Genomic DNA, 57,671 nt, shown 5'->3' with positions numbered 1-57,671 from the left:
TTTACTACAGGAATATGATTTCGAGAGAAATACTTTCCATTCCAAGGCTAGGTGCAATAAATCTACATGGTTCACTGCTGCCGAAATACAGGGGCCGTTGTCCAGTCAACTGGGTACTCGTAAACGGGGAAAAGGAGACAGGGGTAACTCTGCACTATATGGTTGATAAACCAGATGCGGGTGGCATTATTGCTCAGGAGAAGATCCCTATTCTCTTCACAGATACCTCATACACTCTTCACAAGAAGATGGAGAAGAAAGCCGTAGTTGTTCTTGATAGGGCATGGGGCCTGATAAAAGAGGAAAGAAATGAGAGAATACCTCAGGATCTGTCAATCGGTTCATATTTTGGAGGAAGAACGCCCGATGATGGGAAGATAGACTGGAATCGAGGTAACCTTGAAATTTACAACCTTGTCCGCGCAGTAACCCATCCCTGGCCGGGGGCTTTCTGTATTTTCAGGAATCAGAAAATGATTATATGGGAGTGCGAACCGGTATCAATGAAAGGGTATTCAGAACCAGGCAGTCTTGTTTCGTTTGACCGGAAAGGAATTATTGTAGCTGCCAGAGACGGTGCACTATTATTAAAGAGATGTCAGATTAAGGAGAATGAGAAATTAGGCGGATATAAATTTGCCATAAGGTATTCACTGCATAATAGAGATATTTTCACTTAGTAAAAGGAGAAAAAAATGAAAATTCTGATTTTAGGGGTAAACGGTTTTATTGGTAACAAACTTGTTAAGAAAATAATGCAATCAACAGGTTGGGAAGTGTATGGGATAGACCTGTCATGTTCAAAATTGTCGCACTCTATCGACAATCCAAGGTTTCACTTTATCGAAGGTGATATTACGATACACAAGGAGTGGGTAGATTATCACGTAAAGAAGTGTGATGTGATAATCCCTCTTGTTGCTATAGCAACACCTGCACATTACATAAAGGAACCTCTTCAGGTTTTTGAGCTTGGATTTGAAGAAAATCTTCGCATAGTCCGGCTCTGTGTGAAATACGGGAAGAGGATCCTGTTTCCATCAACTTCAGAAGTTTATGGTATGAACAGTGATCCTGAATTCTCTGAAGATACCAGTAATTTTGTCTTCGGTCCTGTAAGGAAACAGCGATGGATTTACGCGTGTGCTAAGCAGTTGCTCGATAGAGTCATATGGGCATACGGGACTGAAGGCAAGCTTGATTTTACTATTTTCAGACCGTTTAACTGGATAGGTCCAAAACTTGACGACATTGATGCCGCGAAAGAGGGTAGTTCAAGGGTGGTTACACAATTCATCATAAACATCGTGATGAACGAACCGATCAGGTTGGTTGACGGAGGAATGCAGAAAAGATGTTTTACCTATATTGAAGATGGGATAGATTGTTTGATGAAGATTATTGAAAATAAGAAAGGATTGTGCCGTGGTGAGATATTTAATATCGGTAACCCTCATAATGAGTGCAGCATGAGGGATCTTGCTGAAATACTGCTTGCTTTATACAGGAATCATTCAGGATCTGAAGCGTATAGTGTAAGCGCATCCGAGATCATTGAGGTATCTTCAGATGAGTACTACGGTGAGGGGTATCAGGATATCTCAACCAGAAAACCTTCAATAAAAAAGGCACAGAAATTGTTAGGTTGGGTACCACTGGTAGGTTTGGAATCTGCCCTTGAAAAAACTCTTGATTTTTTTATAGAAGAAAGCAGGACTAAAGGCTTGTTATGTGCCTGAGCAACCGAGTGATATCCCTTAAAATCGATGTAGATACATATCAGGGGATGGAAAAAGGCGTGCCTGTTTTATTGGAAATACTTAAAAAGTATGATATAAAGGCTACATTCTTTCTTTCATTTGGTCCTGATAACTCCGGGAAGGCCGTATGGAATATATTCAGAAAGAAGGGTTTTCTTTCAAAGATGCTGAGGACCGGAGCCCCGCGCATGTATGGCGTGAAAACCATACTTTATGGTACTCTTCTTCCGGCTCCAATAATTGCCGCATCTATGCCTCATATCGTAGATTCTGTCGGAAAAGACTGTCATGAAATCGGTGTACACGCCTGGGACCACAGGTTGTGGCAGGATAACTTGGGCAGACTTTCGGGAGAAAGGATCAGGGAAGAGTTTGAAAAGTCCTTTGATGCCTTCAGGAGTATCCTGGGTAGGGAACCGGAAGCGACTGCCGCCCCTGCCTGGTTCTGCAATTTGACGAGTCTTAAAATCCAGGATTCACTGAATCTGAAATATTCAAGTGATACAAGAGGCAGATTACCGTTTTATCCGAGAATGAATGGTGAAGAGTTCAAAACGCTCCAGATACCGACAAATCAGCCTTGTATAGAAGAGTTGATTGGACTTGATCTTGTCGACATTGGCAATCTGGTAGAATACCAGGTTTCCTATCTGAGAGACAATGCTCCAAACATAATTACCGTACACGCAGAGGTAGAGGGAAATAGCTACAGGGATGAATTTGATCAATTTCTAAAGACAACGATTTCGAGGGGTTACGAATACATGCCAATGAATGTTATTGCAAAATCATATCATGTTGCACCAATAAGGGATATACACTACGAGTTAATCCCTGGAAGGAGTGGATTGGTTGCAAGTTCTATCTGACGGAAATATGATTGAAACCATTCAGTTTGTTTTCAAGTGTCAATTATTTTCTATGATAAACTCAGTTATTCCAACAAACTGCTACATCGTGTAAAATATTATTTTTTTTGGTTTACTGATAGAATTTATTAGCACGGTGCTGGGGATTTCTGCCAGGAACAGTATCATGCTCATCAGCTACTGCAATCACCTTGAAACAGAGGAGTGACCAACTTTTAGATGTTTAATAACTTCACTATATAGACTTCGGTTTCTTTTGACGAGTTCGAATTACATATTCAAGGTTTATCTTACTTTTGTGTGACTTTAAAGTGAAATATCTAAAAAAGGTTTATAACTAATAATGTTACTATTCAAAGAATTGGAGCGATGAAGAATGATGTGACTGTTGGATTTAAATCTAAGAATTTATATGTGCTATTCTCTTTATCAGAAACTGTGCTTCCTTATGAATTGTATCTACGGTGCCATCTTCCAGCCTGGTTTTATACGTGTCGATGTAGCTACCTACTTTTGATAATTTATAGCCTGAACGTATGTATAAATTGTCTTCAGCAGCAATATTTGTATGTGTGCCAAGGCCAATGAGTCGGCAGTTTATTTTGAGTGCTTCATTTTCGCATTTCTTGATGATTGCCGTAGCAATTCCCTGTGACCGGAACTCTTTTAACACTCTCAAACGATAGATTTCAGGACAATCCGGGTGATTTTTTCGTACTGTCTCTTCTCTCGGGCCCGACCATCTGACTAACGCATGTCCTACTGGATTGCCATTTATCCAGGCAACAAAAAAGGTATGAATGGACAGCGATTGATCATGAAGATCGTCTGCATGAGTGCGTCCAAATTCACTCTTAAATGTGTTGTCCATTATGTCCAGGTCTGATTTATCAATTGGGCGTATTATGAGTTCTTCCATTTTATTGATGCTGTAGAAAACCACGTCCTTTGTACGTGGTCAGAGTACAAATGCTTTGCCATAAAAATGACTCATTGTTACAATCTGAGCTTAGTTCTCCTCACAACATCAACAAAGGAGTAACAAATGAGTCGATTTCACAAATTATCACATACAATATAGCATTGTCAATATCATATTGTACGGACACCAGAGTATCTGTTTTATTCCATTGTCAGCATTAGTTTACATTAAACCGAAAACTACAATAATCACCACTGCTTCTCATTATTTGAGTCCTATTTAACCTGGAATGCTACAGTTCTGCTATACGATAATCCAAATTACACACTGAAGGAACACAAAGCTCTGAACCTCTGTTTTCGCAGAAAAAATCTGTAGGAGGAATTCTTATAACATTCAGCCAAGGAGTTCCTTTTCTGCCTGGTAGTAGCTTGTCCTTCCAGAATCGATCCATCTCTAATAAATTCCGGAGTTCACATAACAACCAGTAAGCTTCCCATTGATGAGGGTTTTTTATCTCTAGTGCATTGAGCCTTACATGTATTGCATTGTGTTCGCTTTTGAGAACAGATACGTCTTCCGGAAAAAAAGGAAGAGGACTTGATGCTGTACAATACTATTTGGGAAAGTCGGGCGAAATAAGGCGGAGCAATAATAACACTAATAGCTTCGTCTAACAGGTTTTCTCACAAAGAGTACACGCATAATACTAAATAGTACTATTCCTGAAATAAATCCTCCAATGTGTGCCCACCACGCCACGCCGCTATCTGGCCTAGATGCCATTATAGATACTGTACCATTAAAGAATTGAATAAGAAGCCAGAAACCCAGAACAATAATGGCTGGGAGTTCTATAATTTGTATGAAAAAGAATATTGGTACAATTGTGATAACCTTCGCGCGGGGAAATGTGATCATATATGCGCCAAGAACTGCTGCAATTGCTCCGCTTGCTCCTATACATGGTATTTCAGACCTGCTGTAAAAAAAAACGTGAAAAGATGATCCAATTATTCCGCAGAGTATGTAAAAGGCAAGATATTTAACGTGTCCCAGTTTGTCTTCAATATTATCGCCAAATATCCAGAGAAACCACATGTTGCCAATGAGATGAATAAACCCTGCGTGTAAAAATGTTGATGATATGAAAGGGAAAAAAGTTTCTATAAGTGTTGAATTGGAAGTACGGTAATAATGTGTTATCTTTATTGGCACTACACCATACTGATTTATAAATTTATTTAAATCCGAGCCTAAGGAGAGTTCATACAGAAAGATGAAAACGTTTATAACAATAATTCCTATCGTAATATATGGAAAAGTACCAGAAGGATTTCTGTCTCTTATAGGTATCATTGCCGTTTTATTCTCAGGCCCCTGAGTGAAATTTTCTATAAACCCCTATTTCAAACGAGCCATCAATTTATTATAAGGGAAACGTTTTCCTGGACAGACCGTTTTTCGAAAAGTTTTATGCATTATGATATTCTCTTTAGGAATGTTACATCGTTTCTGTAAATAGTTTATTAAATACAAAAGAGATGAAATCTGCTGATTTGTAGGATAATCATTGTCGAAATTACCAACTAAACATATTCCTATACCATATTTGTTATATTCAGGATTACCGGCGTGAGCCCCGTCTATCTGCTTATTCCACCTGCCTCCCACCTCTATCTGTCCATCTCTTGAACCGTTTCCGTTTCCTATGAGAAAATCATAGCCAAGGCCGTTAACCCAACCCCTCTCTTCCTTGTGATATTTGTCGATAGAAACGGCATTTCCTCTGTCAGAAGCGCTATGATGGATGACAATATACTTCCATGGTCTGATCTTGAATTGATTTAATTCTTTTCGGACTCCATACGGAATAACAATATCAATATTGGGTAGTGGTTTTTCGGGTTTGTAAGTTGGTAATGTTGGTAATGTTGTAACTTGTGTACTACTGCAGCCATACATGACTGGCATAATGAAGATAAGGAACATCAAATAAGCCCATTTATATTTGATCACTATCATCTCTCCGTTAAAATGTTTTTTTGCTGTTTAATAAGATAGTTAAGGGTCCGTCCTTTACCAGGCCAACCTGTATGGTTTCACGGAAAACTCCTGTACCAATAATAAAATTACTTTGTCTACACCTTTCAATCAGATATTCATACAACTCTTTGTATTATGGCTCTCATTCAAATATTGTAATAGATTCTTGAAAATAATTAAAACTATTATATCTGTAAAAAAACGGAATGCACAAAAGAATGTGGTTCTTATGAGAAATTTGCTATCAGGCAACTGTTAAAAATAAGTTACTGAAAGGATCAGTAGTCGTTATAATAGGTAATAAAGCTCCAGTGGTGGGAAACATACTATCAATAAACCTTGTAAAAGTCAACAGATAACTAAGTTATGTCTATAATGGACTGGGATATTCGGACAACCAGCCCTAAAACAAATAAGGTTTTTAACGAGCGTATCTTTAAACAACAATTGGTTCCTAATCGCAAAAAATCCCCAGTTAATCTGGTGCTTGTCTGTTTTTACTGTTGTTGAAAGAAGAAAATCGACTTGAGTAACATAAATTATGAGAAATATCATAAAATCCTGGCACACCTTTCCTCCACTTACATTTTTCACTTACATTTTTTTACTTCATCCGAGACCATTCGTTATCCATATAACTTAAGTATACTTAAGCGGTCTAATCAACTCCCTCTGTACAATTTGCTGTGTGTATTGTATCTGCCTTTTTCATTTACTTTTTTTAAGTGCGCTTTTTGATGAGATTTGTTTTATTATACACATCCAATTACCTGAAATAATTTATTTAAAGCTTTTAAGGTATATAAATACTCTTTTAACTAAAGCATTCTCAATACTGACAAAATTCGAGGAATATCTGTTGGTATGAAAAGCAAGCGTCCAATAAATGCCAAGAACAATAGGTTAATGGTGCCGGTTTTTTTTAAATTTTTAAATTTATTGGCTATAACTGGTATATTCGCACAGGAAACAACCGGTACATCAATGTCTGCGGATGACGTTTCTATTGGAAAAGAAATCAAAGAGTTTTTACCTGACTTGGACTTAAATGGTAAATTTAAATTAAATTTATTTGATCATTTTCATAATGTGGAACAGGATAAAAACTGCTATAGATTTGAATTTGATCTCACGCTAGATATTAACGGAAATATTGGTGATAACACAACATATTCTGTAATTCCTAGATTACGCTTTGATAATGTCAGCTGGGCCTCAGAAATAACTAAGATTGTTAATATTATTCGTGGACGCCAAGAGTTTCCGGCAAACAATATAGACAACTCTCAATTTGCTGTACGATTAAGTTCCAGCACATTGGTGGACGGTTGGGATGTTTCGTTAAGTTATTATGATGGTATTCAACAGATCGGCGTGGCGCGTCTTGAACAGGATTTTTACCTCTGCTATTCGGACGATCTTCCACTCTCACACTGTTTCGAGTATTTCCACATTTTCGTGAAATTGGGGCTGATTTCTCAACTACATTTAATAAACTTGAAGTACATGGTGAGGCTGGTGTACATTACACGGATGGAGACAAAATGATCGGTTATTGATTATTTTTACCCAGAGTTTTTAATATTAATCAAGTCTTTAAGGAGAGCCAGGATGAAGATGATAAGATTGTTATATTATGTGCTTGCTTTACTCGTCTGTTGTCGGGCAACACATGCTGATATGACAGGTAGGGAAATTATGGAAAAGCAGAAAGACCAGCATGAGTTGCAATCTGAAAAAACTGTTGTACAAATGACCCTTGAAAATAAAAAAGGAAAAATAAAAGAAAGACAGATTGTAAATTATGTCCTTAAGGAAGATACAGGGCTTAATAAGATCATGATTAAATTCAAAGCGCCTGCTGACATAAAAAATGTTGGTTTGCTCACATGGGAACAAGGTGCTGATAGAGAGGATGATCAGTGGTTATATCTACCTGCTTTAAAGAAAGTTAAAAGGATCGCGACCAGCGGGAAAAAGAATAAATTCATGGGGACTGATTATGCTTATGAGGACCTGCGCCCTGAAAATCTGGTTGTTCATAATTATGAGTTAAAAGGGGCCCAAACAATAGATGACCATGATTGTTATGTAATTGAAGCGGTCCCCTCTACAGAAAATGAGAAAAAAAATAGCGGTTACAGCAAGCGATTACTGTACATTAGAAAAGACATTCTCTATACCATTAAAAGCGAATATATTAATAAGAAAGGGAAGATGTTTAAGATTTTAACTACTGATGAGCTGGTAAATGTTAAAGGTAATATATGGCGTGCCGAAAAGTCTATTATGAAAGACATTAAGGCGAAACATTCTACAAGGTGGAATATCATCGAAAGAGATATCACAACACTCCTAGACAAACATTTCTTCACTCAGCGAAACTTGAAAAAACCTTGAACATTATCAGTAGGGTTGCATGGGTGTTCATGAAAAAACATACAAGATTAAGAGGTAGGTGTTTTTAGTAGTGCTGGTTAAATTGTTACCAAGTGGTGTTAAATCAGGACAAAATTGAATAATTACTACTGAATTTTTTCGATTAAGTACAATGATAATTATTAGATCTTACTATTTATTCGGGGCTTTTGTGGCATTGATTTGACTTGGAGTTAATTTTGAAAACATTAATGTCTTCAATTATCAAACACCCGTTCATTTGTTTAACGGTCCTTTTAGTGTTGACTGGTTTCGCTGTCATTCCATTACCTGGGTTGATTATAGACCCTTCCGGTGAGGGAATGATGGTTTCTGGTGATCCCGATAAGGATTATTATGAGGAAGTAAAAAAAATTTTTGGTGATGATGTTCTCGTTACTGTCTGCATAACAAGCGACAATATTTTTCAGGAAGAGATTCTACAAAGTATAGAAAACATATCTGACAAGATTGGTAATATAACATTAAATATTGATGACGAGGATGTAGAAGTTGTTACACGCGTCATTAGTTTAACCACAGTTAATAAAATTGTTGGTAGAGAAGGTTACTTGGATATAAATCAGTTAATTGATTACATACCTTCAGGGCCAGATGAGTTAGAAAAGATTAAAAAAAATGCATTACAAAATGAGACATTCCTCAATGATATAGTCTCAAAGGATGGTAAAACAGCTGCCATCAATACTTATATTCAAGCCAGCCCACCAGGATATCTTTCTTATAATCATGAAATAAAAAATAAAATCCAGGAATTTATTGACATTGAAGCCAAGCGTTTAAAAAAACAAGGAGTTAATGCAGAAATCTTCCAAATCGGTCTCCCAGTCATAAAAGTAGAAGTCGCAGAATATATTGAAAATGACTTGAGAATGTTTATGCCTATTTGCATAACCGTTTCGCTCATAATTTTATGGTTTTCTTTCCGTACAATATCTGCCGTAATAATACCATTAACTACGGGCATGATAAGTGTCGCGTGGACACTTGGTATTATGTCTTTTGTGGGATATCCAATCAATGTGATATCTAATGCTTTACCAGTCCTTCTGATTGTTGTTGGGTGCACTGAAGACATTCATATGCTTTCAGAATACTATCATCAATTGAAGGCAGGTAATGAAAAACATATTGCGATTCGTAATATGTCCATTAAATGTGGCCTGGCGATATTTCTCACTTCTTTAACTACAACTCTTGGCTTTTCTGCTTTAATTTGTAATAAGATTGTGATGATTAGAGAGTTTGGTATTTGCTCTGCCATTGGATTAATATGCAACTTTATTGTAACAATTCTGTTTGTGCCTACTTTTTTGCAATGGACAAGAGTTCCAAAAAGCTTTACAACAGTATCGAAAAAGAAAACTTCTTTGATAATGGGATCTATTAGTGATTTTATTTGCCGTATAGTAGTCCACAAAAGAGTCTTCATAATAATTGGTACTGCCATGGTTATAATATTAGCTGTTTTCGGTACGTTTAAAGTAAGACCAGATGCTGATTACACTAATTTCTTCAAAAAAAATTCTAGTATCAGAGTAAAACTAGATAAACTACATAATCGAATTTCTGGTGGAAAAAGTATGTTGATTGTCATCGATTCAGGCCAGGAAGGGGGAATTGCAGGTCCGGAAATAATGACTGCTATTGCAGAATTTCAGGATTATCTGAATCAAAGATTTGATAAGACTATCTCTGTTGCAGATTATGTTAAGATTATGCACAGGGAAATGAACAATGGAGATAAGGAGTTTTTTAAGATACCGACATCGAGGGAATTGATTTCACAATATTTATTATTGATGGATGGTGACGATCTGGAACGTGTGCTTGATTCCGCTCATTCTGCTGCTTGTATCATAGTCCGACACAATATTATAGGTTCCTGGCAAGTAAATAAAGAGTTGGATGCAATAAAAGATATGAGCAAACAGCTTTTTCCAAAATATGTTCAGGTGAAAATAACAGGTATAGATATTCTTAATAAAAAAGCTGGAGATTATATGTCTAAAGGTCAAATCATGGGGTTGGGATTAGGCTTGGTGATTATTTTTTTCATCATTTCTATCCTCTTTCTCTCCCCATGGGTGGGGTTTTTGGCTATGATACCGAATATGATACCTATCCTTTTAAACTTTGGCATTATGGGCTGGTTTCATATACCATTGAGTCCAGCTACTTCTATCGTAGCTATAATAGCACTTGGTATTGCAGTTGACGATACCATACATTTCATGGTTCGTTTTCACAAAGAATTAAAAAATACAAACAATCAAGATGAAGCGATCTCTCGCACTCTTAAAAAGGAGTTACTTCCAATTATGTCTACCTCAATCGCCTTGGCTCTCGGCTTTTGTATTCTCATTTCTTCTAATTTTGTTTCTAATATATGCTTTGGTTATTTGGCAGCTATTGCAATGTTGGTAGCGTTGGTAAGTGATCTTTTTGTTACTCCTGGATTATTGCTTGCTACTCATCTTTTTTCTTCCAGGAACGTATTAAAAGTAAAGAATTAATAAGGCCTTTATAAAACAAATCCTCTATTTCAGGACCTGAAAGCGTCTGAGATTAAGAGAGTGGCCTTCTTTGGTGTTATCCCTGCGTACAAAGATAATGATTCGTTATGAAGACACGGTTTTTCGCAAGATTAAACATGGGTAGCGGCGAACATGGAAGTGTTACAGCTTCTCTGGCCTATATTCATGCACATGAATATTCCTACATACTCAATAACCTGCAAAACATCGTACATCATAAAGAAATAAATTATTTTCAAGGCCTGAAATATGAACGACGTAAATTAAGTTATTTTGGGCAGTTATGCTGCGAAACTCGCAGTTTCAAATTATATTGAAGAGGTTGATTTGTCTTAAAATAGAGATAGTTTCCGGTGTCTTCAATCAACCTTTTGTCAGTCGTCTTGCAGCAAGTAAGACGGTACTAGACAACTCAATAGAACGTTTTTTAGTATGTTTTAATGAGTTTTTTTCATAAAATGCAGTTTTGTAAAACTACAACCAAAGTACCTGCAGTTATCTAACGGAGGAAACTTTTTCAATATAAAAGGCGGCTTGAAAAACTTCCTCTTTGCTTGCTTGTACTTTCTAATTTTATGTTATGAATAAACCTATAGTCTTTATGTTTTCTGGTCAAGGTTCTCAGTATTATCAGATGGGGAAAGAACTTTATGAAAAAAACGAAAATTTTCATTACTGGATGAATTATTGTAGTAAAATTTATGAACCTTTAATTCATGCCTCTCTGGTAGAGATAATTTACATGGAGAGACCTGATAGGTTTGAACCGTTTGATAAAACAATTTATACCCATCCGGCAATATTCATTTTTGAATACAGCTTGTATCAAACCATTTTAAGCCTTGGGATAAAACCTGGTTACCTATTAGGTTATAGCCTGGGTGAATATGTGGCGAGTGTGGTTGCTGGGGTGTTGAGCCTTGAAGATGCGATAGCTTTAGTTCATAAGAATGCGGAGCTAACTATAAATTTAACTCCCAATGCGAGTATGATGGCTATTCTTACTAACTATAAGTTCTTTAAGCAAAATACAGAACGGTTCTCTGATACTACGATTGCTGGCATAAACTACGACAATCATTTTGTAATAACCAGTGACCATGGAAAGCTGGAAAAAATAAAGTCATTTCTTGATGAAATTGACATTTCAGCTCAAATACTTCCCGTTAGTCACGGATTTCATTCGTATCGAATGGACCCAATTGAAAATGAATTTAAGCAGTTTTTAAAATGCCTTTCTTTTCTGGAAATAACCATCCCGATTATTTCTCCTTTATATCAGAGATTGCTGAAGCATGACGACATTCACGTTGATTACTATTATCAAATTACAAGACAGCCAATCAACTTCCTGGCAACAATTGAATCTTGGGAACGAAATGGAGACTTTACATATATTGATATTGGACCGTCTGGAACGTTAGCGAATTTTGTTAAACAAATAATCAAAAATGAATCTGGATCAAAATCTCTAACAACAATTGATATGTTTGGAAGAGACTTAAATAATATAAAACGATTACAAAGTGTCCTAAATCAATAACAACATCGATAAGGATGTTATTTAAAAGAGATATATTTGTCTTGGAAAACCAGGTATAAAACAGCCATAATATATTGATCTTACAGGCTATGATAATTAATAACTTGAGACTTTAAAAAAGATCCTCTTGTGTTTTAAACAATTTAATGTTTTCAAGAAAACAGTTATGTGTTTTTAAATACAAAAGAATTAACGAAATTTTAAACCTGAAGAGCATTGTTTAGTAAGTTTTATATAGACCAATGAAAAGAGTAAAAAAATGAAAATTGAATTAATATCTCCTGCAGCTGAAACATGTGCCTGGGTTTTGAGGAATTTTGAGGAATTGGGTAAGCTTGTGGGAAATGAAATATTTATGGTGTACCCCATAGCGTTACCAACTATTGCGGCTTTAACTCCTTCAGATATTGAAGTCACCATTATCGATGAAAATATCCTTCCAATCAACTTTGATAAACAGGTTGATTTAGTGGGAATAACCACTTTAACATATACAGCTAAGCGTGCTTATGAAATTGCAGATAAATTTAGACAAAAAGGAGTAAAAGTAGTTTTGGGTGGCATTCATCCTACAATGCTGGCTGATGAGGCCCTTGAACATGCAGATAGTATAATTATCGGTGAAGCAGAAAATGTTTGGCCTGAATTTATAGAAGACTTCAAAAATAACAGACTAAAGAATATATATCAATCCACAAATAAAACTAAATTAGATGAACAAGACATACCCAGGCATGATCTTTTGCATTCTGGAAGATATTTAATGAATAGTGTTAACACTACTCGTGGTTGTCCCAATAATTGTGAATTTTGTCTGGTACATACTTTTTTTGGAAAGGGAATGCAACATAAACCTGTTTCCAAAGTGATTGAAGAAATAAAAAGATTTCCTAAATGGTTTCTACTCGGGAAATATTTTTTCCTCAAAATAGAAAAAGGAATTTTCTTTTCAGACGATAATATTTGTGCAAATAACAGGTATGCAAAAGAATTATTTAGTGCACTGGTCAATTTAAAAATTATGTGGTGGAGCCAGGCTCAATTAAATATTGCTAATGATAATGAATTATTAAATTTAATGGATCGTTGCGGATGCTACGCAATCTTAATTGGGTTTGAATCCTTAAAATCAGAGAATTTAAAAATAATGAATAAAAAGGTAAATAAGATTAGCGAATACAAAAAATCTATTGATAAAATTCATTCTCATGGAATTTACATTTTACCCTCTTTTATCTTGGGAAATGATGCAGACGATGTTGAGGATTTTAAAAAATTGGTTGATTTTATAAATAAAAATAATTTTTTCGCAACAACGTTATCAATTCTAACTCCGTTTCCTGGAACTATACTTTATAAGAGAATGGAAAAAGAAGGAAGAATTCTGGATAGAGATTGGAACAATTACAACTTTCAAAGGGTAGTCTTTAAACCTCAAAATATGACACCAGAAGAATTGCAAAATGCCTATTATTGGGTGCTTCAACAAATTCATGCGTATCCTGCCATTTATAAAAGACTAACTGCCCTATGGAATACGGGCCATTTTAAAAAGTATGCTGGAAAAATTCCATTTTATCTAAGGATCTTGAGCTTTCTATACATTACTAAATATTTATGGACCAAAGATCTCTCTCAAATAAAATTTATTTTGAAAATAATGTTGATTGCATATAAAAGAAGCACTGATGTTCTTGCCGTATTATTAGGAATAAACTATCATTATTATGTTTATTCTTTGCCTAAAGGAATTGATCCTGTAGTCTACAGAAATAAGTTAAATCATGAAGAAAAAAATAAAGAAAATTATTTATAATATGAGTAGAGGAAGAGATAAAGATGGCCGCTGACGCTGCTTTGAAAACTTTAATGTTAATACCTGAAAGAATTGAAAAATTTGTTTGGAAAATAAAAAAGAAGTGAATATGAAGAATAGAGAAAATAACACACAAGCAGTTTCTCGTTTTGATTTTAATGAAGGGAAAAGGGAAAGAAGTGTTTTGCTGGAGCAAGATGAAGGAGTATCTGTAAAAGAATCTGTTCAATTAACGGTAAGCGCTACATTTACTTCTGAACCAGTTGAAGACTATATAAGGTGGTGGTGTAAACAGTTTGATGTGGATATAGCTATTCAATTTGCACCATATAATCAGGTTTTTCAGGAATTGCTTGACCCATCAAGTTTAATATCAACTACTGATGGGGTTGTTTTATTATTAATTCGCTTTGAGGATTGGATTCGCAATGATCAAACCCCAGATGCAGAAAGGTGTAAAAAAATAGAGAGAAACTTTTTGGAACTTACTGAAACACTAAAAAATAAAAAAAAATCAGCTTCCTATTTTGTTGCAGTATTTCCAGTTTCCACACATTTATCATTAAGCGATACAATGATGAGTTATTTAGGGCATATGAACATTCGCTGGAAAAAAATTTTAAAAGAGATAGAGGATATACATATAATAGATTTTACGGAATTGGATCGGCTTTATAACATCAAAAACATTTTTGATATACAGAAAGACGAAACTGGTCATCTCCCCTTTAGTGATGAATATTACGCAGCAATGGGAACAATAATTGCCCGAAAAATATATTCATTTAGAACGCAACAATTTAAAGTTATAACACTTGATTGTGATAATACGTTATGGAAAGGTGTTTGTGGGGAAGATGGGGCTTTAGGTGTTATCATAGATAATTTTCATTTAGAATTACAAAAGTTTATACTTCAAAAATACAACGAAGGGTTCTTATTGGTTTTGTGCAGTAAAAACAATGAAACAGATGTGTGGGATGTGTTTGAAAACAATCCGCAGATGATATTAAAGAAAGAACATTTTGTCAATTGGCGAATCAATTGGCAAGCGAAATCAGAGAATATAAAAGAGTTAGAAAGCGAGTTAAATTTAGGAAAGGACAGCTTTATATTTATAGATGATAATCCTTTGGAATGTACAGAGGTAATGACCAACTGTCCTGAAGTTTTAACACTTCAATTACCAGAAGATGCTGATCAGATTCCTGCTTATCTAAAACTTGCCTGGGCATTTGATAGATTTAAAGTTACCCGGGAAGATAAAAAACGCACATCAAAGTATATTGCTGAAAGTAAAAGACGGAAGGCGCAGGAGGGCGTATCCTCGTTACCTGATTTTCTCAAAGGGTTAGAATTGAAAATGAGTATGAATCTGGTTGAGAAAATGCAAATAGCTAGAGTTTCTCAATTAACCCAGAGGACGAACCAATTTAACTTGAGTACTATTCGTAGAACAGAAGAAGAAATAGAGTCTTTGATTAATATGCCAAATATTAAATGCTGGGTAATTGAAGTGACTGACCGATTTGGAGATTATGGATTGGTTGGTGTCGTTATTATTAAAGAGGAGAAAGATAAATTATTTCTCGATACATTTTTATTAAGCTGTAGGGTCTTGGGAAGAAGGATAGAAGATGCAATAATGTTAAGGCTCAAGAAATATTGTAAAAAGCAGAATTTGACTTCAATAGAAGCAAAATTCTATCCAACGGACAAAAATAAACCATTCTTAGATTTTATTGAAAGAGAAAAATGTGAGAAAGTTAAAGGTGATTACGATTATATTAAATATAGCTTACCAATAAATAATATTCCGGATTCGATCGATTTTATAGAGTGCTATTATGATTCTAACTTTAGAACTAGAGAATTAAAAAACCAGGATGATATTGGAGAAACTTATCAGGTAGATCAGTTAACTTTACATAAAAGTAAAAATAACAAATTTTGTAAAAGAAATAATTGGAGCTTAAATATAGTAAATGAAGAAAACTTATTACATAGACATCATCTAATACCAATCGAATATTATACTGCGAAAATGTTGTTGGGGTTGCCTATTAATTTCTTACGTCAATTTGGTAAGGCATCAGCATCAAAATTATTTAATAATTTTGAAAATGCGTCTCCAGGCGAACGATATGACCTCATAATAGCTTACATTAGAGACCTGGTTGTCAAAGTTATGGTGCTTGATTCATCTCAGTTGTTTGATTCACAACAATCCATGATGGAACTGGGACTCGATTCTCTGAAGGCCATCGAGTTGAAGAATGTTTTGAGTACCAGTCTGGGAGTGGACATTCCCTTGATTGACTTTCTACAGAATATTAGTGTTGCCCATCTTGCAAAAAAGGTACTTGATCAGTTGCCTGATTCCTTTTCTTCTTTTAATCACCCTCATGTTTCATTGCCCAAGATAGTACCTTCTCAAGACCAGCGTTACTTACCTTTCCCACTCACTGATATGCAGCAGGCTTATTTGATTGGTCGAAGCGGTACTTTCGGGTTGGGTAAAGTGGCATGTCATCACTACGTTGAGGTTGAAAAAGAGGGAGTGGATCTGGGGCGGGTCAATCATGCCTTACAAAAGTTAATAGAACGTCATGACATGTTGCGTGCTGTCATTCTGGCAGATGGTCAACAGCAGATAATAAAACAATTACCCTCTTACCAAATTGATGTTTTAGATTTACGTGGGCAAGATTCTAAGGCAATAGCATCTCGTCTGGAAGATATTAGACAAAATATGTCCCATCAATTACTTCCAGTTAACAAATGCCCTCTGTTTGAGATTCGAGCTTCTCTGTTAAACGACCAGCGTACCAGGTTTCACATAAGCTATGATCTCATGATCGGTGACATTCGGAGTATCCAAATACTCATTTATGAATTTTCCTTACTTTATAATAATCCTGAAGTTTCTCTTCCTCCTCTTAATATCTCATTCAGGGACTATGTATTCGCCATGGTTGCTTTTAAAGACTCTGGACTATATCAGCAGTCTCTGGATTATTGGCGGGGCCGTTTGTTGGAGTTGCCTCCTGCGCCTGAGTTACCACTAGTGTCAAATCCTGATTCCATAACATCTCCCCGATTTATCCGAAGGAGTGGTGGATTAGAGCAGGGAACTTGGGTTCGATTAAAAAATAAAGCATCACGAGCGGGGATTACCCCCTCAGGGATATTATTGGCTGCCTTTGCAGAGGTCCTTACCACTTGGAGCAAAAGTTCTGAATTTTCCATTAATTTGACACTCTTCAATCGTCATCCCCTGCATTCTCAAGTAAATTACGTCGTAGGAGACTTTACTTCAACAACTATACTTGCAATAGATAATTCGGTAAAAGACACTTTTGAAGTCCGGGCCCGCTGTCATCAGAATCAGCTTTGGAAGAATCTGGATTATAGCTATGTTAGTGGCGTGCAAGTCCAGAGGGAACTTGTTCAAGCCAGTGGAGATGCTTCGATGTCGACAATACCTGTTGTATTTACAAGTGGTCTTGGACTTGGTGTGTCTGGCCAGGATAACTTTGCGTTGACTGGAGTAGTTGATATGGTTTATGGCATAAGCCAGACACCTCAGGTTTGGTTCGATCATCTGGTGTATGAGGAAACTGATGCCTTGGTCTTTAACTGGGATGTGGTGGATGATCTATTTCCTGATGGACTTATAGATGATATGTTCAGCGCCTATTGCCGTTTCTTACAATGCTTAGCAGATGATGAGAAGGCATGGCAGGAAGTAACTTCTGAATTAGTGCCACCTGATCAGCTTCAGCAGCGTGTTTCCGTCAATACCACTGAAGCACCGATTTCAAATGAATTGCTTCATACTATGTTTGAAAAACAGGTGTTATTACGCCCCAACCAAAGTTCAGTGGTAACTTCAAGTAAGACGTTAACGTATCAGGAATTACATCAACGCTCAAATAAGATTGGATATAAGCTTAGAGAGATGGATGCTAAACCAAATACTCTGGTTGCAGTGGTTATGGAAAAAGGTTGGGAGCAGGTTGTTGCTGTGCTTGGCATTCTAAAATCAGGGGCTGCATATCTTCCCATTGATCCTGGTGTTCCCAGGGAACGACTCTGGTATCTTTTAGAAATAGCTGAAATTCGGTTTGTTTTAACTCATTCAAGGTTGGATGTGACATTGGAGTGGCCAGATAATGTAAAGCGATTTAGCTTAGACAAAGAGAATATAGAAGGATTTACTAAAGGGGATCTAGAGCCTGTACAGAATGAAGAGGATTTGGCCTATGTAATTTTCACCTCTGGATCGACAGGACAGCCGAAGGGAGTAATGATTGATCATAGAGGAGCAGTTAATACGATTATTGATATCAATCAGCGATTTAATGTGGGACATGAGGATAGCGTTTTTGCTATTTCAGAATTAAATTTTGATCTATCTGTCTACGATATTTTTGGCTTACTGTCGGTAGGCGGTACGATTGTCATGCCTGATGCATCAAAAAAGTTGGAGCCATCTCACTGGCTTGAGTTGGTTACGCGAGAAAAGGTAAGTATATGGAACTCTGTACCGGCTTTGATGCAGATGTTTGTGGAACATGTGTCTGGTCAACAATCAACTGCCGGTCTTTCCTCAATTCAGTTGGTATTAATGAGTGGGGATTGGATTCCAGTGACCTTGCCTGCTTCAATAAGAAATTTGATCAAAGGTGTAAAATTAATTAGCCTCGGTGGCGCTACTGAAGCATCAATCTGGTCGATTTTATTCCCTATAGAAGAGGTTGCTCCTGAGTGGAAAAGCATTCCGTATGGTCGACCAATGAAGAACCAATGTTTTCATGTTTTAAGTGAAATGCTGGAGCCGTGTCCGATGTGGGTCCCAGGTCAGTTATATATTGGAGGTATTGGCTTGGCAAAAGGGTATTGGCGAGATGAGGAGAAAACAGATAAGAGTTTCATGACGCATCCGAAGACGGGAGAACGTTTGTATTATACAGGAGATCTGGGTCGATATCTTCCTGATGGAAACATAGAGTTTCTTGGAAGAGAGGACTTTCAGGTTAAGGTACAGGGTTATCGAATAGAGTTGGAGGAGATAGAGGTTGTTTTGTCACGGCATCCGGCTGTTAGTTCAGTAGTAGTTACAGCATTAGGTGAGTTGTCAGGTAACAAGCGCCTGGTAGCCTACGTTGTCCTCAACAATGGACAGATACCAACAGTAAATAAGCATGCAAACGCTAAGGATGACAAGACCGGGGACTTCGAAGTGCACCGGATAGAACAGGTACAGTTATTTGACCCAATGGAACGCCTGCAATTTAAGCTAAAAGAAATGGGGATACACAATAAAGAAGGTGATAAGCCTTATACACAACTAATCAAACCAATGCTCAATGAAAACTTGAAAAAAGTCTTTACTGAACGTCGCAGCTTTCGAAGATTTCTACAAGAGCCCATTACCTTAGAACATTTCAGTGAGTTTTTAAGTTGTCTCCTTCAGATTAGAGTTGGTGAATCGACATTTCCAAAGTATCGATACGGTTCTGCTGGAGGACTCTACCCGGTGCAAACATATATATATATTAAGCCAGGCAGGGTGGATGGACTCACCGGAGGAACGTACTATCATCACCCTATTGATCATCGTCTTATGTTGATATCAGCTAATCCAAATATTGATGCAGGCGTATATACTACAGGAAACAACACTATATTTGATGAGTCAGCTTTTGCGGTCTTTTTCATTGGACAGCTTAACGCTGTCTATCCCATGTATGGAGTATTAGCAAGAGATTTTTGTATGCTGGAAGCAGGAATAATGAGCCAGCTTTTAGAAACTACAGCGGTTGATAATCAGATCGGACTGTGCCAGATTGGAGGTTTTGATTTTCAACAAATAAGACATTTATTTGACCTTGAGGAAAGCCATGTTTACCTTCACAGTTTAGTTGGTGGGCGGGTTGATCAACAAATTAAAGACCAGTCATTAGTTCAGGAAATGAGTAAATCACCTTCTTTTGTTCAATCCGTTCAAGAATCGAAACCCGACGATGATATTGTTGTTGAATTACAGAGATACCTGGCAGAGAAACTACCAGAATACATGATACCATCATCTTTTGTTGTGATTGACTCCATGCCTCTGACTCCTAACGGCAAGGTTGATCGCAAGGCCCTGTCGGGTCTGGAGGGGAATCTTGACTCTGAGTTGGAAATAACTGATAAAGTAATACCCCAAACCGAATTAGAACGAAACATAGCGACAATCTGGAAGGAAGTACTAGGTAGAGAAGAGATAGGTATCAATGACAAATTGTTTGATCTAGGTGGTAATTCAATACACATAGTCCAGATTAATAACAAATTGCAAAAACTGCTTAAGCGCGATATACCAATGCTTCCAATGTTTGAATACCCGACTATTAGCTCTTTTGCCAAATTTTTAGGCCAGGAACAAAGTGATGAATATTCTTCTCAACAAGGTTTGAGCCGAGGTGAGGCTCGTAAATTGGCAAGAAAGCAACGAAATAAAGGACTGTAAAATTACAAAAGGGGATTAGTATGAGTGATTCAGATAGATTTGATAATATCGATGGCATCGCTATTATTGGGATGAGCTGTCGTTTTCCAGGTGCAAAAAATGTTGATGAATTTTGGCAAAATCTGCGAAACGGCACGGAATCAATATCATTATTTTCTGATCAAGAGCTGAAATCAACTGGAGTAGACCTTGCAGCATTAAGCGACCCTGCTTATGTGAAAGCTGGTTTTGTGCTGGAAGATATAGAGTTATTTGACGCCTCTTTTTTTAATTACTCGCCTGGTGAGGCCGAAATCATTGACCCACAACAACGCCTTTTCCTGGAGTGTGCCTGGGAAGCGTTAGAAAATTCTGGCTATGATTCTATGAGTAATGAAGGTCCGATTGGAGTTTATGCCGGTGGGAGTATAAATACTTATTTGAAAAACTTTGTCCCAAGGCCTGAATTAGATAAATCATTGGAGGTTTTTCAAGCGTTGATTGGAAACGACAAAGACTATTTGGCTTCCCGTGTTTCTTACAAATTAAACCTGACAGGTCCAAGCGTTACAATCCAAACTGCCTGCTCCAGTTCATTGGTTGCCGTTCATATGGCCTGCGAAAGCTTGCGAAACCTCGAATGTGACATGGCATTAGCCGGCGGTGTTAGAATATCTATTCCACAAAGAGTCGGCTATTACTATCAAGAGGGTATGGTTTTTTCTCCTGATGGGCATTGTAGAGCTTTTGATGCAAAAGCACGCGGAACTGCTTTTAGCAATGGTGTGGGTATTGTTGTTTTAAAACGACTGGTGAACGCCCTTGAAGACGGAGATTACATTCATGCGGTCATAAAAGGTTCGGCGATTAATAACGACGGGTCGTTTAAGGTTGGCTTTACTGCACCTAGCGGGAAAGGCCAGGAATCTGTGATTACCGAATCTCTTGCTGTAGCCGATATTGAGCCTGAGACAGTCACTTATATAGAGGCACATGGGACCGGAACAGAGCTGGGCGATCCTATTGAAATCAAGAGTCTTAAACAAGTCTTTAGGTCCACTACAAAGAAAAAGGGGTTCTGTGCCATTGGTTCGGTAAAAACAAATATAGGTCATTTAGAACAAGCTGCTGGCGTGGCAAGTTTAATCAAGACCGTCTTAGCTCTCAAGCACAAATTGCTGCCGCCCAGCCTTAACTTTGAACATCCTAATCCAAAAATTGATTTTGAGAACAGTCCTTTTTATGTAAATACCAAACTTTCCAAATGGCAATCCGACAATACTGCCCGCAGGGCAGGAGTCAGTTCCTTTGGCATTGGAGGGACTAATGCACATGTTATTGTCGAAGAATTCAAAGAGAGTAGGACAAAAACATTATCTTATAATTCCAAAATCGATTCTACAGAAACAATACTTCTTTCAGCCAGGAATGAAGAACGACTTAAAGAGTATGCCAAAAGTTTAATAAGTCATCTTAAAATTATTACTAAAGAAAATGAATATAAATTAGATGGGCAACAAGACAATATTCTGGATGACTCCGTAGATAAACCAACGCTTCAAGACATTGCATATACCCTCCAAGTGGGTAGGCAAGATTTTGAAGAGCGTTTAGCGGTGATTGTTAAATCAAAAGAAGAGCTGATTCAAAAGTTAGATGAATATATAAACAACAAAGAGAATATTGAAGGTTTGTATAGAGGGAACATTAATACCAACAAAAATAAGGAATGCAAAATTGGACAATCTAAGGAAGAGAAAGAATTTATTATACAGCTTTTTAATGCACAAAAAATCTCCAAGATAGTAGCTTTCTGGGTAAGTGGGTCTGAAATTGATTGGAGAGGGATTTATAAAAATAAAGATTGCAGACGGGTCCCTCTTCCTACATATCCATTTGCGAGAGAGAGATGCTGGTTAGAAAATACAGAGTTCGGAGTGCAGAGCGCTGGGGGTGGACGAGTGGGATTGGAAGTTATTCACCCTTTACTGCATCTAAACACATCCGACTTATCGGGACAGAGGTTCAGTTCGACCTTTACAGGCCAGGAATTTTTCTTGGTGGACCATGTTGTGAGAGGACATAGGGTCTTGCCTGGTGTGGCTTGTCTTGAGATGGCGCGAGTGGCAGTGAAGCAGGCAGCAGGAGTTTTGGAAGAAGGCCAGGTTGGTATTCTCCTCAAAAACGTAGTTTGGGCCAGGCCTGTTACTGTAGGGGGTCAGCCGTTCCAGGTACATATCGGTCTTTATCCTGAAGAGAACGGAGAGATTACATACGAAATTTACAGTCAGTCTGGTGCGGCCGATGCAATGCCTGTCATATACAGTCAGGGCACTGCTGTGTTCAGTGCTGTTAAAGAAACCCCAAAATTAGACCTCAAGGTCTTGCAGGCTGAGTGCAGTCAACGCAGTCTTTCTGCTAGTCAATGTTACGAAGCCTTCAGGTCGATGGGAATGGACTATGGCCCAGGGCACCAGGGAATTGAAGAGGTATTTGTGGGCAGTGATTCAGTACTGGCAAAGCTGTCTTTGCCTATCTCCGTTTTAGATACTCAGGAACAATTCGTTCTGCATCCCAGTTTGATTGATTCAGCTCTGCAGGCTTCGATCGGCTTGATGATTGACACTGATGATCTGGTTGGGGCGTTCCTTGCGGATGTCCGTGATTCCTCCCTCAAACCGACTCTTCCCTTTGCTCTTCAAGAGCTTGAAATTCTCGATAGCTGCACTTCCGCAATGTGGGCACTACTCAGGCCAAGTGAAGACACGGTGATAGGAAATAAGGCGCAGAAACTCGATATTGATTTGTGTGATGATAATGGGGTAATTTGTGTGCGGATGAAAGGGTTTTCGTTGAGAGTGCTGACAGGAGAAATCAGTGATGGTGGTACTCATTCAATAGGCCCAGGACACACCACTGCAACTGTCGGAACTTTGATACTCAAACCATGCTGGAAAGAACAAACTGTCCCTGAAGAAGCTACAGCACCTGCACTTTCAGAACATCTGGTTATACTTTGTGAAATGGGTGATAGTCTTAAGGCAAGCATCGAAACTCAAATTAATGGGGTGCGTTGTCTTGCCTTGCAATCCAAACAGAAAGGTATTGAGGAACGGTTCCAATCTTATGCTGTCATAGTGTTTGAGGAAATCAAAAGGATCATTAGCGCAAAACATAAAGTGAATGTTTTGGTTCAGATTGTGTTTACTATCCAGGAGGAGCAGCAACTTTTTTCCGGCCTTTCTGGTCTTTTGAGAACTGCCCGGTTGGAGAACCCAACAATTATTGGACAGCTGGTTGGAGTGAGTCCAAGAGAAGTTTGTGAAGGAATCATAGAGAAATTGAAGGAGAACAGCCGGCGACATGTGGATAAGCAGATTTGCTATCAAGGTGGCAAACGTCTTGTTGCCACATGGGGAGAAGTTGAAGCTTTTCCCGGAGAAAAGGTCCCATGGAAAGATCATGGTATCTATCTGATCACGGGTGGCGTGGGAGGTTTGGGGATCATTTTTGCCAGGGAAATTATACAAAAGGTCAAGGATGCAACTCTGGTCCTTACTGGACGATCTCCTTTGGATGAGGATAAACAGGCCAGGCTTAAAGCATTGGAAGTTTCAGGCGCCAGGATAGAATACAAACAGGTAGATGTGACCCAAAAGAACGCGGTTGCGGGGTTAATCCAAAGGATTCGGGAGGATTTTGGAAACCTTCATGGGATCATTCATAGTGCAGGTGTCATTCGAAACAACTTCATCCTGAAAAAAACTAGTGACGAATTGCAGGTAGTTCTGGCACCCAAGGTTACAGGCCTTACAAATCTAGATCGAGCAAGCAAAAATTTACCGCTGGACTTTTTTATCTGCTTTTCTTCTGGTGTGGGAGTTATGGGTAATCCAGGGCAAGCCGATTACGCGACTGCCAACGCTTTTATGGATGCATATGCTAAATATCGTAACCACCTGGTTGCCTCAAAACAGCGCCATGGTCTAACGTTATCCATTAATTGGCCCCTTTGGAAAGAGGGTGGGATGCAAGTCGATGAAACAACTGAGAAAATGATGAAGCAAAGTATAGGGTTGATTGCTATGGATACCAGAGTTGGTGTCCAGGCCTTGTATCAAGGTTTGGCATCAGGTCTGTCTCAAGTGATGGTGATGGAAGGGGAGCTAGAACGACTCCGTGCAACACTCCTTGATCAATCTTTCCGAACAGAAGATTCAGAAACACTTGAGGAAAACAAGTCCGTTCCGGCAATTGAACAGGAATTGCTCCAGGAAAAAACGGCCAACTACTTAGTAAATTTACTTTCTTCCGTCATCAAGCTACCCGCACATCGGTTCGAAATGGAAGCACCGATGGAAAAATACGGGATCGATTCTATTATGGTAATGAAACTGACCATCCAATTGGAAAAAACGTTTGGGTCTTTATCGAAAACATTATTTTTTGAATATCAAAACATAAAGGAACTAAGTAGATATTTCGTTGAATCATACCCTGCGAAACTGGCAGCATTACTGGGAATGGAGGGAAATTCAGAAACAGCCACTACCAAATATAATGATTCGGTAACTGAGAACAATTCTGTAACATCGGCCCTCACTACTCGCAGACGGCCACGTTTCGCGTCCATTCGTGCACCATCTCATGAAGAAAAAGCAACCAATGCTTTAGATATTGCAATCATTGGCCTTTCGGGACGCTATCCGGGTGCGAGAAATATTAACGAGTTTTGGAAAAATCTACGAGATGGCAAGGATTGTATCACCGAAGTCCCAAAAGACCGTTGGGACCATAACCTGTACTTTGATGAAGATAAGAACAAATCGGGAAAAACTTACAGTAAGTGGGGGGGGTTTTTGGAAGGTGTGGACCAATTTGATCCTCTGTTTTTCAATATTTCACCACGGGAAGCAGAAATTATGGACCCCCAGGAGCGTTTATTCCTGGAATGTGTCTTTGAAACCTTAGAAGATGCTGGATATACCCGAGAAGCTCTAGGCATGTACAAAAGCTTTGGTTTGAGAGGTAATGTAGGTATATATGCAGGGGTGATGTACGAAGAGTACCAACTTTACGGAGCAGAAGCAACAATTCAAGGCAGGCCAATCGCCCTTTCAGGGATCCCATCATCGATTGCAAACCGGGTCTCCTATTTTTGTAATTTTCATGGTCCCAGCATGGCTGTAGATACCATGTGTTCTTCCTCTCTGACCACGATTCATCTGGCATGTCAAAGCTTAAAGCAAGGAGACTGCCAGTTTGCGATTGCAGGAGGTGTGAATCTCTCCATTCATCCCAACAAATATCTCCTGTTGGGGCAGAGCAAGTTTGCTTCCAGTAAAGGGAAGTGTGAGAGCTTTGGGCAAGGTGGAGACGGCTATGTTCCTGGAGAAGGCGTTGGGGCAGTGTTGCTTAAACCCCTGTCTAAAGCAATTGCCGATAGGGACCATATTTATGGAGTAATCAAAGCGACTGCGATCAATCATGGTGGAAAAACCAATGGCTATTCCGTCCCTAATCCTAATGCTCAAGCCAGTGTCATTGGACGGGCTTTTAAGGAAGCAGGGATTGATCCAAGGACAGTCAGTTATATGGAAGCGCATGGCACTGGGACTTCCTTAGGTGATCCAATAGAAATCACAGGTTTGAATAAAGCCTTCCAGGAATACACGCAAGACAAACAGTTTTGTGCAATCGGATCAGCAAAGTCGAATATCGGGCATTGTGAGAGTGCGGCTGGTATTTGTGGTGTAACGAAAGTATTGCTGCAACTAAAACATCGTAAGTTAGTGCCTTCACTACATTCTGAGGTGCTGAATCCAAATATTGATTTCGAGAGTACCCCCTTTATAGTCCAACAAAAACTTGCTGAATGGGAACGGCCGGTAGTCTGGACCAATGGAGAAGCCAGGGAATATCCAAGACGGGCAGGCATATCATCCTTTGGCGCGGGAGGGGCGAATGCCCATGTAGTGGTCGAAGAATATGTTCCTGAGAATCAGGAACAGCCACAAATTATGATTAGCTCTCAGGACAGCTTCATTATTGTACTATCGGCAAAAAATGAAGATCGACTTAATGAACAGGTAGTGCAATTATTGGCTGCGATCAGGGAGCAGCAATTCTCTGACCACCACCTGGTTGAGATAGCCTATACTCTTCAGGTTGGACGCGAAGCGATGGAAGAGCGTCTGGCGGTAATTGTGGGGACTGTCAAAGAACTTGAGGAAAAGCTGGAGGGGTTTATTGATGGTAAGGAAGGTATTGAATATATGTATCGAGGTCAGGTTAAACGAAATAAAGAAACATTAGCTGTTTTTGAGGCAGATGGAGAATTGCAGGAAGCCATTAACAAATGGGTTCAACGAGGAAAACTTTCCAAGCTGTCAGATCTTTGGGTCAAGGGCCTGAATTTCGATTGGAACAAACTCTATGGAGATGTCAAACCAAATAGAATCAGTCTGCCAACTTACCCATTTGTGAGGGAACGGTATTGGGTCCCTGAGACAAGGGGAGAGCGGAGTATGGCGAGGGGAGAAGAAATTCAAAGGTTGCATCCTTTGCTCCACCAGAATACTTCTGACTTTTCGGAGCAAAGGTTTAGCTCTACCTTTACTGGTCAAGAGTTTTTTCTGGAGGACCATGTGGTGAAGGGACGGCGTGTTTTACCCGGAGTGGCTTATTTGGAGATGGCACGAGCGGCAGTGACCCGGGCGGCAGGAAATTTGGGTGAAGGTCAGATGGTAGTCCGCCTTAAAGACGTGGTATGGGCCAGACCTGTTACTGTAGGGGAACAGCCGGTCCATGTCCACATCGGGCTTTTTCCTGAAGAGGACGGAATGGTTGCCTATGAGATTTATAGTGTCCCTGAAAATGGTGACGAAGCGCCTGTCGTACACAGTAAGGGAAAGGTGGTGCTGCCCTTCGAAGGAATTCATCCTGAGAGGAACAGAACGACTCAAAATAAAAATTCTGCTGCTGCAGTTACTACATTGGACCTCAATTCCCTGCGGGCTGAGTGCAGCCAGAGAACCCTTTCTTCAAGCCAATGCTATAAAACTTTCAGGGCAATGGGGATCGACTATGGTCCTGGACACCAGGGGATTGAAGTGGTATATGTGGGCCATAATAAGGTATTGGCAAAGTTGTTTTTGCCATCCGAAGTCTCTGACACGGCGGACCAATTTGTCCTGCATCCCAGTTTGATGGACTGCGCCTTGCAGGCGTCGATAGGTTTAATGAACGGTCCCGGGAATTCACCTGGCATCAAGGATAGCCTTAAACTAGCTCTGCCCTTTGCTTTGAAAGAGCTTGAAATTTTTAGCAGTTGCACGTCCACGATGTGGGCATTGATTCGATACAGTGACGGTAGCGCAACAGGAGATAAGGTACAGAAACTCTATATAGATTTATGTGATGAAGCCGGGAAGGTTTGTGTGCGGATGAAAGAATTTTCATCGAGAGTGCTTGAAGGAGATTTTCAAACCAATGATGTGTCAAAAGCAGCCTCCACCGAAACGTACACCGGACCACTAGTTGGTTCCATCATGCTGACACCCGTATGGGATGTAGTCTCAGTAGAGAAGGGGCAGGCTTTCCTATCATCAACAGATAAGGTTGTGATAGTTGGCGGAAATAAAAAGAACAGGAGTGCTATCAGGCAATATTGTCCCCAAGCGCGTTTATTGGAAATTCATTTCAAGGATAGCATAGATACAATAGCTAAAAAGCTAGCAGTCTATAGTACCATCGATCATATTCTGTGGATTGCTCCTCATAATTCTTTGGAATCCCTGACAGAAGAAACCTTAATTGAAGAGCAGGGCCAGGGTGTTCTCCTATGTTTCCGAATGGTTAAGGCACTGCTTCTCGCAGGTTATGGGACAAAGGATTTAGGCTGTAGTTTTTTCACCATACAGACCCAACCTGTCCATAAGAACGATTTGGTGGATCCTGCCCATGCCAGTATCCATGGGTTGATTGGTTCCATGGCAAAAGAGTACCCAAATTGGAAGGTACGGCTTTTTGATCTGGAAGGCGGTTGTAATTGGCCGCTCACTGACATTTTTTCTCTTCCTGCAGACCCTCAGGGGAATGCCTGGATCTATCGGGGTGGAGAGTGGTATCGGCAACAGTTGATTTCATTCCATTGCGACTCATTGGATCAAACATTGTATAAGAGTGGAGGCGTGTACGTAGTGGTAGGAGGTGCCGGTGGGATTGGAGAAGCTTGGAGTGAATATATGATACGCACCTATCAAGCACGGGTAATTTGGATTGGCCGACGACAGAAGGATGCAACTATTCAATCCAAATTGGATAAGCTGGCTGTCTTGGGTCCCGTTCCTCATTACATTGCAGCGGACGCGACCGATCTTAAAGCGCTACAGCAAGCGTATGGAGAAATTAAACAGAGATTTTCACAGATTCATGGAGTAATTCATTCGGCGATTGTCTTGTTGGACCAAAGCCTGGCAAATATGGAAGAAGAACGGTTCCAAGCAGGTCTGTCGGCTAAGGTTGATGTGAGTGTACGTATAGCTCAGGTTTTTCAAAAGGAACCCCTGGATTTTGTACTCTTTTTTTCTTCCATGATTGGGTTTTTAAAAAATCCGGGACAAAGCAACTATGCTTCTGGTTGTACATTCAAAGATGCTTTTGCGCACCAACTCTCCAGAAAATGGCCATGTGCTGTAAAAATAATTAACTGGGGATATTGGGGAAGTATCGGGATTGTTGCTTCTAAAGTTTATCATGATCGAATGGCCCGTGAAGGCATTGGTTCCATTGAGCCCCCAGAAGCCATGGAAGCTTTGGAAACACTACTTGCCGGACCTGTGGACCAAATTGCGCTTTTGAAAACTTTGGGACCTCTGGTTATGGAAGGCATGAATCCAGAAGAACATATCACCCTCTATCCAGAAAAGCTTCTCTCAAATATTCAGAATATGCAGAAACCTATTCCAAAACAAGACGTACAAGTACAACAAATTAAATCAAAAGTTACTTTGCAAACGAAGGAGATGGACACGCTTCTTAGCAGACTGTTATGGGCTCAATTGCTGTCCACAGGGTTGTTTGAGCAAAAAAACTCACCAATAGCTGACCTTAACACAAAAGGTGGCATGCGTGATTTTTATAATAGGTGGCTTGAAGAAAGTATAGCGATTTTGGCGAGAAAAAATTATCTCAAGCTTGATAGAGAGTCATGCACTGTGGTCGATACGACTCCCATGGATGTAAATGCCGTATGGACAGAGTGGGATCTGAAAAAGGGTCTTTGGATCGATGATCCCAACATGAAAGCCATGGCGGTTTTAGTAGAGGCGACACTGCGAGCTTTGCCGGAAATTCTTACTGGTAAACGACTTGCCACGGACATCCTATTTCCAAATTCTTCCATGGAATTGGTCGAAGGGATATACAAATACAACCCGGTTGCAGATTACTTTAATGGAGCGCTTGCTGATATTGCGGTTACTTATATTCAAGAGCGCCTTAGACAGGATTCATCTGCACAAATCCGAATTCTGGAAATTGGTGCTGGCACTGGAGGGACCAGCACCATGATCTTTCCAAAACTTCAGTTCTTTAAGGAACATATTCAAGAATATTGTTATACGGACATCTCCAAAGCTTTTTTAATGTATGCGGAAAAAGAGTATGGCCAAAAGAACCCCTATTTGGCCTATAAAATATTTGATGTGGAAGCGCCTATTGCTAAACAAGACATTAGTGCAGGCGGCTATGATATAGCTGTTGCTACCAATGTTTTACATGCAACCAAAAATATTAGACAAACTTTACGTAACGCCAAAGCCGCTTTAAAGACCAATGGTTTGCTTCTATTAAATGAGTTGAGTCGCAATACCTTGTTTAGTCACCTGACATTTGGTCTATTAGAGGGATGGTGGTTGTACGAAGATCCAATGCTACGCATTCCAGGATGTCCTGTATTATCTTCAGAATCGTGGCAATCAGTATTGGAAAGTGAAGGGTTTCAGTCGGTCATGTTTCCGGCTAGAGAGAAACATGATTTGGGTCAGCAAATTATTATTGCTGAAAGTGATGGGGTCGTTAGACAAAAGAGGCCGCTTAAACTGAGAGAAACGCCCGTGAAACAACCATCTATAACTCAAAATAAGCATCTCAACTTACAGAAAACAAAAGTACTGAGCAAAGGAGCTGATGTGACCGGTCAAATGATTGAGGACCATGTGAGGATGGTCATTCGAGAGAGTATAGCAAAAGCGTTAAAAATGGAAGAGGGACAAATCCAGGATGATCAAAGTTTTGCAGAATATGGAGTAGATTCTATTATAGCGGTAAATTTAGTAAATTTAATCAGCAAACGATGTAATATTACCTTGCAAACAACAATCTTGTTTGATTACAATAATGTAGACCAGCTACTACAGTATATTACTCAAAAACATGAATCTACTTTGACTTTATTCTTACAGGAGAATGTGCCTGTTTTAGAAGAAGCGGATGTAGGGTCTCAGAGAGAAGAAATAACTGTTGCTCAGGAAAAGCGTCATACCTCTCATCGCTTCAATCGAAAATGGCAAAGAAATCGATTTTCTCCTTTTGATCCTTCCGATCGGGAAGTGCAGATACTTGTAAAATCATTATCATTAAATTCTGGGGATATACATGTGAAAGATTTATATCCTGATAATAATATGCCTGATTATCCTCTTACTACAGGTTTTGGAATATCAGGGACAGTTATAAAGACAGGTAGAGATGTAACCAGGGTTAAAACTAAAGATGCGGTGATAGGTCTAACAAGTAAAATTCTGGACGGGCAAAGTTCTATTGCAAATGTTGATGAGGGTATGGTTATTAAAAAGCCTGAAAACATCACTTTTGAGGAAGCGTGTACATTGCCTGTTGATTTTCTTTCAATATATTATGCTTTTGAACATACTGAAATACAACCAGGGGAAAAGATCTTAATTCTTACTTCCTCAGTCAATACGGGGCTCATGGCTGTTCATCTGGCATTGTTAAAAGAAGCTGATATTTATATTTCTGTTGATTCACAGGAAAAACTGGATTATTTAAAGGATATGGGGGTCAAACACCTTATCAATTATTCTGAAGATGATTTTGAAAAAGGAATTTTAGAGCTTACTGGTAATAGCAAGGTTGATACGATTATTAGTTCTTTTGAAAAAGTGAGTACGAATATTATGAATGTCTTGGTAGATGATGGCAAATTTGTTGAAATCAAATAAATTTTATTAAAGGCATATTATGAAAGTACTGGCAATTAATTCCAGTCCTAGAAAAGAAGGTCAGAGTAGGACCAAATTGATGCTGGACCATTTGGTTATAGGGATACGTGATGCCGGAGGTGAAGTGGAGGTTGTGGACCTGCCAAATAAAAAAGTCAACAATTGCGTCGGTTGTTTTTCCTGTTTCAATATAAAAAATGATATATGCATTTATAAGGATGATATGGTGACAGAGCTGGTCCCTAAGTGGCTGGAATCTGATCTCGTTATTTATGGGACCCCTGTATATGGTTTCAGTATTAATGCGACCTTAAAAACATTTGTTGAACGACTGCTTCCATTATATGTTTATGTATCTGAAAATGAATCAAATTTTGAAAGTGCAGATACACTTCTTTTACGTGGTGGACATAGACACCCTTCAATAGCAGTTCTTGCAGTGGCTGGTATACCCGACGCTTTCGCTTTTGATGAAGTTTCCCATTATGTAAATCACGTGTGGGGCAAAGTTCTTGTAGCTGAGATTTACAGGCATGGAAGCACATTAATGACTCTTCCTTTTTTTAAGGATAAAGTAAGTGACATTCTTGATGCTACAATACAAGCTGGACGTGAGCTTGTTCGTTTTAAAAAGATTTCATCAGAGACAATGGCGCGAATCAAGCAGCCACTCCATGATGATCCTAAATTTGTTAAAAATGTTGCTGACTCTCATCTCACATTACTTCCTTCGATACCAATAACTGCTGATAACACAGAAAATCAATCGAAACATAGTAGTATTAATTTGAGTGAATTAATACAAAGAAAACCTGAAAAAGTAATGCAGTATTTTGATATTTTGGTTAATAGTCTATCAAAAGAAATGATTCGGCCTACCAGCTATAAATCATTCCCATCTTTAAAAATTGATCAGGCATATGAATATATGGACAACAGCAAAAATATTGAAAAAGTTGTAGTAACATTTCCTGACGCTACTACATCTGATCAAAACAAGATAAAAGCCGGAGGTCCTTCAGTAAATACATCCAAATCTCTTGGTCCTGATGATAATTTTCACGGCCCAGTTAGAACTTCTTCCGAAGCCATTGCTATCATTGGGATGAGTGGACGGTTTGCCAGATCAAAAACATTGGACGACTTATGGGAGCATCTGTCACAGGGTACAGATTTAATTGAAGAAGTATCACGATGGGACCTATCGAAGTATTTTTCAGGTTTTTCGGGGGGAAAGACGAATTATTGTAAACATGGCAGCTTTTTAGAGGGTATAGATCAATTTGATCCTCTCTTTTTTAAGATATCAGGACTTGAAGCAGCCTATATGGACCCTCAACAGCGTTTCTTTTTAGAGGAATCCTGGAAGGCATTGGAGGATGCGGGGTATGCAGGTGAAGGTGTCGTGGGACGTCAGTGTGGTGTTTATGTAGGATGTGGTGCAGGTGATTATCAACAGCTATTTAACGATAATGCTCCAGCGCAAGCGTTTTGGGGGAATGCAAGTTCAGTAATTCCCGCTCGAATTGCCTATTATCTGGATCTTCAAGGGCCTGCTATTGCCATTGATACGGCTTGTTCCAGTTCGTTAGTGGCTATACATCTGGCTTGTCAAGGCTTATGGGCCGGGGAAACTGAATTGGCATTAGCAGGCGGCGTGTTCATTCAATCTACACCTTGGTTTTATAAAGTAGCAAATCGAGCAGGGATGCTGTCTCCTACAGGGCGCTGCCATACCTTTGACAGTAATGCCGATGGTTTTGTTCCGGGAGAGGGAGTTGGTGTGATTGTGCTCAAACGACTCCAAGAAGCACTTGATTCCGGCGATCGTATTTATGGTGTGATTCGAGGATCAGGAATTAATCAAGACGGCACAACCAATGGTATTACAGCGCCGAGCGCGAATTCTCAGGAGCGGTTAGAGCGCCATGTATATGATACCTTTCATATTCATCCAGAACAAATCCAGATGGTAGAGGCACATGGAACAGGGACGATATTAGGAGACCCAATTGAGTATGATGCACTGACCCGCGCATTCAGGAAATACACGGATAAGAAAGAATACTGTGCGATTGGATCAATCAAAACTAATCTTGGACACCCGGCCGCTGCAGCAGGGGTTGCTGGTGTCATGAAGGTTTTATTGTCTTTAAAACACAGACAAATTCCGCCTTCACTCCATTATCAGCTTGGCAATTCGAATATTCAGTTTAAAGATGGCCCGTTTTACGTGAATACGCGTCTTAAAGAGTGGAATATCTCGTCCCATTCTAAACGCTGTGCGGTAATAAGCTCATTTGGGTTTAGTGGGACCAATGCTCATATGGTCATTGAAGAAGCTCCCAATGTAGAAAGGCGACACTCAAGGAAGCCAGGTTATTTAATTGTATTATCCGCTTGTACTTCTGAACAGTTACGACAGCAAGTTGCTCAAATGCTTGCCTATTGTGAACAAGGTACCCAGGTAGACTGTGGGAATATGAGTTATACTCTGTTGCTCGGAAGAAAGCACTTTAATCATCGATTAGCATGTGTGGTTCGCAGTCGGGATGAACTTATGAAGCTCTTTAAAAAATGGCTTGAAAAGGGCAAGGTGTTACAAATCTATATTTCAAAACTGCATGAAAACGAACATCGGACACATCTCTCCTTGAAACGGTACGGGAATGAATGCATTCGAAAGTGTCAAAATACAGATCGTGCGAGTGACTATTTAGAACATTTGTCTACGATTGCAGATTTATATATACAGGGATATACGTTAGATTTTGAAAAATTATTTACAAACGAACAGTATTCCAGAATTTCATTGCCTACTTATCCTTTTGCCAGGGAACGGTATTGGGTGCCTGAAATCGAAAACCAGAAGTCAGAAATCCGAAGTCAGAAGTCAGAATTTATTCACCCGCTATTGCATAAAAATACGTCAGACTTCTCGGTACAACGTTTCAGCTCAACCTTCACAGGTTATGAGTTTTTCCTGGCGGATCATGTGGTGAAGGGCCGGCGTGTCTTGCCCGCCGTTGCGTATATAGAGATGGCCCGTGTAGCGGGTCAGTTAGCGGCAAATAGTGATATTATAAAGATCAGGAACGTAGTATGGTCCAGTCCTGTTCGTGTCAATAGTGTTGCCCGGGAAGTTTCGATAAGTCTGTATCCTGAGGGTAATCATATAGCCTTTGAGGTGAGCAGTTCGGAAGAAGGTTGTGAATGTATGGTGCACAGTCAGGGGGGGCTTGATGTGGGAGATTATGGTCTGCAGACCAGGCCAAAGTCTCTGGATATAGACGGTGTCCTGTCGAGGTGCAGTAAACGGTTGCAAGGTGTGGACTGTTACAAGGCATTTGCCAATCTGGGCCTGGACTATGGTTCTTCGTTTCAGGGGATAGAAGACCTGAGTTACAATGCCGGTGAAGCTTTAGCCAGACTGAAGTTGCCTGATAGTGTTACAGGAGAGGCAGATCAGTTTGTTTTACACCCGAGTCTTCTGGATGGTGCGTTGCAGTCGGTAGCTGGATTGATAGCAGGCAATGCAGGGTCCCGTTCTCAAGTGATACTATTACCCTTTGCCTTGAGTGAGGTAATGATATATGGACAGATACCTGGAAGTGCTTACGCTTATGTAAGGTATAGTTCCGGTGCAGACCCGCAGGGTAAGGTGTTTAAGTATGATATAGATATTACCGATAGTCAGGGTCAGATAGTGGTTGTTTTAAAGGAATTTGTGGTAAGGGCTTTAGAGAAGAAAGAGACTTCAGGTAAGCCATCTGCTACACAAGCCGGGCAAGGGTTGCTTTATACAACTACCGTGTGGCAGGAACAGCCGATGCAAAGCATTCCAGCTCTGGAATCATCTCTTGTGGATAGGCTGATTATAGTTGATATTCATGATGGGGGGCTTCTTGAAGCTCTTGCATCGGTGTATCCTGAGACTGAAATAATCAGTTTCGCACCTCTGGGCAAAGTAATTGACGATGCCGTTGAGGCGAAGTTTATTGAGGTTTTTGATAAGATTAAGAGTTGTTTAGAAGCTAAGACTAAGCGTGTGCAACAGATACTTATTTTGGTACCAGACACAGAAGAGCGTTATTGCTATGCGCCTCTTGCTGGTCTTATAAAGACTGCGTATTTAGAGAACCCCCGGATACGTGGTAAGGTTATTTATTATCCTGAAAAAATCACAGATCACGAGCAGCAACTTCTGACCATACTCAAGCAAGAGTTACATCCTTCTGCTGATCAGGATATTGAAGTACTCTATAGTGCGGGTATTAAAAAACGGCAGGTCAAGCGGTTGATTGAGGTAAAGTTACCTTCACAGGATACAGATACAGGCCAATTAATCAAACCGGGTGGAGTTTACTGGTTGACGGGCGGTTTAGGTGGCTTAGGGCGAATATTTGTACAACATTTAGGTGATACAAATGGAGTGAAGTTAATTGTGAGTGGTCGATCGAAACTTGATGGAGAAAAGCAAAAGTACCTTTCTGAGTTACAACAAGAAGGTGTTGATGTTACCTACATACAGGCAGATATTAGTAAGGGATCTCAGATAAAAGCAGCGTTAAAGACCATTAAAGAGAAGTATGGCAAGTTAAACGGGATCATTCACAGTGCCGGTATTATACGTGATGCATTTATGCAGAAGAAGACGAATGATCAGATCAAGGCTGTATTTGCGCCCAAGGTAAAAGGCGCCATCAAGCTGGACAGAGTGACAATGGATGAAGAGATAGATTTTATGGTTTTCTTTTCATCGGTAGCGGGGGTGTTGGGTAATATTGGACAGAGTGATTATGCGGGAGCGAATGCGTTTCTGAATGAGTTTGCGGTATATCGTCAGGGTCTGGTAAATGAGGGTAAGCGTTGTGGTAAGACACTGTCCATTGGCTGGCCGTTATGGCGAGATGGTGGCATGAAGGTGGATAAAGCGATAGAAGAGATAATGGAGAAGACGGTTGGGATGGTCCCGCTGCAAACGGTAGCAGGGGTTAGTGCATTTGACAATGCGTTGAAGAGTGGCAATGGGCATGTGATGGTAATGGAAGGAGATTTAGAAAGGATTAGGTCGAGGCTGCATTTACAGGAGTCATTTCAACCAATGAAGGTGCAAAAAGTATTATCAATACCGCCACAGGCCAATACGAATGGCCTTTTGGAGAGGGTGAAAGAAGGGTTGGTGCGTGGCGTATCAGATTTACTGAAGGTAAAGAGAGAGGATATTGGTCTTGATGTAGAGATGAGTGATTATGGGTTTGATTCGATTATGTTGACGGAGTTTGCCAATAAGATGAACCAGGAGTATGAGGTAGAAGTGAACCCTGCGGTATTTTTTGAACATCCGACGTTGGGTTCGTTTGCGGAGTATCTGGTTGAGAATCATGGAGATTTTCTTGCTGCGAAATATAAAGTAGGCGCAGAATCAGTAGCGGAGTGGAACATAACCACAGAAACGGTCCATGGAGGAGTGGGTCTGAAATCCAGGCGGTCCAGGTTTATAGGAGATTCCTTTAATGTTATGGGAGCAGTAGAGAAGGAAGCAGGGCCGATAGCGGTAATAGGGATGAGTGGAAGGATGCCGAAGAGTAGGGATTTGGATGTATTCTGGAAGAATTTGGAGGAGGGAAAAGACCTGATCAGTGAAATACCTGAAGATCGTTGGGACTGGCGTGATTATTATGGAGATCCGCAGAATGGGGTGAATAAGACGAATATCAAGTGGGGAGGATTTATAGATGATGTGGACAAGTTTGATCCCCTGTTTTTTGATATTTCGCCTAAGGAGGCCGAGTTGATGGACCCTCAGCAAAGACTTTTTCTAGAAACCGTATGGCAAGTGATAGAGGATGCAGGTTATAAGCCATCTGATCTGTCAGGTACGAAGACGGGGTTATATGTAGGAGTGGCAACGAGTGACTATGAGACGATTATACATCATAATGGTAGCAATGAAATTGATGCTTATACCTCAACGGGTCTTGCGCATTCGGTATTGGCGAACCGCATATCGTATATCCTCAATATTCATGGGCCGAGTGAACCGATAGACACGGCGTGTTCGAGTTCGCTGGTAGCGATACATAGAGCTGTGCAATCGATACAGGCCGGAGATTGTGAGATGGCGCTGGCAGGGGGGGTGAATGCTTTGTTGTCGCCTGTTTTATTTATATCTTTCAGTAAGGCCGGAATGCTGGCGCCTGATGGCAGGTGTAAGTCATTCAGTAAAGGTGCTGATGGGTATGTGAGGGGAGAAGGAGTAGGAGCGGTCCTTTTAAAGCCATTAAGCAGGGCGGTATCTGATGGTGATCATATATATGGAGTTATAAGGGGAACGGCCGAGAATCATGGTGGTCATGCCAATTCACTGACTGCGCCGAACCCGAATGCACAGGCAGACTTAATAATGAAGGCTTATGAGAGGGCTGGTGTCTCACCAGACACGGTGACGTATATAGAGGCCCATGGTACTGGTACTGAGTTGGGCGATCCTGTCGAGGTGAATGGTTTGAAGAAGGCGTTTAGTGAATTATACAGAAGATTTGACTGTGTGCAGGAGAGAAGTAATTATTGCGGTATTGGGTCTGTCAAGTCGAATATAGGTCATTTAGAGGCAGCGGCCGGTATAGCAGGGGTTTTAAAAGTGCTTCTGTCGATGAAGCATAAAAAGATCCCAGCCACGATTAATTATAAAGAGCTTAATGTTTATATAGATTTAAAGGACAGCCCCTTTTATATAGTGGATAAGACGATGGGTTGGCAACAGCTGAGGGATGAGAATGATAATGTAATATCGAGGAGGGCGGGTGTAAGTTCTTTTGGATTTGGAGGCTCAAATGCCCATGTCATAGTTGAAGAATACGTTTCGGAGGAACCCCATAACAGTGGTTTAATAGAAAAAAACTCTGCTCGTCCCATATTATTGGTGTTATCGGCCAGGAATAGAGAACGTCTTAAGAACTATGGTGAGAGACTACTACAATTTATAAAAGACCAAGAACATAAAGAAGCAGAAGGATTTAATCTTTCTGATATTGCCTATACGTTACAGGTGGGACGTGAAGCGATGGACAGCCGAGTGGCCTTTCTAGTGAAAGAGGAGAAAGGTCTTATAAATAAATTGGAATCTTTTGTTGCAGGTAAAGACGATATAGAAGATTGTTATACGGGAGAAGTTAAGAGAAACAAGGAAACCTTAACGGTCTTTACGGCTGATGAAGATACCAGAGAGTTGATAGCTAAATGGATAGCTAAGGGCAAGCTTGGCAAGCTGGCTGAACTATGGGTCAAGGGACTTGTGTTAGACTGGGACCTACTCTATGGCCAGCAGAGGCCGAAAAGGGTAAGTCTACCCACATATCCTTTTGCCAGGGAGCGTTACTGGCTTCCTGAAACTGATACTAAAATGATTGTTGAGGGAAATGGCGGTGTACCCAGATTGCATCCATTGTTGGGGCGCAATACCTCGGATTTAACCGAACAGCAGTTTACGACGCGATTGACCGGCAGGGAATTTTTCTTAACTGATCATCGGATACTGAATGAGAAGGTGTTACCGGGCGTAGTCTATATAGAAATGGCCCGGGCAGCGGGCCAGTTGGCGACGAACAGTGATATATTAAGGATCAGGGACATAGTATGGGCAAGTCCTATTCGTGTAAATAGTGTAGATCGGGAAGTTTCTATAAGTTTGTATCCCGAGGGTAATCATATCGCCTTTGAGGTTAACACCGCTGGAGAAGGTGGTAATCGTGTGGTGCACAGTCAGGGGAGGCTTGAGGTAGGAGATTATAGCCTGCAGGCCAGGCCAAAGTTACTGGATATAGAAGGTGTTCTATCGAGGTGTAGTAAACAGTTGCAAGGTGAGGACTGTTACAAGGAATTCGCCAGTCAGGGCCTGGACTATGGTCCTTCGTTTCGGGGGATAAAGGGCCTGAGTTACAATACCAGTGAAACTTTAGCCAGACTGCAGTTGCCTGATAGTGTTACAGGAGAGGCAGAGCAGTTTGTTTTACACCCGAGTCTTCTGGATGCTGCGGTCCAGTCGATAGCTGGGTTGATGGCAGGCAATGTAGAATCCCGTTCTCAAGTGATACTATTGCCATTTTCATTACGTGAGGTAATGATATATGGACCGATACCGGAGAGTGCTTACGCTTATGTTAGGTATAGTCCCGGTGTAGACCGGCAGGGTAATGTATTAAAGTATGATATAGATATTGCCGATAGTCAGGGTCAGGTTGTGGTTGTTTTAAAGGAATTTGTGGTAAGGGCAATCTTAGATGTTTCGAGGGAAGAAGATTTCATTAGTAATGACATTGATTTGATGTTGCATCAATTAGTTAACAGGTTAAAAAATGGAAAGCTTTCAGTTGATCGGACTTATAAAATCATAAAAAATTTTGAGCTATAATCGGGTAATATTTAGCTATGGATGTGAAAGAAATTCTTGAGAAAGTTAAAGCACACAAAATTAATAATGAAACAGCTGTTTCATTATTAAAAAAAATTATAAAAGTATCTAATAATATTAAATCAAATGATACTCTGTATACAACTACTGTGTGGCATGAGCAATCCCTCCAGAGCAGTTCAGCTCGGGAGTTGTCTCTTGTGGATATGTTTATCATAGTTGATAGTCAGGACAAGGCGCTTCTTGAAGCCATTGCATTAGAGTATCCGAAGGCTGAAGTGATCAATTTCACAGCTCGTGGTAAAGCAATTGACGAGGCCGTTGAAACCAGATTTATTGAGGTTTTTGACAAGGTTAAGAGTTGTTTGGAAGCTAAGCCAAACCGTGTGCAACAGATACTTATTCTGGTGCCCGACACGGAAGAGCGTTATTGCTATGCGCCACTTGCGGGCCTGATAAAAACGGCACACATCGAGAACCCCCGGATACAGGGTAAGGTTATCTATTATCCTGAAATAGCTATAGACCATACGCAGCAACTTCTGTCCATACTCAAGCAAGAGTCAACCGCTTCTACTGATCATGATATTGAAGTGCGTTATAGAACTGATCTCAAGAAGCGTAAAGTTAAACGTCTGACTGAGGTAACATTGCCTGCACAGGCAGCTGATCCTGCCAGGTCCGTTAAGCCTGGAGGGGTTTACTGGATAACGGGAGGTTTAGGTGGTTTAGGACGTATATTTGCGCAACATCTGGGTAAAACAAAAGAAGTGAAGTTAGTTGTAAGTGGCCGATCGAAGCTTGATGGTGAAAACGAGAATCACCTTTCTGCATTGCAACAGGCAGGTATTAGTGTCAGCTATATACAAGCGGATATTAGCAAACGGGACGATACTGCAACGGTAATTAAAACCATTAAAGAGAAGTACGGGAGACTCAATGGGGTTATTCACAGTGCTGGTGTTATCCGTGATGCGTTTATATTAAAGAAAACAGAAGACCAGATCAAAGCGGTTTTATCGCCTAAAGTGAGCGGGGCTATCAATTTGGATATAGCTACAAAGGACGAGCGGCTGGATTTTATGATATTTTTTTCATCCCTTGCGGGTGTATCAGGCAGCATAGGTCAGAGTGACTATGCTGGGGCGAATGCCTTTCTGGACGCCTTTGCTGCATTTCGTCAGGGGCAGGTTAAGGATGGTAAGCGTTATGGTAGAACGTTGTCTATCGGCTGGTCGTTATGGCGAGATGGTGGAATGCAGGTAGATGAGCAGGCAGTGCGGATGATGGAGCAGGTGAGTGGGATAGTGCCGTTACAAACAGAGGCGGGGGTTGATACATTTGATCGTGCACTTGGGTCTGACTATGGACATGTGGTGGTGTCTGATGGTGATCTTGTTAAGATGCGTGATACGCTTTTAAGACAAAGTGATATGTCAGGCCAGACAAAATTGAGAGGACACGGGCCTAAGCAAAAGACAGTTGCCGATACAGACCAGAAAGAGCTGGAAGAAAAAGCGGTAAGTTATTTTAAAAAGCAGTTGTCTTCTACCTTAAAGATACCAGTACAGCGTATTGATGCAGATACCCCGTTTGAAAAATTTGGTATAGATTCAGTTATGATTATGAATTTGACAGGCCAGTTGGAAAAGGCATTTGGCCCATTATCAAAGACCCTGTTTTTTGAATATAGAAACATAAATGAAATGGCCGGTTATTTTATAAAATCGCATCAGGGGCTTTTAGTACAGATTTTAGGCGTTGGTAACGCGATACAGACTTTCACTGATAAACAAACTGATGACGTGTTGTCATTATCTTCCTTTAAGCGTGGCCGTTTTGCGCAGTTAAAAGCAGTGAGCAGTAAAGGAGAAGAGTCAGGCCCATTAGATATTGCGATTATCGGTGTCAGTGGTAGATATCCCGGGGCCAGGGACCTTCAGGAGTTCTGGGAGAACCTTAAGTCTGGACGAGATTGTATTACTGAAATACCCAGAGAGCGTTGGGACCATAGTAAGTATTATGATGCAGACAAAAGCACTATGGATAAAATCCATAGTAAATGGGGTGGTTTTATTGATGATGTGGATAAATTTGATCCCTTGTTTTTCAATATTTCACCCCGGGAAGCGGAATTTATAGATCCTCAGGAAAGGTTATTTCTGGAAACAGTATGGGAGACTCTGGAAGATGCCGGCTATACCCGGGAATTTTTGAATGCCCGCAATGGTAATGGTTTGCCGGGAAATGTTGGGGTCTATGCTGGTGTGATGTATGAGGAGTATCAATTGTTTGGAGTTGAAGAGGGTCTGAAAGGTCGAGTGATGGCTTTATCTGGTAGTCCGTCAAGCATAGCCAACCGTGTGTCTTATTTCTGTGATTTTCATGGTCCCAGTATGGCGGTGGATACGATGTGTTCCTCCTCTTTGACTACGATACATTTAGCTTGTCAGAGTTTAAAAACAGGAGATTGTGAATTGGCATTGGCGGGTGGGGTGAATGTTTCTATTCATCCCAATAAATATATTGGGTTAACACAGGGCAAGTTTATTTCCAGCAAGGGTCGTTGTGAAAGTTTTGGTCAAGGAGGAGATGGCTATGTGCCTGGTGAAGGTGTGGGTTGTGTGTTGTTAAAGCCGTTACAAAAGGCCATTGATGATGGAGATCATATTTATGCAGTAGTTAAAGGCACTGCAGTAAACCATGGTGGCAAGACGAATGGATATACGGTGCCTAATCCCAACGCCCAGGGGACTGTGATTGGTGATGCTATTAAAGAATCGAGGGTCAATCCACGGCATATCAGTTATATTGAGGCCCATGGTACAGGGACATCGTTAGGAGATCCGATAGAGATAACAGGTTTATCGAAGGCGTATCAGACATTTACTGATGACAGTCAGTTTTGTGTTATTGGCTCGGCCAAATCGAACATTGGGCATTGTGAATCAGCGGCAGGGATAGCAGGTCTTACCAAGGTTTTATTACAACTTAAGTACCGGAAGCTTGTTCCTTCGTTACACTCTGAGACCTTAAATCCCAATATTGATTTTAGTCAAACACCTTTTGTTGTCCAGCAGGAGTTTGCCGAGTGGGAAAGGCCAGTAATTAAGGAGAATGGTCAGGAGAAGGAATGTCCAAGGATAGCAGGTATTTCTTCCTTTGGGGCCGGAGGTTCGAATGCCCATGTTATTGTTGAAGAATACGTTTCTGAGGGCTCCCCTGACAGCGGTTTAATAGAAGAAAACGCTGCTCGTCCAGTATTAATGGTATTGTCGGCAAGGAATGGGGAGCGTCTGAAAAACTATGCTGAAAGACTGCTCCGGTTTATAGAGGGTCGGGAACAGAGAGAAACTGAATGTTTTAATCTTTCTGATATTGCCTATACGTTACAGGTGGGACGTGAAGCGATGGACAGCCGGATGGCCTTTCTGGTGAATGACGAGAAAGGTCTTATAAACAAATTGGGGTCTTTTGCTGCAGGTAAAGACGATATAGATGATTGTTATACGGGTGAAGTTAAGAGAAACAAGGAGACCTTAACGGTCTTTACGGCTGATGATGATATAAAAGAGGCAATAGACAAATGGGTTGCGAAAGGTAAGCTAGGCAAACTGGCTGAGCTATGGACCAGGGGGCTTGTTTTAGACTGGGACCTGCTCTATGGTGAGCAGAGGCCGAAAAGAGTAAGTCTGCCCACCTATCCATTTGCCAGGGAGAGGTATTGGGTGCCTGAAGCTGGCGCAGAAGTTATTGCTGAGGGAAATGGCGGTGTGTCCGTATTGCATCCATTATTGGGGAGCAACACATCTGATTTAACAGAGCAACAGTTTACGACACGGCTGACCGGTGGAGAGTTTTTCTTAAAAGATCACAGGGTCCAGGATGAGAAGGTGCTGCCTGGGGTTGCTTATATAGAGATGGCTCGTGCCGCGGGTCAGTTGGCGACAAAGAGTGATGTTGTAAGGATCAGGAACATGGTATGGTCCAGTCCTGTTCGTGTCAATAGTGTTGCCCGGGAAGTCTCTATAAGTTTGTATCCTGAGGGGAATCATATAGCCTTTGAGGTGAGCAGTCCGGTAGAAGGTGATGAACGTATGGTGCACGGTCAGGGGAAACTTGAGGTAGGAGATTGTAGCCTGCAGAACATACCGAAATCTCTGGATATAGAAGGTATTCAATCGAGGTGCAGTGAGCTGCAGCAAGGAGTGGACTGTTACAAGGCATTTGCCGGTCGTGGTCTGAACTATGGTCCTTCATTTCAGGGTATAGAAAGTCTGAGTTACAATGATAGTGAAGCGTTAGCCAGGCTGAAGTTGCCTGATATTGTTACAGGACAGGCAGAGCGGTTTGTTTTACACCCTAGTTTACTGGATGGTGCTTTGCAGGCGGTAGCCGGGCTGGTGGGTGGCAATGCAAAGACCGGGCCTCAAGTGACACTACTCCCCTTTGCTTTGAGTGAGGTGATGATTTATGGTCCGATACCTGAGAGTGCTTACGCCTATGTGAGGTATAGTCCCGGTGTAGACCCGCAGGGTCAGGTACTGAAGTATGATATTGAGATTACGGATGAGCTGGGACAGGTGGTGGTTAAGCTAAAGGAGTTTACGGTCAGGGTATTGCAGGATGCGAGGCCTTCGGTCCAACTCTCCACGGCCCAGGCTGAGCGAGGAGTTCTTTATACCACGACTCAGTGGTATGAGCAGTCCCTGCAAAGCGGTTTGGCCCAGGGGACTGGCGTTGTAGAGAGTCTGGTCATCGTTGATAGTCAGGAGGAGGCGCTTCTTGAAACCATTGCACTGGAGTATCCGAAGGCTGAAGTGATCAGTCTCGCTCCTCGATGCAAAGCAATCTACAAGGTCGTTGAGACCAGATTTATTGAGGTTTTTGATAAGATCAAGAGTTGTTTAGGAGCTACGCCAAATCGTGTACAACAGATACTTATTCTGGTGCTGACACGGAAGAGGGTTATTGCGATGCGCCCCTTGCGGGCCTGATAAAGACGTTACAATTAGAGAGTCCCCGGACACGTGGTAAGGTTATCTATTATCCTGAAATAGCTATACGCCATAAGCAGCATCTTCTCTCCATACTCAAGCAAGAGTCAAACCTTTCTGCTGATCATGATATCGAAGTGCGTTATAGTGAAGATCTCAAGGTGCGTCAAGTTAAACGTCTGGTTGAGGTAAAATTACCTGTACAGAATACAGGAGCAGTGCAATTAATCAAACCAGGTGGTGTTTACTGGCTGACGGGAGGATTAGGTGGATTGGGGCGCATATTTGCACTGCATTTAGGTAAAACAAAAGAGGTGAAGTTAGTTGTAAGCGGTAGATCTGCGCTTGATGGAGAAAAGCAGAAGTATCTTTCTGCGTTACAACAGCAGGGTATTAGTGTGAGCTATATACAAGCGGATATTAGTAAGGAGCCACAGATAAAAGCAGCGTTAAAGACGATTAAAGAGGAGTATGGTAAGTTAAACGGTATCATTCATAGCGCTGGTGTTATCCGTGATGCGTTTTTCCTGAAGAAGACGCATGATCAGATCAAAGCGGTTTTATCGCCTAAAGTGAGTGGGGCTATCAATTTGGATATAGCGACAAAGGACGAGCGACTGGATTTTATGATATTTTTTTCATCCCTTGCGGGTGTTTTAGGTGGTATAGGGCAGTGTGATTATGCGGGAGCGAATGCCTTTCTGGACGCCTTTGCTGTATCTCGTCAGAGGCGGGTTAAGGATGGTAAGCGTTATGGTCGAACGTTGTCCATCGGCTGGCCGTTATGGCGAGATGGTGGTATGCGGGTAGATGATCAGACAGTGCGGATGATGGAACAAGTAAGTGGGATGGTACCGTTGGGAACAGAGGCGGGAGTTGATGCCTTTGATCGTGTGCTGGAGTTTGACTATGGTCATGTGGTGGTTGCGGAGGGGGAAATTGGTAAGATGCGATCTAAACTGTTATTAAAAGGGCCTTCTCCGTCGACGGAACCGGTGCCATTTGCATCTGCGCTTCCTCAAAATAAAACAGATGAGTTACTTGAGAAGGTGAGGCAGGAGCTTGTTAAGGAGGTATCTGATGTATTAAAGGTAAAGAAGGAGGAGATTGATTTTGATGCCGAGATGAGTGAGTATGGGTTTGATTCTATCACCTTAACAGAATTTGTTACGAAGGTGAATCAAGAGTATCGTATTGAACTTATGCCTACGGTATTCTTTGAGCAGTCAACGTTGGGATCGTTTGCTGACTATCTGGTTGAGGAATATGGAGAGCTTCTTATTGCCAAATATCAATTAGGTGCAGCATCAGTAGTGGAGCGAGACATAATTACAGAAACGGAACAGGAAAGTGTACAACTGAAATCCATGCGGTCCCGGTTTATTGGACGGTCTCTTAAGATTATGGGAGCAGTAGAGAAGGAAGCAGTGCCGATAGCCGTAATAGGGATGAGCGGCAGGATGCCGATGAGTAATGATCTGGATGTATTCTGGAGGAATCTGGAGGAAGGAAAAGACCTGATCAGTGAGGTCCCGGAGGACCGTTGGGACTGGCGTGATTATTATGGAGATCCGCAGAATGAGGTGAATAAGACGAATATCAAGTGGGGAGGTTTTATTGAAGGTGTGGATAGATTTGATCCCCTGTTTTTTAGTATTTCACCCAAGGAGGCGGCGCTGATGGACCCTCAGCAGAGGTTGTTTTTAGAAACCGTCTGGCAGACGATAGAAGATGCGGGATATAAAGCAACTGATCTGTCGGGGACGAAGACCGGGTTATATGTAGGAGTGGGATCGTTTGACTATGCAACTATTTTACAGGAGAGTGGAAATAAAGAAATTGGTGCTTATGCATCAACGGGTCTGGCCCATTCGGTATTGGCGAACCGCATATCGTATATACTGAATATTCATGGGCCGAGTGAGCCGATAGACACGGCGTGTTCCAGTTCTCTGATAGCGATACATAAAGCGGTGCAATCGATACAGGCGGGAGATTGTGATATGGCGCTGGCAGGAGGGGTGAATGCGTTATTGTCGCCTGCTTTATTTATATCTTTTGATAAGGCCGGGATGTTGTCACCTGATGGCAGGTGTAAGACCTTCAGTAAAGGTGCTAATGGGTATGTGAGGGGAGAAGGAGTAGGGGCGGTCCTTCTAAAGCCGTTAAGCAGGGCAATAGATGATGGCGATCATATATACGGAGTTATCAGAGGTACGGCTGAGAACCATGGCGGTAGGGCAAATTCATTGACTGCACCTAATCCAAATGCACAGGCGGAACTACTGAAGGCAGCATATCGCAAGGCAAACATTGATCCTCGGACAGTGGGTTATATTGAATTACATGGGACTGGGACGGCGCTTGGTGATCCAATAGAGGTAAATGGTTTGAAGGAGGCCTTTAAGGAGTTATATGATGATTATGGACAAAAGGAGGTAAAACAAGCTCACTGTGGACTAGGCTCAGTTAAAACTAATATAGGCCATTTAGAGACAGCAGCAGGGATAGCAGGGGTTTTAAAAGTACTTTTGGCTTTGAAGCATAAGAGCATTCCTGCCAGTTTACACTGTGAAGAGGTCAATCCATATATTGAACTAAATAATAGCCCTTTTTATATAGTTAAAAAAACACAGGAGTGGGGAGTGATTATGGATGAGAGTGATCAGCCCTTACCCAGGCGTGCAGGAGTAAGCTCCTTTGGCTTTGGTGGTGCTAATGCACACGTGATTCTTGAAGAATACACTCCAGAGCAACACCATAATAGTCCTGTAACAGAGATAAATACTTTTCATTCTGCTTTAGTGGTTTTGTCAGCCAGGGATGGAAAGCGTTTAAACGCATATTGTGAGACCTTGCTTGAGTTTATAAATAGACAAAAGATTAACATGGCTAACGCTTTTAATCTTGCTGATATTGCCTATACACTGCAGGTGGGTCGTGATGCAATGGACAGCCGTGTGGCCTTTTTGATCAAGGACGAGAAAGACCTGATCTGTAAATTGAATGCCTTTGTTGCAGGCAAAGAGTATATAGAGGGTTGCTATACAGGTGAGGTGAAAAGGTATAAGGATGCCTTAGCAGTCTTTGTAGTTGATGATGACCTAAAAGAGGCTATAGATAAGTGGATAGCCAAGGGTAAGCTTGGTAAACTGGCCGAGCTTTGGGTTAAAGGGCTTGTGTTAGACTGGGACCTGCTCTATGGGGAACAAAGACCTAGACGGATAAGTTTACCAACATATCCATTTGAGAAGAAAAGTTATTGGTTTGATGCTTATATAAAACAGCAGGACCAGGTACATAAAACAAATACAAAAGTTGCGACATTGACAGAATCAAAACCTTTGAAAGTAAGGCTAACTTCGTTAAATACATATGCCAATAATACTGTCCGTGATCTAGACCAAACAGGGGAGTTTGCAGCAACAAACATAGAATTTGATAGAACAGAGGTACCGGAAAACCCTTCAAAGACATTAACCATAGTTGAGAAAATGGATAGTTTTACTGCTCCAGAAGTTACATCTGAAACGCAGATAAGTGGTCAGAAGTATCAAGAGGAAGACATAATAAATAAATTAAATGGAATGTTGGTGTCTTATCTATATCTTGAAGAAGGAGATGTTGATAAGGACAAAAAATTTGTTGATTTAGGATTGGATTCGATTATAGGGGTTGAGTTAGTTAAACAACTGAATAAAGAATATGGAATAAATATCAAAGCAACAAAATTGTATGACTATCCAACTATACATGATTTAGCACAATATTTAATTCGTGTTTTAACTGATAGGGCCCAATCATCACAGCAAAGCCAGGATATTACTGTATCTAAAGGGCAAGATCAAATAGGAGATTCATTCAATAATAAAATCCAATTAAACACTCTATCCTCAGGGCCTCAAAAAATAAAAAAGGAAATAGATGATGAAAGAATAAAAGAATTAGACATAGAAAAAGAGGTCATTTTGGAAAGAAATGATGATTTGCAAGTAGAGGGGGTTTTAGAAAAATTTGTAAAAGGGAATTTATCTTTAGAAGAAACAATGGGTTTATTGGATAAAAATGATGACTGAAGTAGGTATAGAGGCATTAAATGTTTATGGAGGAGAAGCTTTTTTAGATGTTGCAACGTTAGCTAAAGAGCGCAATTTAGATATGGTCCGTTTTGAAAATCTATTAATGCTGCAAAAAACAGTTGCACTTTATTATGAAGATTCTGTTTCTTTTGGAATAAATGCGGCCAAGCCCATTATTGACGAGTTAAGCGAAGAGGAACGCAGCCGCATTGAATTAGTGATTGTGTCTACAGAATCAGCCGTAGATTTTGGCAAATCATTGAGTACATATGTACATCATTATTTAAAATTATCTCGTCACTGCCGTTTGTTTGAAATTAAACAGGCATGTTATGCAGGTACAGCTGCTTTTCAAATGGCTGTTGGTTTTGTGTTATCACAGACGTCCCCTGGTGCGAAAGCCTTGGTAGTCTCTACTGACATCTCGCGTATGTTTCCAGAGATGAGGGGGCTTTATCATGAACCAAGCGGTGGGGCGGGTGCAATTGCATACTTAGTGAGTGATCAACCTAAAGTATTCAGTTTAGACATAGGTGCCACTGGATATTACGGATATGAGGTGATGGATACTTGTCGTCCTACTCCTGACCATGAATTCGGTGATGCGGATTTATCTTTGCTCTCTTATTTGGATTGTTGCGAAAATGCCTTTCTGATGTATCAGGACAGAGTAGAAGGGGTTGATTATCAAGATACTTTTGATTATCTGGCCTTTCATACTCCCTTTGGTGGTATGGTCAAAGGCACACATCGCACCATGATGCGAAAATTTAAAAAGGCAACTCCATCAGAGATTGAACAGGATTTTCAGGTACGGGTACAGCCGTCTCTGAGTTATTGTCAGCGAGTTGGTAATGTGATGAGCGGGACGGTTTTTCTGGCCCTGGCCGGGCTGATTGATAATGGCGACTTTCCTACACCAAAACGAGTAGGTGTTTTTTCATATGGATCAGGGTGTTGTTCAGAATTTTACAGTGGTGTTGTAACATCTTCTGCGAAGCAGATACAGGCGCATCGTCAAATCGGGAAAACCCTGAGTGAACGCTATGAATTGAGCATGGAAGAGTATGAAGCCATGTTTGATTACAATAAGGTAGTCAGATTTGGGATTAAAGATGTGGTTATACAAAAAGGTTTGTTACCAGGTGTGGACGATCACTTCCTGGGCAGAGGTCGGTTGGTGCTTTCAGAAATTAAGAATTTTCATCGTAAGTATGAATGGATGTAGGTGACAAAAAATGTCTTATCAAACCTTGAAACTTAAAGAGCAAAGGCTGCTATTGAGGGTCCAGCTTTACCGTCCTGAGGTGCAAAATAGTCTTAATGCGATACTTATTGAGGAACTTTATCAGGTATTACAGATTGTTGATCAGAATAACGAAATAAAGATTGTCTTGATTGAAGGATTACCAGATGTTTTTTGTACTGGAATGGATTTTGAAACAATTACTAAATCTGATGAGAATCCAGGTGAGGATTTAACAGCACAAAATACCAATTTGTATTATGAGATACTCAAATGTTTCAGCCGTAGTGAAAAAGTGATTATCTCGATGGTCCGGGGAAAAGTAAGTGCAGGTGGTATAGGTCTGGTTGCTGCAAGTGACCTGGTAATTGCGGATCCAACTGCAGAATTTGGCCTGTCAGAACTTTTATTTGGACTCGTTCCTGCATGTGTTTTACCTTTTTTGATTCGACGTGTTGGGTTTCAAGCGGCATATCGTATGGCGTTGACAACGCAGTCCATTTCGGCATCAAGGGCCTATGAGATAGGACTTGTGGATGATATTCACGAAAACCTTGAAAGTCAACTTCGTAAATATATTATCCGTTTGTCTCGTTTAGAGTCACAGAGTGTCAAGACATTGAAAAGATACGTTAGTCAATTGTGGATCATTGAGGCAAAGACACAAAATTTAGCTGTTGGACAGATTACGGAATTATTAACTGACCCACAGGTTAGGGCTAATATTAGAGCATTTGTCCAGGATGGAATTTTTCCGTGGGAGAGCAAATCATCTTAGCACATAAAGTAGTAAGATATAGAGAGGTAGAAGACGGTATTGTCATCATTGAAATGTTGGACAAAGAACATCGTAATATGTTCTCAGAGAATCTTATAAAAGGCTTAATAAGCTGTTTTTCACGTGTTCGGGATAACTCTAATATCAAAGTTGTATTATTAACAGGGTATGATAATTATTTTTGCTCAGGAGGTACAAAAGAGGAGTTATTAAAGATTTATACTGGAGAATTGAACTTTAATGACTTGGATTTTTTTCATTTGGCCCTGGATTGTGATGTCCCTGTTGTTTCAGCTATGCAGGGGCATGGAATTGGTGGAGGGCTGGTGTTTGGCATGTATGCGGATATCATCGTAATGGGTAGAGAGAGTGTGTATTCAGCAAATTTTATGAAATATGGTTTTACTCCAGGATTGGGGGCCACGTTGATACTTCCAGAACGGCTGGGGACTTCTTTAGCACATGAGATGATGTTATCTGCGAAAAATTATCAGGGCGGTGAATTGGAGCAAAGAGGCATCCCATTCAAAGTCGTGCCGCGAAAAGAGGTTTTTACAATTGCAATGCAGATGTCTAAAGAGTTGGCTGATAAACCCAGGACATCGCTAATCGCTATGAAAAAACATTTGACTCAGCATCTTCGCGCTCGATTGCCAGAGACCATAAGAGAAGAACTGAAAATGCATGAATTAACATTTCATCAACCAGAAGTGAAAAGCCGTATTGAGGAGCTTTTTGGTTAATGAATAAATGGTAAACTACTTTTTTAAAAAAAAGTAGAATCTTACACTGGGGTGCTGGTTAATAAGAGGTAAATAGATGAGGAAAGAGGAAATATTAAAAAAACTAAAAAGCGGCAGACTTTCTATTATAGAAGCTAAACAGGCCCTTTTGAATTTAAAAAAGAAAAATGAACAAGGTTCTTCTCCTTCTCAGCCTGGTTATTCATCACTACCCGAATATAAAACAGCCGGAAGAAGTGAAGAGAGCATGCACATTAAACAAATAGAGGACCAAATAGATATAAAGTTAAAATCAAATCTTGTTTCGAAAAATGAGGATAATAGTATTGAGAAAAATAGTAAGGGGCCAGTTACTTCAAAGAGTGATGAGCAAGGTTTTGCTATTATTGGCTTATCATGCAGATTTCCAGGGGCAAGTAATGCTGATGAATTCTGGTATAATCTCAAAGATGGGGTAGATAGTATTACTGAAATTCCTGAAGGGCGTTGGAGTGAAAAAGATTGGTTTAACCCTGATAAAAACAGTTTAAATACATCATATACAAAGTGGGGTGGATTTCTAGATAATGTTGATAAATTTGATCCTTTGTTTTTTAATATTTCACCTGCTGAAGCTGAATTTATAGAACCACAACAAAGAATATTTTTAGAAGAAGCATGGAAGACATTTGAAGATGCCGGATATTCATTAGAGGTATTAAATGAAAAAAAATGTGGTGTTTTTGTAGGTGCTATTGGTGGTGATTATGTAAAAAGATTATCAGAAGCTGCTCTTTCTACTAGTGGTCAAGCATTAATGGGGACATCTTCTGCAATTTTAGCAGCCAGAATTTCGTATTTTTTAAATCTTACAGGTCCTGCCGTTACTATAGAAACCGCGTGTTCTTCATCACTTGTAGCAATTCATCAAGCTTGTCAAAGCCTCAATACTGGAGAAAGCGACTTGGCGCTTGCCGGAGGTGTTACATTGATGCTGACGCCTTTACTTCATATTATGACTAGCCAGGTGGGCATGCCATCACCGGAAGGACGTTGTAAGACTTTTGATAAATCTGCATCAGGTATTGTGTCTGGAGAAGGATGCGGTGTGGTTTTATTGAAAAGATACAATGATGCTGTACGTGATAATGACAATATTTATGCAGTTATAAAAGGGTCTGGAATAAATCAAGATGGTAAAACAAATGGAATAACAGCCCCTAACCGTCTGTCTCAATTAGGCTTACAGACGGGTGTTTATGCAAAATTCAAGATAAACCCGAGAACAATAAGCTATGTTGAAGCACACGGAACAGCAACTCCATTAGGTGACCCTATTGAAGTGGAAGCTTTAACAGATTCTTTTTTCGAATATACACCTGATAAACAGTTTTGTGCTATTGGGTCCGTTAAAACCAATATTGGTCATACTGGCTGGGCTGCTGGTGTAGCTGGTGTGATTAAGGCGGTTTTATGTCTCAAAAATAAAAAGCTTGTTCCTTCTTTGCATTATCAGCAATCTAATGAAAACATAGATTTCGAAAATAGCCCTTTTTATGTGAACACCAAACTAAAAGACTGGACAACGGATGACAGTAGCCTCAGAATGGCCGCAGTAAATTCATTCGGTATAAGTGGTACCAATGCTCATATGGTGATAGAAGAAGCCCCTCAGAGAGTGGCACAATATCCTGAGTTCAAAAAACCCTCTTATCTGATTTGTCTATCGGCTAAAACCATGAAAGCCTTAGATCAAAGACTAAAGGACTTGCAAGGGTATCTTCAAAGGATATCGAGAGTAGTGTCATCAGTATCAGAAAAATCATTGCTTGCCAACATGAGCTATACTTTGCTGTCAGGTCGTAGTCACTTTAATCACCGTTGTGCTATAGTTGTAAAAGATCTGATCCATCTTAAAGAGACATTACGGGGGGCGATTGAACAAAAGAGTGCAAAGAATGTACTAAGAAATAGTATAGTAAGACAAGATCGTAAGCAAATTGCTTTAAAGAAATATGGCAATCAATTAATAGAGACATTATCTGTTTCAAATGAAGAAGACTATCAAAGCTACCAGGATAATCTTCTTGCATTAGCTGATTTATATGCTCAAGGCTATGAATTGGCATGGGAACCGTTGTTTAAAGAAGGTATACACTTACGTATACCACTGCCCACCTATCCATTTGCCAGGGAGAGGTATTGGGTGCCTGAGAGGCCTAAGTTATTGCTGAGGGAAATGGCGGTGTGTCCGTATTGCATCCATTATTGGGGAGCAACACATCTGATTTAACAGAGCAACAGTTTACGACACGGCTGACCGGTGGAGAGTTTTTCTTAAAAGATCACAGGGTCCAGGATGAGAAGGTGCTGCCTGGGGTTGCTTATATAGAGATGGCTCGTGCCGCGGGTCAGTTGGCGACAAAGAGTGATGTTGTAAGGATCAGGAACATGGTATGGTCCAGTCCTGTTCGTGTCAATAGTGTTGCCCGGGAAGTCTCTATAAGTTTGTATCCTGAGGGGAATCATATAGCCTTTGAGGTGAGCAGTCCGGTAGAAGGTGATGAACGTATGGTGCACGGTCAGGGGAAACTTGAGGTAGGAGATTGTAGCCTGCAGAACATACCGAAATCTCTGGATATAGAAGGTATTCAATCGAGGTGCAGTGAGCTGCAGCAAGGAGTGGACTGTTACAAGGCATTTGCCGGTCGTGGTCTGAACTATGGTCCTTCATTTCAGGGTATAGAAAGTCTGAGTTACAATGATAGTGAAGCGTTAGCCAGGCTGAAGTTGCCTGATATTGTTACAGGACAGGCAGAGCGGTTTGTTTTACACCCTAGTTTACTGGATGGTGCTTTGCAGGCGGTAGCCGGGCTGGTGGGTGGCAATGCAAAGACCGGGCCTCAAGTGACACTACTCCCCTTTGCTTTGAGTGAGGTGATGATTTATGGTCCGATACCTGAGAGTGCTTACGCCTATGTGAGGTATAGTCCCGGTGTAGACCCGCAGGGTCAGGTACTGAAGTATGATATTGAGATTACGGATGAGCTGGGACAGGTGGTGGTTAAGCTAAAGGAGTTTACGGTCAGGGTATTGCAGGATGCGAGGCCTTCGGTCCAACTCTCCACGGCCCAGGCTGAGCGAGGAGTTCTTTATACCACGACTCAGTGGTATGAGCAGTCCCTGCAAAGCGGTTTGGCCCAGGGGACTGGCGTTGTAGAGAGTCTGGTCATCGTTGATAGTCAGGAGGAGGCGCTTCTTGAAACCATTGCACTGGAGTATCCGAAGGCTGAAGTGATCAGTCTCGCTCCTCGATGCAAAGCAATCTACAAGGTCGTTGAGACCAGATTTATTGAGGTTTTTGATAAGATCAAGAGTTGTTTAGGAGCTACGCCAAATCGTGTACAACAGATACTTATTCTGGTGCCTGACACGGAAGAGGGTTATTGCGATGCGCCCCTTGCGGGCCTGATAAAGACGTTACAATTAGAGAGTCCCCGGACACGTGGTAAGGTTATCTATTATCCTGAAATAGCTATACGCCATAAGCAGCATCTTCTCTCCATACTCAAGCAAGAGTCAAACCTTTCTGCTGATCATGATATCGAAGTGCGTTATAGTGAAGATCTCAAGGTGCGTCAAGTTAAACGTCTGGTTGAGGTAAAATTACCTGTACAGAATACAGGAGCAGTGCAATTAATCAAACCAGGTGGTGTTTACTGGCTGACGGGAGGATTAGGTGGATTGGGGCGCATATTTGCACTGCATTTAGGTAAAACAAAAGAGGTGAAGTTAGTTGTAAGCGGTAGATCTGCGCTTGATGGAGAAAAGCAGAAGTATCTTTCTGCGTTACAACAGCAGGGTATTAGTGTGAGCTATATACAAGCGGATATTAGTAAGGAGCCACAGATAAAAGCAGCGTTAAAGACGATTAAAGAGGAGTATGGTAAGTTAAACGGTATCATTCATAGCGCTGGTGTTATCCGTGATGCGTTTTTCCTGAAGAAGACGCATGATCAGATCAAAGCGGTTTTATCGCCTAAAGTGAGTGGGGCTATCAATTTGGATATAGCGACAAAGGACGAGCGACTGGATTTTATGATATTTTTTTCATCCCTTGCGGGTGTTTTAGGTGGTATAGGGCAGTGTGATTATGCGGGAGCGAATGCCTTTCTGGACGCCTTTGCTGTATCTCGTCAGAGGCGGGTTAAGGATGGTAAGCGTTATGGTCGAACGTTGTCCATCGGCTGGCCGTTATGGCGAGATGGTGGTATGCGGGTAGATGATCAGACAGTGCGGATGATGGAACAAGTAAGTGGGATGGTACCGTTGGGAACAGAGGCGGGAGTTGATGCCTTTGATCGTGTGCTGGAGTTTGACTATGGTCATGTGGTGGTTGCGGAGGGGGAAATTGGTAAGATGCGATCTAAACTGTTATTAAAAGGGCCTTCTCCGTCGACGGAACCGGTGCCATTTGCATCTGCGCTTCCTCAAAATAAAACAGATGAGTTACTTGAGAAGGTGAGGCAGGAGCTTGTTAAGGAGGTATCTGATGTATTAAAGGTAAAGAAGGAGGAGATTGATTTTGATGCCGAGATGAGTGAGTATGGGTTTGATTCTATCACCTTAACAGAATTTGTTACGAAGGTGAATCAAGAGTATCGTATTGAACTTATGCCTACGGTATTCTTTGAGCAGTCAACGTTGGGATCGTTTGCTGACTATCTGGTTGAGGAATATGGAGAGCTTCTTATTGCCAAATATCAATTAGGTGCAGCATCAGTAGTGGAGCGAGACATAATTACAGAAACGGAACAGGAAAGTGTACAACTGAAATCCATGCGGTCCCGGTTTATTGGACGGTCTCTTAAGATTATGGGAGCAGTAGAGAAAGGAAGCAGTGCCGATAGCCGTAATAGGGATGAGCGGCAGGGATGCCCGATGAGTTAATGATCTGGATGTATTCTGGAGGAATCTGGAGGAAGGAAAAGACCTGATCAGTGAGGTCCCGGAGGACCGTTGGGACTGGCGTGATTATTATGGAGATCCGCAGAATGAGGTGAATAAGACGAATATCAAGTGGGGAGGTTTTATTGAAGGTGTGGATAGATTTGATCCCCTGTTTTTTAGTATTTCACCCAAGGAGGCGGCGCTGATGGACCCTCAGCAGAGGTTGTTTTTAGAAACCGTCTGGCAGACGATAGAAGATGCGGGATATAAAGCAACTGATCTGTCGGGGACGAAGACCGGGTTATATGTAGGAGTGGGATCGTTTGACTATGCAACTATTTTACAGGAGAGTGGAAATAAAGAAATTGGTGCTTATGCATCAACGGGTCTGGCCCATTCGGTATTGGCGAACCGCATATCGTATATACTGAATATTCATGGGCCGAGTGAGCCGATAGACACGGCGTGTTCCAGTTCTCTGATAGCGATACATAAAGCGGTGCAATCGATACAGGCGGGAGATTGTGATATGGCGCTGGCAGGAGGGGTGAATGCGTTATTGTCGCCTGCTTTATTTATATCTTTTGATAAGGCCGGGATGTTGTCACCTGATGGCAGGTGTAAGACCTTCAGTAAAGGTGCTAATGGGTATGTGAGGGGAGAAGGAGTAGGGGCGGTCCTTCTAAAGCCGTTAAGCAGGGCAATAGATGATGGCGATCATATATACGGAGTTATCAGAGGTACGGCTGAGAACCATGGCGGTAGGGCAAATTCATTGACTGCACCTAATCCAAGCCTCGCACTTAAAA

General features: G+C 40.9%; 22 protein-coding genes and 1 pseudogene (1 of these 23 running past the window's edge). 19 read left to right on the top strand and 4 right to left on the bottom strand.

The genetic code is table 11. The features are described 5' to 3' along the window. The 3 genes in view from SCALIN_RS22625 to SCALIN_RS06255 are tightly spaced (at most 15 nt apart) and all read left to right on the top strand, a layout consistent with a single transcriptional unit that may run on beyond the window. Window positions 1-680 carry the 3' portion of a formyltransferase gene (locus SCALIN_RS22625; RefSeq protein ID WP_203415379.1) on the top strand. 262 nt of this gene lie to the left of the window's left edge, so the window shows 680 of its 942 coding nt (coding positions 263-942); the start codon falls outside the window, past its left edge; its stop codon occupies window positions 678-680. Window positions 681-695: 15 nt separating this feature from the next. Beyond that, the gene (locus SCALIN_RS22620) at window positions 696-1,739 is read left to right on the top strand and encodes a bifunctional UDP-4-keto-pentose/UDP-xylose synthase (RefSeq protein WP_203415378.1); all 1,044 of its coding nucleotides are present in this window, start codon (window positions 696-698) and stop codon (window positions 1,737-1,739) included. An 8-nt stretch (window positions 1,740-1,747) separates the two neighbouring features. Continuing rightward, the gene (locus SCALIN_RS06255) at window positions 1,748-2,629 is read left to right on the top strand and encodes a polysaccharide deacetylase family protein (protein ID WP_162532181.1); all 882 of its coding nucleotides are present in this window, start codon (window positions 1,748-1,750) and stop codon (window positions 2,627-2,629) included. A gap of 400 nt (window positions 2,630-3,029) precedes the next feature. Here SCALIN_RS06255 and SCALIN_RS06250 read toward each other — a convergent pair whose 3' ends face one another. The 4 genes from SCALIN_RS06250 to SCALIN_RS23820 all read right to left on the bottom strand — a co-directional run bounded on the left by SCALIN_RS06250 (window position 3,030) and on the right by SCALIN_RS23820 (window position 5,721). Next, window positions 3,030-3,548: a GNAT family N-acetyltransferase gene (locus SCALIN_RS06250; RefSeq protein WP_096893549.1), complete on the bottom strand. Its 519-nt coding sequence runs from the start codon at window positions 3,546-3,548 to the stop codon at window positions 3,030-3,032. Window positions 3,549-4,211: 663 nt separating this feature from the next. Then, complete coding sequence (locus SCALIN_RS06245; protein WP_096893548.1) at window positions 4,212-4,910, bottom strand: rhomboid family intramembrane serine protease; 699 nt, start codon at window positions 4,908-4,910, stop codon at window positions 4,212-4,214. 45 nt (window positions 4,911-4,955) lie between these two features. Next, complete coding sequence (locus tag SCALIN_RS06240) at window positions 4,956-5,570, bottom strand: peptidoglycan recognition protein family protein (RefSeq protein WP_162532180.1); 615 nt, start codon at window positions 5,568-5,570, stop codon at window positions 4,956-4,958. Between the two features lie 13 nt (window positions 5,571-5,583). Next, on the bottom strand, window positions 5,584-5,721 hold the full coding sequence (locus tag SCALIN_RS23820) for a D-aminoacyl-tRNA deacylase (RefSeq protein WP_096893546.1): 138 nt from the start codon (window positions 5,719-5,721) through the stop codon (window positions 5,584-5,586). A 740-nt stretch (window positions 5,722-6,461) separates the two neighbouring features. Between SCALIN_RS23820 and SCALIN_RS06225 the strand changes: the two genes are divergently transcribed. The 16 genes and pseudogenes from SCALIN_RS06225 to SCALIN_RS06145 all read left to right on the top strand — a co-directional run. Beyond that, window positions 6,462-7,145 (top strand): hypothetical protein, encoded by a 684-nt coding sequence (locus SCALIN_RS06225; RefSeq protein ID WP_096893544.1) that lies wholly within the window; start codon window positions 6,462-6,464, stop codon window positions 7,143-7,145. A gap of 63 nt (window positions 7,146-7,208) precedes the next feature. Beyond that, window positions 7,209-7,997 (top strand): outer membrane lipoprotein-sorting protein, encoded by a 789-nt coding sequence (locus SCALIN_RS06220; protein ID WP_096893543.1) that lies wholly within the window; start codon window positions 7,209-7,211, stop codon window positions 7,995-7,997. A gap of 218 nt (window positions 7,998-8,215) precedes the next feature. Then, window positions 8,216-10,552 (top strand): efflux RND transporter permease subunit, encoded by a 2,337-nt coding sequence (locus tag SCALIN_RS06215; protein WP_133111720.1) that lies wholly within the window; start codon window positions 8,216-8,218, stop codon window positions 10,550-10,552. 601 nt (window positions 10,553-11,153) lie between these two features. Beyond that, window positions 11,154-12,116, top strand: coding sequence for an acyltransferase domain-containing protein (locus SCALIN_RS06205; protein WP_096893540.1), 963 nt, complete (start codon window positions 11,154-11,156; stop codon window positions 12,114-12,116). Window positions 12,117-12,375: 259 nt separating this feature from the next. Then, window positions 12,376-13,932, top strand: a complete 1,557-nt coding sequence (locus tag SCALIN_RS06200; RefSeq protein WP_096893539.1) for a B12-binding domain-containing radical SAM protein — start codon at window positions 12,376-12,378, stop codon at window positions 13,930-13,932. 109 nt (window positions 13,933-14,041) lie between these two features. Beyond that, window positions 14,042-20,452, top strand: a complete 6,411-nt coding sequence (locus SCALIN_RS06195; RefSeq protein ID WP_096893538.1) for a non-ribosomal peptide synthetase — start codon at window positions 14,042-14,044, stop codon at window positions 20,450-20,452. Between the two features lie 20 nt (window positions 20,453-20,472). After that, a complete protein-coding gene (locus SCALIN_RS06190; protein WP_096893537.1) occupies window positions 20,473-31,677 on the top strand; it encodes an SDR family NAD(P)-dependent oxidoreductase in 11,205 nt (3,734 codons plus the stop codon). Window positions 31,678-31,696: 19 nt separating this feature from the next. After that, the gene (locus SCALIN_RS06185; protein ID WP_096893536.1) at window positions 31,697-40,090 is read left to right on the top strand and encodes an SDR family NAD(P)-dependent oxidoreductase; all 8,394 of its coding nucleotides are present in this window, start codon (window positions 31,697-31,699) and stop codon (window positions 40,088-40,090) included. Between the two features lie 17 nt (window positions 40,091-40,107). Beyond that, the gene (locus SCALIN_RS06180; protein WP_096893535.1) at window positions 40,108-45,087 is read left to right on the top strand and encodes a type I polyketide synthase; all 4,980 of its coding nucleotides are present in this window, start codon (window positions 40,108-40,110) and stop codon (window positions 45,085-45,087) included. After that, on the top strand, window positions 44,994-49,163 hold the full coding sequence (locus SCALIN_RS06175) for an SDR family NAD(P)-dependent oxidoreductase (RefSeq protein ID WP_096893534.1): 4,170 nt from the start codon (window positions 44,994-44,996) through the stop codon (window positions 49,161-49,163). The genes SCALIN_RS06180 and SCALIN_RS06175 overlap by 94 nt, the downstream gene beginning before the upstream one ends. After that, window positions 49,156-50,394, top strand: coding sequence for a hydroxymethylglutaryl-CoA synthase family protein (locus tag SCALIN_RS06170; protein WP_096893533.1), 1,239 nt, complete (start codon window positions 49,156-49,158; stop codon window positions 50,392-50,394). Before SCALIN_RS06175 ends, SCALIN_RS06170 begins: the two co-directional genes overlap by 8 nt. A gap of 10 nt (window positions 50,395-50,404) precedes the next feature. Continuing rightward, window positions 50,405-51,190, top strand: a complete 786-nt coding sequence (locus SCALIN_RS06165; RefSeq protein WP_096893532.1) for an enoyl-CoA hydratase/isomerase — start codon at window positions 50,405-50,407, stop codon at window positions 51,188-51,190. Continuing rightward, window positions 51,169-51,933 carry a polyketide synthase gene (locus SCALIN_RS06160; protein ID WP_203415376.1) on the top strand — a complete coding sequence of 255 codons (765 nt, stop codon included), beginning with the start codon at window positions 51,169-51,171 and terminating at the stop codon, window positions 51,931-51,933. Before SCALIN_RS06165 ends, SCALIN_RS06160 begins: the two co-directional genes overlap by 22 nt. Before the next feature lie 148 nt (window positions 51,934-52,081). Then, window positions 52,082-54,205 (top strand): type I polyketide synthase, encoded by a 2,124-nt coding sequence (locus tag SCALIN_RS06155; protein ID WP_162532178.1) that lies wholly within the window; start codon window positions 52,082-52,084, stop codon window positions 54,203-54,205. Beyond that, window positions 54,160-56,862, top strand: a complete 2,703-nt coding sequence (locus tag SCALIN_RS06150) for an SDR family NAD(P)-dependent oxidoreductase (RefSeq protein ID WP_096893530.1) — start codon at window positions 54,160-54,162, stop codon at window positions 56,860-56,862. Before SCALIN_RS06155 ends, SCALIN_RS06150 begins: the two co-directional genes overlap by 46 nt. 1 nt (window position 56,863) lies before the next feature. After that, window positions 56,864-57,671 (top strand): annotated as a pseudogene (locus SCALIN_RS06145) (beta-ketoacyl synthase N-terminal-like domain-containing protein); the annotation flags it as partial.

This window comes from Candidatus Scalindua japonica (assembly GCF_002443295.1).
Classification (GTDB): Bacteria; Planctomycetota; Brocadiia; order Brocadiales; family Scalinduaceae; genus Scalindua; species Scalindua japonica.
This window is presented reverse-complemented; position numbering and strand designations above follow the sequence as displayed.

Coding starts and splice junctions, on each gene's coding strand:
- SCALIN_RS22620 (WP_203415378.1), top strand. CDS start 696: ATGAAAATTCTGATTTTAGGGGTAAACGGTTTTATTGGTAACAAACTT.
- SCALIN_RS06250 (WP_096893549.1), bottom strand. CDS start 3,548: ATGGAAGAACTCATAATACGCCCAATTGATAAATCAGACCTGGACATA.
- SCALIN_RS06245 (WP_096893548.1), bottom strand. CDS start 4,910: ATGATACCTATAAGAGACAGAAATCCTTCTGGTACTTTTCCATATATT.
- SCALIN_RS06225 (WP_096893544.1), top strand. CDS start 6,462: ATGAAAAGCAAGCGTCCAATAAATGCCAAGAACAATAGGTTAATGGTG.
- SCALIN_RS06220 (WP_096893543.1), top strand. CDS start 7,209: ATGAAGATGATAAGATTGTTATATTATGTGCTTGCTTTACTCGTCTGT.
- SCALIN_RS06205 (WP_096893540.1), top strand. CDS start 11,154: ATGAATAAACCTATAGTCTTTATGTTTTCTGGTCAAGGTTCTCAGTAT.
- SCALIN_RS06200 (WP_096893539.1), top strand. CDS start 12,376: ATGAAAATTGAATTAATATCTCCTGCAGCTGAAACATGTGCCTGGGTT.
- SCALIN_RS06195 (WP_096893538.1), top strand. CDS start 14,042: ATGAAGAATAGAGAAAATAACACACAAGCAGTTTCTCGTTTTGATTTT.
- SCALIN_RS06190 (WP_096893537.1), top strand. CDS start 20,473: ATGAGTGATTCAGATAGATTTGATAATATCGATGGCATCGCTATTATT.
- SCALIN_RS06185 (WP_096893536.1), top strand. CDS start 31,697: ATGAAAGTACTGGCAATTAATTCCAGTCCTAGAAAAGAAGGTCAGAGT.
- SCALIN_RS06180 (WP_096893535.1), top strand. CDS start 40,108: ATGGATGTGAAAGAAATTCTTGAGAAAGTTAAAGCACACAAAATTAAT.
- SCALIN_RS06170 (WP_096893533.1), top strand. CDS start 49,156: ATGACTGAAGTAGGTATAGAGGCATTAAATGTTTATGGAGGAGAAGCT.
- SCALIN_RS06165 (WP_096893532.1), top strand. CDS start 50,405: ATGTCTTATCAAACCTTGAAACTTAAAGAGCAAAGGCTGCTATTGAGG.